Source organism: Nonomuraea monospora, from assembly GCF_039531895.1.
GTDB classification, from domain to species: Bacteria; Actinomycetota; Actinomycetes; order Streptosporangiales; family Streptosporangiaceae; genus Nonomuraea; species Nonomuraea monospora.
In genome coordinates, this window is the sequence record NZ_BAAAQX010000018.1 from 21083 (window position 1) to 78753 (window position 57671).

Annotated in this window: 38 protein-coding genes (1 of these 38 cut by a window edge); 12 read left to right on the forward strand and 26 right to left on the reverse strand. The window is 73.2% G+C overall.

Translation table 11 applies throughout. The features are described from left to right. The coding region (locus ABD331_RS30970; RefSeq protein ID WP_344482195.1) for a sensor histidine kinase at window positions 1-714 on the forward strand (714 nt) is incomplete at its 5' end. Window positions 715-935: 221 nt separating this feature from the next. Here ABD331_RS30970 and ABD331_RS30975 read toward each other — a convergent pair. The 3 genes from ABD331_RS30975 to ABD331_RS30985 all read right to left on the reverse strand — a co-directional run bounded on the left by ABD331_RS30975 (window position 936) and on the right by ABD331_RS30985 (window position 3279). Continuing rightward, a complete protein-coding gene (locus tag ABD331_RS30975) occupies window positions 936-1565 on the reverse strand; it encodes a hypothetical protein (RefSeq protein WP_344482198.1) in 630 nt (209 codons plus the stop codon). 215 nt (window positions 1566-1780) lie between these two features. Further along, window positions 1781-2548, reverse strand: a complete 768-nt coding sequence (locus ABD331_RS30980; protein ID WP_344482200.1) for a bestrophin-like domain — start codon at window positions 2546-2548, stop codon at window positions 1781-1783. 572 nt (window positions 2549-3120) lie between these two features. After that, window positions 3121-3279 (reverse strand): hypothetical protein, encoded by a 159-nt coding sequence (locus ABD331_RS30985; RefSeq protein ID WP_344482202.1) that lies wholly within the window; start codon window positions 3277-3279, stop codon window positions 3121-3123. Between the two features lie 165 nt (window positions 3280-3444). On the opposite strand from ABD331_RS30985, the gene ABD331_RS30990 reads away from it, so the two are divergent. From ABD331_RS30990 to menC, 5 genes are all read left to right on the forward strand, one after another. After that, window positions 3445-6192 (forward strand): ATP-binding protein, encoded by a 2748-nt coding sequence (locus ABD331_RS30990; RefSeq protein ID WP_344482205.1) that lies wholly within the window; start codon window positions 3445-3447, stop codon window positions 6190-6192. 76 nt (window positions 6193-6268) lie between these two features. Beyond that, window positions 6269-7849: a Na+/H+ antiporter gene (locus ABD331_RS30995; RefSeq protein ID WP_344482208.1), complete on the forward strand. Its 1581-nt coding sequence runs from the start codon at window positions 6269-6271 to the stop codon at window positions 7847-7849. A gap of 90 nt (window positions 7850-7939) precedes the next feature. Next, window positions 7940-8491, forward strand: a complete 552-nt coding sequence (locus ABD331_RS31000) for an acyclic terpene utilization AtuA family protein (RefSeq protein WP_344482210.1) — start codon at window positions 7940-7942, stop codon at window positions 8489-8491. Between the two features lie 395 nt (window positions 8492-8886). Next, window positions 8887-9657 (forward strand): GNAT family N-acetyltransferase, encoded by a 771-nt coding sequence (locus ABD331_RS31005; protein WP_344482213.1) that lies wholly within the window; start codon window positions 8887-8889, stop codon window positions 9655-9657. Continuing rightward, window positions 9654-10754 (forward strand): o-succinylbenzoate synthase, encoded by a 1101-nt coding sequence (menC, locus tag ABD331_RS31010; protein WP_344482216.1) that lies wholly within the window; start codon window positions 9654-9656, stop codon window positions 10752-10754. Before ABD331_RS31005 ends, menC begins: the two co-directional genes overlap by 4 nt. Here menC and ABD331_RS31015 read toward each other — a convergent pair. The 7 genes from ABD331_RS31015 to ABD331_RS31045 form a co-directional block, all read right to left on the reverse strand. Further along, window positions 10744-11409, reverse strand: a complete 666-nt coding sequence (locus tag ABD331_RS31015; protein WP_344482219.1) for an ABC transporter ATP-binding protein — start codon at window positions 11407-11409, stop codon at window positions 10744-10746. The two genes, menC and ABD331_RS31015, sit on opposite strands and share 11 nt — an antisense overlap. Then, complete coding sequence (locus tag ABD331_RS31020) at window positions 11410-13239, reverse strand: dipeptide/oligopeptide/nickel ABC transporter permease/ATP-binding protein (RefSeq protein ID WP_344482222.1); 1830 nt, start codon at window positions 13237-13239, stop codon at window positions 11410-11412. Next, a complete protein-coding gene (locus tag ABD331_RS31025; RefSeq protein WP_344482225.1) occupies window positions 13239-14180 on the reverse strand; it encodes an ABC transporter permease in 942 nt (313 codons plus the stop codon). Before ABD331_RS31025 ends, ABD331_RS31020 begins: the two co-directional genes overlap by 1 nt. After that, window positions 14181-15755 carry an ABC transporter substrate-binding protein gene (locus ABD331_RS31030; RefSeq protein WP_344482228.1) on the reverse strand — a complete coding sequence of 525 codons (1575 nt, stop codon included), beginning with the start codon at window positions 15753-15755 and terminating at the stop codon, window positions 14181-14183. It lies immediately after the preceding gene. A gap of 92 nt (window positions 15756-15847) precedes the next feature. Further along, the gene (locus ABD331_RS31035) at window positions 15848-17659 is read right to left on the reverse strand and encodes a PucR family transcriptional regulator (RefSeq protein WP_344482231.1); all 1812 of its coding nucleotides are present in this window, start codon (window positions 17657-17659) and stop codon (window positions 15848-15850) included. Between the two features lie 69 nt (window positions 17660-17728). Next, entirely contained in the window at window positions 17729-19039 is a 1311-nt protein-coding gene (locus ABD331_RS31040; protein ID WP_344482234.1) for a serine hydrolase domain-containing protein, read from the reverse strand. Further along, the gene (locus ABD331_RS31045) at window positions 19003-20925 is read right to left on the reverse strand and encodes a S9 family peptidase (RefSeq protein WP_344482237.1); all 1923 of its coding nucleotides are present in this window, start codon (window positions 20923-20925) and stop codon (window positions 19003-19005) included. Before ABD331_RS31045 ends, ABD331_RS31040 begins: the two co-directional genes overlap by 37 nt. 252 nt (window positions 20926-21177) lie before the next feature. On the opposite strand from ABD331_RS31045, the gene ABD331_RS31050 reads away from it, so the two are divergent. Together ABD331_RS31050 and tuf are read left to right on the forward strand one after the other, a co-directional pair. Then, window positions 21178-22473: a UDP-glucose dehydrogenase family protein gene (locus ABD331_RS31050; protein ID WP_344482240.1), complete on the forward strand. Its 1296-nt coding sequence runs from the start codon at window positions 21178-21180 to the stop codon at window positions 22471-22473. Window positions 22474-22697: 224 nt separating this feature from the next. After that, window positions 22698-23870, forward strand: a complete 1173-nt coding sequence (tuf, locus tag ABD331_RS31055; RefSeq protein ID WP_344482243.1) for an elongation factor Tu — start codon at window positions 22698-22700, stop codon at window positions 23868-23870. A 255-nt stretch (window positions 23871-24125) separates the two neighbouring features. On the opposite strand, the gene ABD331_RS31060 is transcribed toward tuf, so the two are convergent. The 9 genes from ABD331_RS31060 to ABD331_RS31100 all read right to left on the reverse strand — a co-directional run bounded on the left by ABD331_RS31060 (window position 24126) and on the right by ABD331_RS31100 (window position 41142). Continuing rightward, window positions 24126-26918, reverse strand: coding sequence for a glycoside hydrolase family 2 TIM barrel-domain containing protein (locus ABD331_RS31060; protein WP_344482246.1), 2793 nt, complete (start codon window positions 26916-26918; stop codon window positions 24126-24128). A 131-nt stretch (window positions 26919-27049) separates the two neighbouring features. Next, on the reverse strand, window positions 27050-28690 hold the full coding sequence (locus ABD331_RS31065) for a M20 metallopeptidase family protein (protein WP_344482249.1): 1641 nt from the start codon (window positions 28688-28690) through the stop codon (window positions 27050-27052). 72 nt (window positions 28691-28762) lie between these two features. Next, the gene (locus ABD331_RS31070; RefSeq protein ID WP_344482252.1) at window positions 28763-29899 is read right to left on the reverse strand and encodes an amidohydrolase family protein; all 1137 of its coding nucleotides are present in this window, start codon (window positions 29897-29899) and stop codon (window positions 28763-28765) included. A gap of 127 nt (window positions 29900-30026) precedes the next feature. After that, window positions 30027-33425: a phosphodiester glycosidase family protein gene (locus ABD331_RS31075; RefSeq protein WP_344482255.1), complete on the reverse strand. Its 3399-nt coding sequence runs from the start codon at window positions 33423-33425 to the stop codon at window positions 30027-30029. A 90-nt stretch (window positions 33426-33515) separates the two neighbouring features. Beyond that, the gene (locus tag ABD331_RS31080) at window positions 33516-35657 is read right to left on the reverse strand and encodes a hypothetical protein (RefSeq protein WP_344482258.1); all 2142 of its coding nucleotides are present in this window, start codon (window positions 35655-35657) and stop codon (window positions 33516-33518) included. A gap of 67 nt (window positions 35658-35724) precedes the next feature. Further along, the gene (locus ABD331_RS31085; protein WP_344482261.1) at window positions 35725-37947 is read right to left on the reverse strand and encodes a hypothetical protein; all 2223 of its coding nucleotides are present in this window, start codon (window positions 37945-37947) and stop codon (window positions 35725-35727) included. Window positions 37948-38026: 79 nt separating this feature from the next. Beyond that, on the reverse strand, window positions 38027-38878 hold the full coding sequence (locus ABD331_RS31090) for a sugar ABC transporter permease (protein WP_344482264.1): 852 nt from the start codon (window positions 38876-38878) through the stop codon (window positions 38027-38029). Continuing rightward, window positions 38875-39852, reverse strand: coding sequence for a carbohydrate ABC transporter permease (locus ABD331_RS31095; RefSeq protein WP_344482267.1), 978 nt, complete (start codon window positions 39850-39852; stop codon window positions 38875-38877). The genes ABD331_RS31090 and ABD331_RS31095 overlap by 4 nt, the downstream gene beginning before the upstream one ends. A 3-nt stretch (window positions 39853-39855) precedes the next feature. Further along, window positions 39856-41142, reverse strand: coding sequence for an extracellular solute-binding protein (locus ABD331_RS31100; protein WP_344482270.1), 1287 nt, complete (start codon window positions 41140-41142; stop codon window positions 39856-39858). Between the two features lie 332 nt (window positions 41143-41474). Here ABD331_RS31100 and pulA point away from each other — a divergent pair, with 332 nt between their 5' ends. The 3 genes from pulA (at window position 41475) to ABD331_RS31115 (ending at window position 45917) form a co-directional block, all read left to right on the forward strand. Continuing rightward, entirely contained in the window at window positions 41475-44129 is a 2655-nt protein-coding gene (gene pulA, locus ABD331_RS31105) for a pullulanase-type alpha-1,6-glucosidase (protein WP_344482273.1), read from the forward strand. A gap of 201 nt (window positions 44130-44330) precedes the next feature. Then, a complete protein-coding gene (locus ABD331_RS31110; RefSeq protein WP_344482276.1) occupies window positions 44331-44978 on the forward strand; it encodes a hypothetical protein in 648 nt (215 codons plus the stop codon). A gap of 216 nt (window positions 44979-45194) precedes the next feature. Further along, window positions 45195-45917, forward strand: a complete 723-nt coding sequence (locus ABD331_RS31115; protein ID WP_344482279.1) for a VIT1/CCC1 transporter family protein — start codon at window positions 45195-45197, stop codon at window positions 45915-45917. On the opposite strand, the gene ABD331_RS31120 is transcribed toward ABD331_RS31115, so the two are convergent. From ABD331_RS31120 to ABD331_RS31150, 7 genes are all read right to left on the reverse strand, one after another. Then, complete coding sequence (locus ABD331_RS31120) at window positions 45914-46540, reverse strand: LysE family translocator (protein ID WP_344482282.1); 627 nt, start codon at window positions 46538-46540, stop codon at window positions 45914-45916. The two genes, ABD331_RS31115 and ABD331_RS31120, sit on opposite strands and share 4 nt — an antisense overlap. Further along, window positions 46537-47076, reverse strand: coding sequence for a cupin domain-containing protein (locus tag ABD331_RS31125; RefSeq protein WP_344482285.1), 540 nt, complete (start codon window positions 47074-47076; stop codon window positions 46537-46539). Before ABD331_RS31125 ends, ABD331_RS31120 begins: the two co-directional genes overlap by 4 nt. A 6-nt stretch (window positions 47077-47082) precedes the next feature. Further along, window positions 47083-47436: a spore germination protein GerW family protein gene (locus ABD331_RS31130; RefSeq protein WP_344482288.1), complete on the reverse strand. Its 354-nt coding sequence runs from the start codon at window positions 47434-47436 to the stop codon at window positions 47083-47085. A gap of 40 nt (window positions 47437-47476) precedes the next feature. Further along, window positions 47477-48844: a glucose-6-phosphate dehydrogenase gene (zwf, locus tag ABD331_RS31135; protein ID WP_344482291.1), complete on the reverse strand. Its 1368-nt coding sequence runs from the start codon at window positions 48842-48844 to the stop codon at window positions 47477-47479. Between the two features lies 1 nt (window position 48845). Further along, a complete protein-coding gene (gene pgi, locus ABD331_RS31140; RefSeq protein ID WP_344482294.1) occupies window positions 48846-50477 on the reverse strand; it encodes a glucose-6-phosphate isomerase in 1632 nt (543 codons plus the stop codon). Between the two features lie 107 nt (window positions 50478-50584). After that, window positions 50585-52291 (reverse strand): IlvD/Edd family dehydratase, encoded by a 1707-nt coding sequence (locus ABD331_RS31145; RefSeq protein WP_344482297.1) that lies wholly within the window; start codon window positions 52289-52291, stop codon window positions 50585-50587. Window positions 52292-52314: 23 nt separating this feature from the next. Next, the gene (locus tag ABD331_RS31150; RefSeq protein WP_344482300.1) at window positions 52315-55410 is read right to left on the reverse strand and encodes an NACHT domain-containing protein; all 3096 of its coding nucleotides are present in this window, start codon (window positions 55408-55410) and stop codon (window positions 52315-52317) included. Between the two features lie 89 nt (window positions 55411-55499). Here ABD331_RS31150 and ABD331_RS31155 point away from each other — a divergent pair, with 89 nt between their 5' ends. Next, window positions 55500-57671, forward strand: the 5' portion of a protein-coding gene (locus ABD331_RS31155) for a phosphoketolase family protein (RefSeq protein WP_344482303.1). It continues 126 nt past the right edge of the window; 2172 of the gene's 2298 nt are visible here — the first part of the coding sequence; the start codon lies at window positions 55500-55502; its stop codon lies beyond the right edge, outside the window.

The following is a 57671-nucleotide window of genomic DNA, read 5'->3' on the forward strand; positions in this document are numbered from 1 at the left end:
GGCACGGGCGGGACCGGCACGGGCGGGACCGGCACGGGCGGGACCGGCACGGGCGGGACCGGCACGGGCGGGACCGGCACGGGCGGGACCGGCACGGGCGGGACCGGCACGGGCGGGACCGGCACGGGCGGGACCGGCACGGGTGGAACGTTCACGAACAGGGCCAGCACGAACAGGGTTAGCGCAAGCAGGGCCAGCGCAAGCAGGGCCGACGCGAACGGAGCCGACGCGAACAGGGCCCGCGCGAAGGGAGCCGACGCCAACCGGACCGACGCCAACCGGACCGACGGCGACCGGACCGACGGCGACCGGACCGACGCGGACTGGGCCGACGCGGACTGGGCCGACGCGGACTGGGCCGACGCGGACTGGGCCGACGCGGACTGGGCCGACGCGGACTGGGCCGACGCGGGCGAGGCCGGCGTGGCGGGGCCGGTGACGGTGGCGGGGGGCGAGGTGAGCGGGGAGGTCGCCGTCGTGGAGGTGTGCGACGACGGGCCCGGGATCGAGCCCGAGCACCTGCCGCACGTCTTCGACCGCTTCTACCGGGCCGACGCCGCCCGTTCCCGCGTCAGCGGCGGCACCGGCCTGGGGCTGGCGATCGCGGCGGCGCTGGTGGAGGCGCACGACGGCCGCATCGAGGCACGCAGCCGCCCCGGCCACGGCACGTGCTTCCGCGTGGTGATCCCCCTCCACGGCCCGGGCAGCGCCTGACGCCGCATCGCTCCCGCGCCCGCCCAGCGCCCGGCACCGCATCGCGATCCCGCCACACGACGCCCAGCACCACATCGCGATCCCGCCACACGACGCCCAGCACCACATCGCGATCCCGCCACACTGCACCCGGCACCCGGCACCGCGATCCCGCCACACGGCGCCCGGCGCCACGACCTATCCCGTCCCACTCGCGCGGCCGCTCAGCCCACCGTCAAGCCTCACCGCCGCGCCCGGAAAGCCACCGCCGTGGTCGAGGTGATCGCCGTCACCAGGACCACCGTGAGCAGCACGGACTTCATCGGGTTGCGCCGCCGCTCCGCCGGCTCGCCGACCTGGACGGGCCGCCGGGGAGAGGGCGTCACACTAGGACTGGGCGTGGGGCTGGGCGTCGGCGAAGGCAGGACGCGAACCGGCACCACGGGCGGCGCGACCACCCGGGGCGGGGGCACCGCACGTGGCCGCCCGCGCGGGCAGTCCCCCAGCACGACCCCGCCCGCGCAGACCCCGTCGGGAAAGACCGTCACTCCCGGCACCGTCACCTCGGGCCTGGCCCGCCGATCGGCGCGCGGCATCGAGATCGACACCTTGGGGTCGGGCGACCTGCGCGTGGAGACCCGCGGCACCTTGACCGTGGGCCCCACGGTGACCCGCCTGGGCGGCGCGGGCCTGCGTACGGACACCCGCGGAACCGGCCGCGGCGGACGCACCCGCCCCACCCCCGGCACCCGCCCGCCCCGAGGCACCGCCCGCGGCGACGGCACCGGCCGAGCCATCGGCACCCGTCCGGCCATCGGCTCCCGCTCCCCCACCGACGCCACCCGCGAGACCTCCGCACGCCGCACCGCCACAACCGGGACCTCCGCACGCGGAACCCCCGCATGTGCGACCCGCGGGACCTCCGCACGTGCGACGGCCGCATGTGCGACGGCCGCGTGCGGGACCGGCCGTTCCCCCGCCGGCGCCCGCCAAGGCCATAGATCCGGTTCGGCCGCCGCCGGGCCCGCGGCGGCGGCCAGGGCGAGGGCGGCGGCGAGCAGGAGGGGCGCACGCCTGACGCCCACGTTCACATCCCCCCGCTGATCCGCGCGAACTCCTCGAGCGCCCCCTGGAAGGCCTCGGGCCCCACGGCGAGCGGCCCGTCGAAGGCCCGGGAGATGTCCCACGTCAGGTAGGTGCCGAACCCGATCAGCGCCGACGTGGCCACCAGGGGCAGCATCGCCAGCCCCTTCGGCCTGGCCCCGGCCAGGAACGGGAAGACGACGACGAGGACGCCGGTGAGGACGGTCAGGAGGAGCAGCCCTTCGGGCGGGCTGGCGTCGGCGTCGGCGGTGCGCTGGGCGCGGGCGGTGGAGATGGCGCTGATGTGCTCCAGGACGGTCGCCTTGGCGTCCTCTTCCTCGTCGTCGGTCGGCTGCAGCGCGTTGACGCGCCCGCGCAGGTCGTCCATGCGCTCGTCGCCGACGGGGTGCATGGCCCCGCCCGCCATGTACGGCCACTCGTCCTTGACCACGAAGGCGACGTACTCGCGCAGCGACCTGCGCACCTCCTCGGGCGCGGAGCCGGGCAGGCCGGAGGCCGCCCAGTACGCGTCGACGGTGGACTGGCTCTCGGCGTGGGTGTTGAGCCTGGCGGCGTCGGCCGTGGTCCAGGGGACGATGATCGCGATGGCGAACACGAGCAGGAACATGGCCGACAACATGGCGCCGGCGTGGGCGGCCGACGGGCCGTTGGGGTCGCGGTCCTCTCCGGCCGTCTTCACCCGCCTGAAGACCAGCGCCGTGAGCGCCACCGCGCCCATCGCCGCGAAGATCGAGAGTATGTACGCCACCATGAAGATCTCCCGGATCCCGTTTGAATACGCAGTGTCACATTACTATCACACAGCGCAATGATGGCGTGAGGCCCTGAAAGGTAAAGTCCCGGGCAAGCGCCACGGCTGGGCCCGGCATCGCGCGGCCCCGTGACCCGCGCGCCCCCGGGCCCAGCCGTTCGCGATCCCCGCACGGGGGGCGACGCCACGCGGGCCGCGGCCCCGTGCGGGGCCCGCGGCGGACTGCCGGGGAGCCGCCGCCGCGGGCATGTGAGCGGGCGTCCGACACCGCAGGCCGAGCCGGCCCCGGTGAGCACCGCCTCACAGGCGTGTCACCCCGCGGGACGGGGGGAGGCGCCCCGGGGCGGTCGCCGCCGGCTACCTGCGAAGACCGCCCCGGTGACCGCCGGACCCGGCGCCGGCATGGCGAGGACCGGCGCTGCGACGTGGCAGCTGCTCCACGGGGGCCGGCGGGCACCTTCCCCTGCGCGGCGAAGACCTGGCCGTCCCTCCGCGAACGGCCTGAGGGTCTTCACCTGCGCCCCTCCCACGGGGGACGCCTCACATGTTCGGGCTTTCCCGTTCGAAGCGCTTCAGGGTACGTCCCAGGGATAACCCCTGGTGTCCGGCGTTTCGAGTACGCGCAGCAGGTCGAGCCAGCCGTGGAAGGGCTCGGCCCGGTGCTCGCCCTCCCGCGTCACCAGCCCGTGGACCCCGTCCGCGCCGTACTCCAGATCGACGATGAACCGCATCAGGCCTCCCGGCTCACCGCGAGCGTAGGAACGCGCGCCCTGGGATCGCACCTGGGGATAACCCCTGATTTTCGGGCCGGGTCTGGACACACGGACAGGCAAGTCTTACTTGAGGGAGCCCGCCGTGGCGCGCAAACGTGGGATAACCAGGAAGCGGAGGCCGCCATGGCTGAGCCGATCGCGATGTTCGTCGGGCGGGACCACGAGCTCCGCTGCCTGGCGGAGGAGTTCGGGCGCGCCCGTGCCGGGCTGCCCAGGCTCGTGGTGGTGGAGGGGCCGGCCGGGGTCGGGAAGACGACCCTGGTGCACCGCTTCCTGGAGGAGAGCGGGCCGGTGGACGTGGTGTTCGCCGACGGCGACGAGGGCGAGCAGTCGCTGCCGTACGGGACGCTGACGAGGTTGTTCTCGGGGCCTGAGGGGTTGCCCGGGCGGCTGGCCGAGCTGGGGCTGGACGACGGCGCGGCGCTGCCTGACCCGCTGGCGGTCGGGGCGGCGCTGCTGGACGTGGTGACGGAGCGGCAGCGCAGCGAGCCGTTCTGCCTGGTCGTGGACGACGTGCACTGGGCCGACGAGCCGACGTTGCGTGCGCTGACGTTCTGCCTGCGCAGGTTGCGCGTGGACCGGGTGCTGGCGGTGCTCATGCTGCGCGACGCGGCGGCGCTGGCGGGCCCGGAGGGGCTGCTGCGGCTGGTCGGCTCGGACGGGACGCGCAGGTTGCGGCTGTCCGGGCTGGGGACGGCCGAGGCGGGGGCGATGGTCGCCCGGCTGGGCGCGGGGCCGGTGTCGCAGCGCGGCCTGGCGCGGCTGGTCGCACACACGGAGGGCGTGCCGCTGCACCTGCGCGGGCTGCTGGAGGAGGTGCCCGCGGCGGCCCTGGACGACCTGGGGCAGCCGTTGCCGGCGCCGCGCTCGTACGGGCTGCTGGTCCTGGGCAGGGTGGCCAGGTGCGCGCCGCCCGTGCGGGAGCTGATCAGCGCGGTGAGCGTGCTGGGCCTGTCGTGCCCGCTGCACCTGGCGGGCAGGGTGGCGGGGGTGGACGAGCCGCTGCTGGCGCTGGAGCAGGCGGTGCGCGCCGGGGTGCTGCTGGAGCGTTCGTCGTCGCGCGGCCCCCTGGCGGCGTTCGCGCATCCCCTGGACCGTGCGGCGGTCTACCGCGATCTCGGCCCCGCGCACCGTTCGGCGCTGCACGCGCGGGCCGCGCTGGTGGCGGAGGGTGAGCAGGCGCGGCTGCGGCACCGGATCGAGGCGGTGGCGGGCCCGAGCCCCGAGCTGGCGGCCGAGCTGGCGGAGCTGGGCCGGGCGCAGGTGCGGCTGGGCGCGTTCGGCAGCGCGGCCGAGCATCTGAAGGCGGCGGCGGAGTTGTCGGGCGATCCCGCGCCGCTGGCCGCGGAGGCGGTGGAGGCGCTGCTGCTCGACGGACGGGTGGAGGAGGCGGCCCGGCTGACGGCGAACCTGCCGGAGCGCGCCCATCCGGCGGTGCGCGGGTACGCGCTGGGGCATCTGGCGATGGTGCGCGGCCAGGTCGAGGAGGCCCGCGCGCACCTCGTCACGGCGTGGGAGCGGGCCGGCGCGCCCGAGTCGGGGCTGGCGGCGCGGGCGGCGCAGCAGCTCGCGATGCTCTGCCTGGTCAAGGCGGAGGGCAGGCAGGCCGCCCGGTGGGCGGAGCGCGCCAGGAATTCCCCCGGCTACCGCTTCAGCATCGACTACAACCGTTACACGCTGCTGGCCGGGCTGGGCGTCTCCGGCCAGATCGACGCCGCCCTGGCCGCCACGACGGACCTGCCGTCGCCGTCGTCGGCGTCCATCGCGGAGCTGGACGCGCTGCTCGGCCGCGGGGTGCTGCGCACGTGCAGCGACGACCTGCCGGGCGGCCTGGCCGACCTGTCGGGCGCGGTGGCGGCCTGCGGCGAGCGCTCGGTGCCGTTCCGCATGCTGGCGATGGCGATGCTGGGGCAGGCCGAATACCGGGCGGGCCGCTGGGACGACGCGGGCCTGCACGCCGAGACCGCCGCCTCGGTGGCCGACGACGCCGACCAGCGGTGGCTGTCTCCGGTCTGCCACGCGCTGGCCGCGCTGGTCCCGGCCGCGCGCGGCGACTGGTCGCCGGCGGAGGCGCACGTGGCGGCGGCCCTGTCGGCGAGCGGGGGCGCGAGCGTGGACGCGGTGGCCTCCCTGGCGTACGCGTGCAGCGCCGCCGCCCACCTGGCCGCCGCGCGGGGCGACCACGCCCGCACCGTGGAGGCGCTGGACCCGCTGCTGGGCGTCAAGGTGCACGACATCGTGTACGAGCCCGGCATCGTGCAGTGGCTGGACCTGCTGGTGGACGCCCTGGTGGCGCTGGGCGAGCTGGACCGGGCGGAGCTGCAGCTCGCCGGGATGGAGCGGCTGGCGGGGCGGCGCGGGAGGCGTTCCGCGCTGGCGGCGGCGGCCCGGTGCAGGGGCGGCCTGCACGCGGCCCGGCACGAGAACGAGCCAGCCGAGGACGCGTTCACCACCGGCCTGGCCCAGGCGGAGGCGGCGGGGCTGCCGTTCGACGAGGCGCGGCTGCGGCTGGCGTACGGGCGGTTCCTGCGCAGGCTGGGCCGGCGCAGGCAGGCGCAGTCGCAGCTCGACCTGGGGGTGGCGCTGTTCGCCCGGCTGGGCGCGCTGCCGTACGTGGACCGGTGCGAGCGGGAGCTGAGCGCGTGCGGGCTGCCGCGCGCGGAGTCGGGGTCGGCGCCGCTGATGCGGCTGACGCCGCAGGAGCAGGCGGTGGCGCGGCTGGTGGCGACCGGGATGACGAACCGGCAGGTGGCCAGGGAGCTGGTGCTGAGCGTGAAGACGATCGAGTACCACCTGGGGAACGCGTTCGCGAAGCTGGGGGTCAGCTCCAGGGTGGCGCTCACCACCAAGATCCAGGCAGAGCGGGGTTGACCAGGGTTTCTGACCCTCTGTCGGCAGGCCTGGAAGGGGCCGGTTACGCTGGTGCCGACGATCATCAGGGGGCGTCGTGGACCAGTTCGTGCTGCTCATGCTGGTGCTGCTGGGCGCCCTCGTCACGGTGCCGCTGGGCGAGCGGCTGGGGCTGCCGGCCCCCGTGCTGATGACCCTGCTGGGCATCCTGCTGGCCGTGCTGCCCTTCGTGCCGAACGTGGACGTCCCGCCCGGCATCGTGCTGCCCCTGCTGCTGCCGCCGTTGCTGTACGCGGCGGTGCAGCGCACGTCGTGGCGGCAGTTCGCGGCCAACTGGAAACCGATCTTCCTGCTGGCCGTGGCGCTGGTGTTCGTGACGACGGCGGCCGTGGCGGGGGCGGCGCACGCGCTGGTGCCCGGCCTGCCGCTGGCGGCGGCCGTGGCACTGGGCGCGCTGGTGGCGCCGCCCGACCCGGTGGCGGCCACGGCGGTGGCGGGCCGGCTGGGGCTGCCCCGGCGCATGGTGTCGCTGCTCGAAGGCGAAGGACTGTTCAACGACGTGACCGCGATCGTGCTCTACCACGTGGCGATCGCGGCGGTCGTGACCGGCTCGTTCTCCTGGCCGGGGGCGCTGTCGGAGTTCGTGCTGTCGGCGGTGGTGGCCGTGCTCGTGGGGCTGGCGCTGGGCTGGCTGGGCGGGCGGCTGATGGGGCTGCTCGGCGACGCGACGCTGCAGGTGGGGCTGTCGCTGCTGGTGCCGTTCGCGGCGTACGCGCTGGCCGACGAGTGGCGCGGCTCGGGGGTGCTGGCGGTGCTGACCAGCGCGTTCTACCTGAGCGATCGCATGTTCGACGCCGACGACGTGTTCGGCAGGTTCGCCTCCACGACGTTCTGGCAGGTCGTGGACACGCTGGTCACCGGGGTGGCGTTCGGGCTGATCGGGCTGGAGCTGCACGCCGTGTTCGGCACCGTGCACGGCCGGCTCTGGACGGTGCTCGGCTGGAGCGCCGCCGTCATCGGCGTCGTGGTGCTCGTCCGGCTGCTGTGGCTGCTCCCCGCCGCGTGGCTGGCCAGGAAGGTGGGGCGCGGCGACGACACCGAGATCCCGCTGAGCTGGCGCGAGACCGTCGTCATGTGGTGGGCGGGCATGCGCGGCGTGGCGTCGGTGGCGCTCGCGCTGGCCATCCCGCTGGAGACGGCCGACGGGTCGCCGTTCCCCGCCCGGCCGGTCATCGTGTTCGTGGCGTTCGCCGTCATCCTGACGACGCTGATCGTGCAGGGGCTCACCCTGCCGTGGCTGGTGCGGCGGCTCGGCGTCGAGGCCGACACGGCGGCCGAGCGGGAGCTGGAGAAACGGCTCGCCGTCCAGGCCGCCAAGGCGGCCAGGCGGCGGCTGCGGCAGATCGACGAGGCCGAGGAGCTGCCGGAGGACGTCGTCGAGGTGCTCAGCAGGCGGATGCTCGACATCGGGCTGCGGATCAGCCCCGAGGCGGCCGACGAGGAGCGGCGGGAGGCGTTCGAGCAGCGCGTCAAGCGGGTCAAGCTGATGCGGCGGGTGCAGGCCGAGATGATGTCGGCCGCCAGGCAGGCCGTGCTGGAGGCGCGCCGCGACCCGAACGCCGACCCCGTGGTGGTGTCGCGGGTGCTGCGCCAGCTCGACGCCAGAAGCCTTCGGTGACCCCACCTGTCAATGCCCCAAGGCACAACCCCAGGAGCCCCAAGCGTGTAACGGTGTGTGACGGTTCGCGGCAAAGGGTAGTCAATAGACATGCTGCGTATCGGCACGTGGAGGTCGCCCGACTCGATCGACGTCATCGCCTGCGGCTGGCATGACGACGGCCCCGGCCCTCTCGGCACCGGCATCAAACTCATCTACGGCATGACCGGCCAGGTGCCGCGCTTCCCCGGGCTCAAGGTCGGCGAGCCCATCGCGCGGAGCACCGAGGAGATCGCCGAGCTGCTGGTGCAGGGCATGGACGTGGTCCTCACCGCACCCGGCGGCTGCCCGGCGGCGCCCGTGGTGGCGGCCGGCATCTGGCACTACGGCTGGACCCGGCGCGATCTCGGCGCCCTCGCGGGGGCGACCGTGGCGGGGCTGGCGCTGGCGGCCCAGCCTGGGCCGTGCATGGTGGAGATCTGGCGCGACGGGCGCAGCTCGCTCGACGGGGACGTCACGGCGGCCGCCGTACGGGCCGATCTGGCTGATCGGTTCGCCGGCGGGCGGTATCGGACGCCTCAGGTCACGGTGCCGCTGGAGTCGGTGCGGCTCAGTCAGGAGGCGCCCAGCCGGATCCGCATCGCCCTGGCCGCCGCCGGCTGACCCACCGCCCGGCCCGCCGCCCGCGTCCGCCCGGCACCGCCGCGCCCGCGCGCCCCTGCGCCCGCGCCTGCCGTGCGGACGCGCCTGCCGTGCGGACGCGCCTGCCGTACGGACGCGCCTGCCAAGCGGACGCCGCCTGCCAAGCGGACGCCGCCTGCCAAGCGGACGCCGCCTGCCATGCGGACGCCGCCTGCCGTGCGGACGCGCCTGCCGTGCGGACGCGCGCCTTGCCAAGGAGGCGGCACAGCCGTGCCCGTCCAGCATGCGCGTGAGCCCCAGCCCGCAGCGGTGGGGCGGCGCGACGAAAAGGCGCGCCCTCTTGGTGGCCCACGACGAATCCTCCCGCCCCCCGATGGCATACCGTCGCAGGGGATCGTGACGAAAGGGTTGGATCGTTGATCGAGGTCAGGGAACTCCACGAGATGGCGGAGCTCGAACGCGTGGACGCGCTGTTCGACGACATCTGGCATTTCGCCCCCGCCGCGCCCCCCATCACGATCGAGCTGATGCGGGCCCTGTCCCACGCGGGCGGCTACGTCGCGGGCGCCTTCGAGGAGGACGGCGGGATCGTCGGCGCCTCGGTGGGCTTCCTGGCGGCGGACCGCACGCTGCACTCGCACGTCACGGGCGCGACCAGGCCGGGCATCGGCTACGAACTCAAGCTGCACCAGCGCCGCTGGGCGATGGAGCGCGGCCTGGAGCGCATCACCTGGACCTACGACCCCCTGGTGCGCCGCAACGCGCACTTCAACCTGGCCAAGCTGGGCGCCAGGCCGCTGGAGTACCTGCCGTGCTTCTACGGCGTCCTGGGCGACGCGATCAACCAGGGCGACGAGTCGGACCGGCTGCTCGCCTCCTGGCCGCTGGCCGCGCCGCACGTGGCGGCCCTGGTGCGGGGCGAGCCGTACGATCGGCCGGTGGCTCCCGGCGCGGTGGTGGCGCTGGCCGACGAGGGCGGCCGGCCGGTGGCGACGCCGGTGGACGTCGCCGCCCGCACGGTGCTGGTGGCGGTGCCGGAGGACGTCGAGGGGCTGCGCGGGGCCGACCCGGGCGCGGGCAAGGCGTGGCGGCACGCCGTACGTGATGTGCTGGGGGGGCTGATGGCGGAGGGCCACGCGGTCACGGGGTTCTCCGGGAAGCGGTACTACGTAGTGGAGAGAGCGTGAAGATCACTGGAGTTGAGCTACGGCGGATCGCGATGCCGCTGGTGGCGCCGTTCCGCACCTCGTTCGGCACCGAGACGTCCAGGGACGTCCTGCTGGTCAGGGTCGTGACGCCGGACGCCGAGGGCTGGGGCGAGTGCGTGGCGATGTCGGAGCCGCTCTACTCCTCCGAGTACGTGGACGGCGCCGCCGAGGTGATCCGCCGCTTCCTGCTGCCGGCGCTGCCGAAGAACGTCGGCGCGAACGACGTCGGCCGCGCCCTGGAGCCGATCAAGGGCCACCGGATGGCCAAGGCGGCGCTGGAGACGGCGGTGCTGGACGCGCAGCTCAGGGCGGCGGGCGAGTCGTTCGGCCAGTTCCTCGGCGCGGCCAGGACGCGGGTGCCGTGCGGCGTGTCGGTCGGCATCATGGACTCGGTGCCGCAGCTCCTCGACGCGGTCGCGGGCTACCTGGAGGAGGGGTACGTCCGGATCAAGCTGAAGATCGAGCCCGGCTGGGACGTGGAGCCGGTGCGCGCCGTGCGGGAGCGGTTCGGCGACGACGTGCTGCTGCAGGTGGACGCGAACGCCGCCTACTCGCTGACGGACGCGCCCCGCCTGGCCAGGCTGGACGCGTTCGACCTGCTGCTGATCGAGCAGCCGCTGGCCAACGACGACCTGGTGCAGCACGCCAAGCTGGCGCGGCTGCTCAGGACGCCGATCTGCCTGGACGAGTCGATCGAGTCGGCCGAGCACGCCGCCGCCGCGATCGCGCTCGGCTCCTGCTCGATCGTCAACATCAAGCCGGGGCGGATCGGCGGCTACCTGGAGGCCAGGCGGATCCACGATCTGTGCCGGGCCAACGGCGTCGCGGTGTGGTGCGGCGGCATGCTGGAGACGGGCCTCGGCCGGGCGGCGAACGTGGCGCTGGCCGCCCTGCCCGGCTTCACCCTGCCGGGCGACACCTCAGGCTCGCGGCGCTACTTCGCGACCGACGTGACGGAGCCGTTCGAGCTGGTGGACGGCCATCTGGAGGTGCCTTCCGGGCCGGGGCTCGGGGTCGAGCCCATCCCGTCGGTGCTGGACGAGGTGACGACCTCCACGGAGTGGATCACGCTCTGAGCCGGGGGACGGCGGCCAGCAGGGCCCGCGTGTACTCGTGCGCGGGCTCGCCGACGACCTGCTCGGCGGGCCCCGACTCGACCAGCCTGCCCCGGTGCATGACGGCGACGACGTCGGCCACGTACCGGACGACGGCCAGGTTGTGCGAGATGAACAGCATGCTCAGCCCCAGCTCGTCGCGCAGCCCGCGCACCAGGTTGAGCACGGCGGCCTGCACGGACACGTCCAGCGCGCTGGTGATCTCGTCGGCGACCAGCAGGCCGGGGTCGCCGCCGAGCGCGCGGGCGATCGCGACGCGCTGGCGCTGCCCGCCCGACAGCTCGCGCGGGTAGCGCCCGGCCAGCTCGGCGGGCAGCCGGACGAGTTGGAGCAGCCGCCCGACCTCGCCGGGCCCGGCGCCCTCGGCGATGGTCTGGGCGACGGTCATGCGGGGGTCGAGCGAGGCGTACGGGTCCTGGAAGACCATCTGCACCCGCCGCGCGCCCTCCACGGTCCCGGTGTGGGGCACCAGCCCGCACACCGCCCTGGCCAGCGACGACTTGCCGGAGCCTGACTCGCCGACGAGGCCGACCACCTGGCCGTCGGGGATCTCGAGGGTGACGTCGTCCACGGCGGTGAAGCGGCCGAAGCGTACGCTCAGATTCTTGATGATCATCTAGACCTCCCAGCAGGCGACCCTGCGCCCGCCGCCACGGGCGGCGAGCCGGGGTCGCTCGGTCTCGCATCGGTCGGTGGCCAGCGCGCAGCGGGGCGCGAAGGCGCAGCCGAGGCCGACGCCCGCCGGTGCGGGCTGGGCGCCCGGGATGCCCGCCAGCGGCCTGGCGCGGTCGGTGTCCAGGTCGGGCAGCGAGGCGATGAGCGCCTTGGTGTACGGGTGCGCCGCGTCCGCGAGCCGGTCGGCGGGCAGCTCCTCCACCACGCGCCCGGCGTACATGACCACGACCCGGTCGCACAGCTCCCCCACCACGGCGATGTCGTGCGAGATGAACAGCGTCGCCGCGCCCGTCTCGTCCACGACCTCGCGCAGCAGCCGCAGGATCTGCCGCTGCACGGTCACGTCGAGCGCGGTCGTCGGCTCGTCGGCGACGATCAGGCGGGGCGTGCCCATGAGGCCCATCGCGATGACGGCGCGCTGCCGCATCCCGCCGGACAGCTCGTGCGGGTGCCGCGCCGCGACCCGCTCCGGCTCGGGCAGGTGGACGTGTCCGAGCCGGTCCACGGCGCGGCGGCGGGCCTCGGCGCGGCCGGCGCCCTCGTGCACGACGGCCACCTCGGCGAGCTGGCCGCCGACCTTGAGCGCCGGGTTGAGCGCGGCGAGCGGGTCCTGGAAGACCATGGCGAGCGCGGTGCCCAGCTCGCGGTCCGACAGCGTGTCCACGTCCCTGCCGCCCAGGCGCAGCGCCCCGTACGTGACCGTGCCCGGGTAGGGCACCAGCCCGCCGATCGCGGCGGCGGTCAGGCTCTTGCCGCTGCCCGACTCGCCCACCAGCCCGACGATCTCGCCGGGCGCGATGGTCAGCGACAGCTCCCGTACGGGAGTGACGCCGCCGGGGAACGTCACCGTCAGGTCCCGCACCTCCAGCACCGCGCCGGGGTCAGGCTCCCCCGCCTCCCGCGCGACCGGCGGCGCGGCCCGCTCCCGCCCCGTCCCAGGAGTGCGGGCGGCGGCCCTGGCCAGGGCGTCGCCGAGCAGGTTGAAGCCGATCCCGGCGAGCGCGATGGCGGCGGCGGGGCCCAGCGCCACCTCCGGCGTGACGTAGATGCGCGGGAACCCGTCGAACAGCAGCCGCCCCCAGTCGTACTGCGGCGGCTGCACCCCCAGCCCGAGGAACGACATGCCGGCCAGGCCGAGCAGCGCGCCGCCGAACGCCTGGGCCAGGTTGAGTATCAGCGGCTCGGCGATGTTGGGCAGCACGTGCCTGGTCAGGATGCGGCGGCGGGACACGCCCAGCATGCGGGCCGCCGCCACGTAGTCGGCGCCCGCGACCCTGGCGGCCAGCGTCTGGGTGAGCCGGGCGAAGCCGGGGGCGATGGCCGCGCCGATCCCGAGCACCGCGCCGCGCGCGCCGAGGCCGGTGACGACCGCCGTGAACATCGCCAGCAGCAGGCCGGGGAAGGCCACCAGGGCGTTGACCGTGTCCGTGGCCAGGCGGGCGGCTCGCCGTGGGAGCACCGAGGGCAGCGCGCCGAGCACGACGCCCGCCACGGCGCCGATGAGGGTGGCGGCCAGGGCCAGCAGGAGCGACAGGCGGGTGGCGACCAGGACCCTGGCCAGCAGGTCGCGGCCCAGGTTGTCGGTGCCCAGCGGGTGGGCAGGGGAGGTGCCCTGGAGGATGGCGGCGGCGTCGATGCGTTCGGCGGTCCCGCCCCAGATGAGGGGGGCCGCGACGGCCAGCGCGACCATCCCGGTCACGATCACGGCGCCTGCCGCGCCGGGGCCGCGCAACCTGGCGTGCCACGGCGGGCGGGGGGCGTCCTGGCTCATCAGGCCTCCTTGATCGCGGACGTCGGATCGAGCGCCCCCAGCGCCAGGTCCACCACGAGGTTCACGACCAGCACGATCGCCCCGTAGGCCAGGATCACGCCCTGGGCCACCGGGTAGTCCTTCTGCGTGATCGACTCGACGATCTTCAGGCCCAGCCCCGGCCAGGCGAAGACGTACTCGACCAGCACCCCGCCCGCGATGAGCGACGTCAGCAGCAACCCGCCGACGGTCAGCGTCGCGGTGAGCGTGTTGGGCAGCACGTGCCGCACGTGCAGCCGGACGGCGGGCAGCCGCTTGGCGCGCGCCAGCCGCACGTAGTCCTTGCCCAGCTCGCGCAGTGTCTCGACGCGCGAGATGCGGGCGATCATGGCGGCGGGGCCGATGGCGAGCGCGACGACGGGCAGCACGTACGTGCCCGGCCCCGCCATGCCCGCCGGCGGGAACCAGCCGAGCCCGATGGCGAGCACGGCCACCAGCCCGATGGCGTACAGGAACTCGGGCAGCGCCACGGCGGCGCCGGTGCCGGCGCTGAAGGCGAGGTCGGTGCCGCGGTTGCGGCCGTTCTCCGTGCGGACGGCGGCCCACATGCCGAGCGGCACGGCCACCAGCAGGGCCAGGACGGTGGCGAGGAGGGCGAGGGCCAGGGTGTTCGGCAGGCGGGTGGTGATGACTTCGCCGACGGGCTCCCCCGTCAGAAACGACGTCCCGAAATTTCCGGACAGGACGTTGGTGGCGTACGTGAAAAGCTGCTCCGGCAGCGGCCGATCCAGCCCGAGCGCCGCCCGGCGCGCCTCCACCAGCTCCACCGGCGCGGCCGGCCCCAGCGAGGTGCGCACCGGATCGCCGGGGATGAGGTGCACCATCGCGAACGACGCCACCATGAGCACGGCCAGCGACACCACGAACCTGACCACCCGCCGCACCACGGCACGGGCGCCCACTCAGCCGCCCTGCCCGAGCCGGATCGACGTGGCCACGAACATCCCGCCGACCTGCTCGTACGTGGCGCCCTTGGACGCCTGCAGCACCGTCGTCTCCGCCACCGGCACCAGGTCCGCGTTCTCGAACAGCGCCGACTCGGCCTCCAGCCACTGCGCGCAGCCCTCGGCGGCCGGCTTCAGCCCGGCCTCGGCGACGAGCTTCTCGTACCGCTCGTTGGACAGGTGCGCGAAGTTCGCCCCCTTCGGCGCGGCGGGCCCGGACAGGAAGCCGACGAGCTGGCTGGGCAGCGGCACGCCGATGGGCAGCCAGACGACGTCCCAGTCCTGGGTGGCGTTCAGCGACTCGGCCAGCTTGGTGTCGATGACGCCGTTCAGCTTCACCTCGGCCCCGGCCTTGCGCCAGGCGGCGGCCAGGTACTCGGCGGCGGCCTGGGTGCCCGCTCCCTTGGTGGTCGCGTACAGGTAGCGCAGGGTCAGCCGCTCGCCGTCCTTGACGCGGACGCCGTCCGCCCCCGCCCGCCAGCCCGCCGCGTCGAGCGCCGCCGCCGCGGCGGCCGGGTCGTAGGCGGGCACGTGCCCGGCCACGCTGTCGCCCTGGCAGGGACGCGGGTGCAGGACCAGGCCCGTCGGGGTGCCGCCGGTGCCGCTGGAGGCGATCCCGGCCAGCTCCTTCAGATCGACGGCCTGGGTGAGCGCCTTGCGGACGGCCGCGTCGGCGGTGGGCCGGTCCTCGCCCTGGTGGTAGAAGAACTCGCCGTTCGCCTCCGGGACGGGCTTCGCCGTGATGCCGGGCGTGGACTCCAGGCGGGCGCGGTCGGGGCCGTAGATCGTGGCGCCGTTGACGGTGCCGGAGACCAGCAGGTTCGCCATGGTCTGCTCGTTCGGGACGACCTTCAGCACCACCGTCTCGGGCACGTCCTTCACGGAGGAGCCCGGCCGGCCCCAGGCGTACTCCCTGCGGACCTTGAACGTGTAGTGGTCGCCCGGCACCGCCTCGGTCAGCTTGTAGGGGCCGCTGCCGGACGTGCCGCGGGCCAGCGCCGAACGGTCCTTGACGCCCTTGCCGCACACCACGTAGATCAGCCGGGTGCTCTCCAGGATGAAGCTGAACGGCTGCGGCATCGACAGCGTCACCGTGCCGGCCGCGTCGTCGGCCTCGGCCTTCATGCCGACCGGCATCAGCACGCCGTAGATGGGCGACTTGGTGGCGGGGTCGGCGATGTGGTTGACACTGGCGGCCACGTCGGACGGCGTCACCGGGGCGCCGTCGGAGCAGGTGGCGTTCCGGCGCAGGGTGAAGGTGACCTTGTCGGGCTCGACCGTCCACTTCTCCGCCAGGCCCGGCACGATCTTGCCGTCGGCCGTGACGCCCGTCAGCGTGTCGTAGGCGAGCGACAGCGTGGTGATCGTGACGCCCAGGACACCCGAGGCGGGGTCGAGCACGCCTGGGTCGGAGGGGAGCGCGTACGTGAACGTGCCGCCCCCGGGCTGCGCGGCGGCGCCTCCCCCCGTTCCTCCGCAGGCGGCGGCGAGCAGGGCGAGCGCGGTCAGGGCCGCCGCTTGTGACGTTCTCATGGGGACTCCAGACAGCGGTGGGGGGAGAGCACCACCTTCGCCGCTCGCCCGGTCACCGTTCTTCGTGCCCGGTCACGAAAAAGCCGGGCTCCCTAGTGCCGTCGGCCGAAGATCCGCAGTTGAAGCTGGACGGTGAGGCGCGCGTCCGGGTCGTCGAGGTTCAGTCCGCTGATCTCGACCAGGCGCTTGAGCCGGTACCGGAACGTGTTCGGGTGCACGTGCACCCGCGCCGCCGCCACGCCCACGTCGCCGAACGCGTCCAGGTACGCCTCCAGCGTGGCCGCCAGCTCGGTGCCGTGCTCGGCGTCGTGGCCGAGCAGCCGCTGGTACGGGCCGGAGGGGGCCTGCTCCTCGGCGGCGGCCACGTCGGCGACCTGGAGCAGCAGCGACTCGAAGTGAACCTCCGAGTAACCGGCCGTCCGGCCCGCCACGCCGTCGGCCGCGGTCCGGGTGCGCAGGACGCGCAGCGCCCGGTCGGCGTCCGCGCGTGACCTGGCCACCTGCGACAGGTTGAGCGCCAGGCGGCCCACGCCGATGTTGGCGGCGTGCCTCGGGCCGACCCTGGCCAGGAAGCTCTCGGCCACGCGCAGGGCCCTGGCCTCCTCGTCGCCGCCGCCCGGGGGCAGGGGGAGGACCGCGTAGGCCACCGAGCCGATCAGGGCGGCGGCGGCCTTCGGGTGGATGGCGGCCACGTGGAGGGCGAGGGCGTCGCAGAAGCGCTGGCGGTCGCCTTCGGCGCGGGCGCTGTCCGCGGCGTGGTCGGTGCTGGTGACGCCGTCGGTGCCGACGCGACCGCCAGAGGCGCTGAGACCGGCGATGGTCGTGGCGCCGCCGGTCGCGGTGCCGCTGGTGGTGGTGCCGCCGATCTCAGTGCTTCCGGCTGCGGTGCCGCCGGTCGCGGTGCCGCCAGTCGTGGTGCCGCCAGTCGTGGTGCGGCCGGTGGCGGTCCGGCGCGTGGTGGTGCCGCTCGTGAGCTGGGCGGCCAGGACGCACAACCGCGCGGTCGCGATCCCCAGCCGCCCCGCCGCCTCGGCCGCCTCCGCCCCGCCCGCCAGCACCGTGGACAGCAGGTCGGCGCGCAACCGCCGCTGGGTGTCGGCCCCCGCCCGCTCGTGCAGCAGCCGCAGCGCCACGATCTTGGCGGCGTCGGCGAGCGCCCGCCGCCGCTGGGCGTTGAGCGGGTCGCGGACGGCCACCCAGATGGAGCCGAGGATCTCGTCGCCCGCCCGCACCGCGACGGCCTCCCGGTTGATCGGGCTGCCGTCGTCGAGCGCGATGTGGATCGGCTCCTGGCTCTGGTACAGGCGCTTGAACGCACCCTGCTCGTCGAGCAGCCGCAGGTAGCGTTCGGGCACCTGCCGGCCGAGCACGGTCTCGACACGCCCCTGGTCGGCCTCGTCCTGGCGTCCCGAGTAGGCGAGCACCCGGGAGGAGCGGTCCTCGATCGTGACGGGCGCGTCGAGCAGGGCGCAGACGGCGTTGGCGAGGGAGAACAGGTCACCGTGCGCGCTGTCGCCGGGCTCCGCCAGGTCGCCCTCCGCCAGCAGGGAGCGCAGCAGGGCCGCCACCTGCGCCCAGGAGGCGGCCCTGGTGAGGCCGAGCACGGCGACCCCGGTCTCCAGGACGGCGGCGCGGACCCGTTCGTCCACGTCCACCGGCAGTTTCACCACGACGCCCGCCGCGTGCGGGGCGCGGGCGAGCAGCTCGCAGATGTCGGCCGCGCCCTGGACGCCGACGGCGAGCAGGATCGCGCCCGCGGGCACGATCAGCTCGTCGAGCGGATCGTAGATGTGCACGCCGGTCACCTCGGCGTCGAGGTCGCCGGGTGAGGCGGCCACGTCGAGGACGGTGGTGCCCAGGTCGTGGATGATCCGCCCGAGGCTGGCGCGCGGGCGGTCCCTCATCCCCTCAAGATAGTCCACGTCACGGCACGTCCGTCCCGGCCGGACCGGTAGTGGGTGCCGTGCGGGGGCTCAGCCGGTCTTGGGGGTCGCGCGGGCGCCCATGTGCACGTACGGCGACCCGTCCGGCAGCTCGTAGAACACGGCCGACATCCAGTCGGGCGAGCCGCCCAGCTTGAACAGGTACGTGTTCTCGTCCACGGCGACCATGGCGCTCTCCTCCGGCGGCTGCAGGGCGGCCAGCGCCCCGGTGGCCTCGTGCCGGAGCCACGGCTCGCCCTCCCTGACCGACACCTCGATCCGGGCGCCGGCCCGCTCGTAGAGGCCGGCGTGGCGGGCGGCGTCCGCCCCGGCCGGGGTCTGCGGCGGGGACGGCGGCGGCGGCACGGTGAGGCCGTCGAGCTGGGCGAACAGCTCGGTGCCGAGTGCCCGGGTGAAGGCGGTGGAGTGGCCGCCGTTGGCGGCGGCGCAGATGACGGTGCCGGTCTCGGGCACGGCCCAGAGGATGGCGTGCTGGCCGATGGTGTTGCCGGCGTGGGAGATGACGCGCTTGCCGTCCCATTCGTCGACGATCCAGCCGAGGCCCCACTGGCGGCCGAGCCCGTCCGGGTTGGGCACGTCCACCTGGGGCTCCCACATGGCGCGCGGGTCGTCGAGCAGGCCGCCCTCCAGGTGGGCCCGCGCGAAGGCCACCACGTCCGCCGGGCGGGCGCAGATGAGGCCGGCCGGTCCCATGCCGCGCATGAGCCCCCACTGCGGGGCGGGCGCGCCGCCGGCGTGGCCCATGGCGGCGCGGAAGCGCAGCACGTCCTCGGGCAGGGTCCAGGTGTGGGTGAGGCCGAGCGGTTCGGCGATCTCCTCGCGGATCAGGTCGTCCCAGCGCTTGCCCGCGAGCTTCTCGGCGACGCGGCCCGCGATGACGAAGCCGGAGTTGCAGTAGGAGTGGGTGGCGCCGAGCGGGTGGTTCTGCGCCAGGTCGGCGCAGGCCTCGACGTACTTGGCGACGCAGTCGTCGCCGCGCCCCGTGTCGATGAACAGGTCGCCGTCGATGCCGCTGGTGTGGGTGAGCAGGTGCCTGATGGTGACGGTCTTGCTCACCTCGGGGTCGGCCACCTGGAAGCCGGGCAGCACCTCGGCCACGGGGGTGTCGAGCGTGAGCCTGCCCCGCTCGATCTGCCGCATGAGCAGGGTGGCGGTCCACACCTTGGTGACGGAGCCGATCTGGAAGAGGCTGTCGGTGGTGGACTCGACGCCGGTGGCGGTGTTGAGCGTGCCGGCGGCGAACTCGTGCAGCTCCCCTTCGTGCAGGTACGCCAGCGCGGCGCCGGGCACCTCGTACTCGGCGATCAGCTCCGCGAGCCGCTGACCCATTGCTCCAGCCACGCGATCATCCTTTCGTTGTAGTCGTACCGGTGTGAGGGCCGGCCACCGCCCTGGAACAGGTGGCTGGCGCCGGGGTAGCGCACCAGCCGCACGGGCACCCGCCGCTCGCGCAGCGCGGCGAACCACTGCTCCGACTGGCCGACGGGGCAGCGGTCGTCGCTCTCGCCGTGCAGGAGGAGGGTGGGCGCGGTGACCTCGCCCACGTGGGTGAGCGGCGACTGGGCGGCCAGGTCGCCGGGGCACTCGTACGCCTTGAGCAGGAGCCCCATGTCGGACGTGCCGCTCATGCTGGTCAGGTCGGTGACGGGCCCGCCGGACACGGCGGCCTTGAACCGGTCCGTCGTCGCGGTCAGCCAGCAGGTCATGTAGCCGCCGTAGCTGTAGCCGGTGACCGCGAGCCGTTCGGGGTCGGCGACGCCCTCGGCGATCAGGGTGTCCACGGCGGCGAGGAAGTCCTGGGTGTCGGCCAGGCCCCACGCGCCGACGGCCGCGGTGTAGAAGGCCTCGCCGTAGCCGTCGCTGGCGCGGGGGTTGATCGCCAGCACGGTCCAGCCGCGGGCGGCCAGGATCTGGCGGTAGACGCGGAAGTTGTCGAGCACGGGCGCCCAGGCGTTGTGCGGGCCGCCGTGGACGTCGAGCAGGAGCGGGCCCGGGGTGGCGGCGTTCTCGTCGCGCCAGACGAAGCCCTCGACGAGGGTGCCGTCGGGGGCGGTGAAGGTGCGGCGTTCCGGCAGGTACAGGTCGGCGTCGGCGAGCGCGTGGCCGGTGAGCCGCCGCGCGGTCGTCTCGCCCGGCTCCAGCAGGAAGATCTCGCCCGCGCTGTGCGGGGTCGCGGCCACGTACGCGACGCGCTCGCCCGCGCTGGAGGCCCCGGCGACGCTCACCTCCTCGGGCACGATCTTGGTGGCGAGCGCGCCGCCGGGGATGCGGTACAGGTGCGAGCAGCCGCCGTCGCGGGCGCAGAAGACCAGGTCGCCGCCGAGCAGCGCCGGGGAGGCGCCGGGGTAGCCGGGGTGGCCGGTCATCACGTTCCTGTCGAGGCCCGTCTCGATCTCGGCGGCCCCGCCGGGGCCCAGCTCGAACAGGCGGACGTGCCCCACGGGGCCGCCCTTCTGGGCGGCGGCGACGAGCCGCTCGCCGAGCCACCACACGCCGCCGCAGAGCAGGTCGGGGCCCGTCAGCCGCTCGGGCTCGCCGCCGCCGGACGCGAGGACGGTGTACGCGGCGCCGCCCGGCCGAAGGTCGCGGTCGGGCTCCAGGTCGGCGGCGAAGGCCAGGCGCGTGCCGTCGGGTGACCAGGAGGGCTCGCCCGCGTGGAAGTCGCCCTCGGTCACCTGGGTGCTCTTCCCCGAGGCGACGTCCACCACGAACAGGTGGGTGGTGATGCCGCGCAGCAGCCCGGCGCCGTCGGCCTTGTAGTCGAGCCGGTCGATCACCACGGGAGCGTTCGGATCCAGCCCCTCCCCGGCGTCGGCGAGACGGGTCCCGTGCGGATCCGGCTCCGGTCCGGCCGGGCTGGCGTACGCGGGGCGGGTCCCGTGCGGATCGGGCTGCGGGGCGGCCGGGCCCGCGTAGGCGAGGCGGGTGCCGTCCGGTGACCAGCGGGCGGGACCCGCGCCGAGCGGCGCGCTGGTCAGCGGGTGCGGCTCGCCGCCGTCCATGGGCAGCAGGTGGAGCTGCGGCTTGCCGTCCACCGGCCGCAGGAACGCCAGCGTCCGCCCGTCGGGCGACCACCGGGGCGCGCTCCCCCTGGCCAGCCGGCGCGGCTCCGCGCCCGGGACGGCGAGCCAGACCTCCGCGCGGTTCTCGTCGGCCTCCACGTCGACGGTGGTCAGCGTGTACGCGACCGCGCCGCCGTCGGGCCGCAGCGCCGGATCGGAGGGCACGGCGAAACGATGAACGTCGTCGAGACCGATACGCGGCGATTCCCGTTGCATAACCGCACCGTAGGGCATTGCTGCTCCCCTCTGCTTCGGTCTGCCGGACGAACAGCGGGGCCCGCGTTGTGCCACCCGCCAACCAGTCGAGGAGAATGTGAGAAAGGACGTTAGGGTGTGAAGATCCTCCGCCGGTTTCGGCACCTCACTTCCCCGAGCAGCGGGCCCGCCTGCGGTGTTCGCGAGATTGGATGGTCAACCATGGTTGGCAAGCCGGAACGGCAGGTGGCCGTGTTCGGTGCCGGGTACATCGGTCTGGTGACCGGCGCCTGCCTCGCCGAGCTGGGGCACCGGGTGGTGGTGCGGGACATCGATCCCGACAAGGTCGCCCTGCTGCGCTCCGGCGACGTGCCGATCTACGAGCCCGGCCTCGGCGACATGATCGTCAGGAACAAGGAGCGGCTGACGTTCACGCTGGACCTCGAGGAGACGCTGCGCGGCGCCGAGATCGCGTACGTGTGCGTCGACACGCCGCCCTCCGCCTCCGGCGACGCCGACCTGTCCAGGATCTGGTCGGTCGTGAAGTCGCTCGAAGGCGCCGCGCACCTGAAGGCCGTGGTGGTCAAGTCGACCGTGCCGGTCGGCACCGGCGCGCGGGTGCGCTCCGCGCTCGACGCCGCGGGTCTGGCCCACGTCGGGTACGCCGCCAACCCCGAGTTCACCGCCGAGGGCCGCGCGGTCGCCGACTTCATGCGGCCCGACCGCATCGTCATCGGCGCGGCCGACGAGGCCGTCGCGCAGCTCATCGCCGACCTGCACGACGGCGTGGACGGCCCGGTCGTGGTGATGGACGTGCGCTCGGCCGAGATGGTCAAGCTCGCCTCCAACGCACTGCTCGCCACGAAGATCAGCTTCATCAACGAGATCGCCACCCTGTGCGAGAAGACCGGCGCCGACGTCGAGGAAGTGGCCCGCGCGGTCGGCCTCGACCATCGCCTCGGCCCCCACTTCCTGCGGCCCGGCATCGGCTGGGGCGGCTCCTGCTTCCCCAAGGACTCCGAGGCGCTGCGGCAGCTCGCCAGCAACACCGGCTACCACCTGCAGCTCCTGTCGGCCGTCATCGAGGTCAACAACCTGCAGAAACGCCGGGCCATCCAGAAGCTGAAGGACGAGCTGGGCACGCTGGCGGGCATGCGGGTGGCGCTGCTCGGCCTGACGTTCAAGCCCGGCACCGACGACATGCGGGAGGCGCCCAGCACGGTGCTGGCCGGCCGCCTGCTGGCCGAGGGCGCCGAGGTGAGCTGCTGGGACCCGATGGCCCGCCCCGGCGAGGTCGAGCCGTGGGTCTCCACGACGCGCCACGCCACGCCCGAGGAGGCCATGGCGGGCGCCGACGCGGTGATCGTGGTGACCGAGTGGCCGCAGCTCAAGGAGGTCGACTGGGCGAAGGCGGCCGAGTCGATGCGCCGGCCGGTGCTCTTCGACGGCCGCAACCTGCTCGACCCGGCGGGCATGCGGGCGCTCGGCTACACGTACATGAGCGTCGGGAGGCCGTAGCCGCCGCGGAATAATCCGTTGCGCCGCGGTGCTGATCACCGCACTATGTTCCTCATGTTCCCGTACGCGCGCCTCGCGACGCCCGCAGCCTTGCTGCCGGGCTCGTTCGCGTGCGACGGCCTGGAGCGCTGACCTCTCCCTGTTAGTCCCGAAGTGACCCGGCGGGGGGAGGTTGACGACCCTGACGGGTCACGCAGGAGCTTCAGGTACGAGGGAAGAGAGCAATGGCCAAGCAGGCCTACGTACGGAACAAGCCGCATCTCAACATCGGCACGATGGGGCACGTCGACCACGGCAAGACCACGCTGACCGCCGCGATCACCAAGGTGCTGGCGGAGCGCGGGCAGGCCACGTACACGCCGTTCGAGCGGATCGACCGGACGCCGGAGGAGGCGTCCAGGGGCATCACGATCAACATCTCGCACGTCGAGTACGAGACCGCGACCCGCCACTACGCGCACGTGGACATGCCGGGCCACGCCGACTACGTGAAGAACATGATCACGGGTGCGGCGCAGCTCGACGGCGCGATCCTCGTCGTGTCCGCGCACGACGGCATCATGCCGCAGACCAGGGAGCACGTGCTGCTCGCCAGGCGCGTCGGCGTCGAGCACCTGGTCGTGGCCGTCAACAAGGCCGACGGCGCCGACCCGGAGCTGACCGACCTCGTCGAGCTGGAGCTGACCGACCTGCTCGCCGAGCACGGCTACCACGGCGTGCCGATGGTGCGCGTGTCCGGGCTGCGGGCGCTGGAGGGCGACCCGGTCTGGACGGCGTCCGTCGAGGCGCTGCTCGACGCGGTCGACACGCACATCCCCGTCCCCGTGCGGTACGTGGACGCGCCCTTCCTGATGCCGGTCGAGAACGTGCTGACGGTCACCGGCCGCGGCACGGTCGTCACCGGCGCCATCGAGCGCGGCACGGTGCGGATCGGCGACACCGTCGAGGTCATCGGGTTCGGCGACGGGTTCTCCGCCGTCGTGACGGGCGTGGAGACGTTCGGCAAGACGATGGAGCGCGGCGAGGCCGGCGACAACGCCGCCGTGCTGCTCCGCGGCGTGCGCCGCGAGCAGGTGCGGCGCGGCATGGTGCTGGCGGCGCCCGGCACCCAGCACGCCCGCGGGCGGTTCACCGCGCGCGTCTACCTCCTGACGCCGGAGGAGGGCGGGCGGCGGCGGCCCGTCACGTCGGGGTACCGGCCCCAGTTCTACCTGCGGACCACGGACGTGCCGGGTGAGCTGGTGCTGCCGGACTCCGGCGCGCTGCCGGGGGAGACGGTGGAGGTGACGGTCGAGCTGGGCAAGGCCGTCGCGGTCGAGCCGGGGCTCGGGTTCGCGATTCGCGAGGGCGGGCTCACGGTCGGCGCTGGCACGGTGCTCGCCGTCCCGGCCGCCTGACCGGTCACCGCCACGGTGCGGGGACGTCCTCAACGTCCCCGCACCACAGCACCACCGCACACAGCGCCGCCGCACACAGCACCACCGCACACAGCAGCACAGCACAGCAGCACCACCGCGCCCCCGCGCGCCAGCACCAGCAGGCGCCATCGCACGGCAGCGCCGCCACACCGCAGCCCCACCTCAGAGCGTGCACCGGGCCTCGGGACGGGCGCGGCCGGGTCCCGTGACGGCCCGGCCTTTCCGGCGGCGCGGTCAGGGCTGGTCGAAACGCACCCGGAGGGTCGCCCGCCGCGCCATCAGATCGTAGGCAGGCAACGGGCCAGGCCCGCAGGTCGCCGTCCCGATGCCCTGATGCGCCAGGTCAAGGTGCACGTACACCCGCTCCCCCGCCACCAGATCAGGCCGATGCCGCGCGTCGGCCAGCTCCAGCGCGCTCCACCGCCGCACGGTCAGCCCGAACACCGGCTCGCCCGACACCCGGACCCCGCCCAGCTCGGCCCACCGGACGTCGGCGCGGTGCCCGTTCTCCTGCGGGTACACGTACGGCGTCTGCATCTCCTCCACGGCGGCCGACCACCGCCCCACCCGGGCGGCCATGCCGGTGTCCGGGTAGACCTCCCCCGGCCCGAGCCCGAACCACGTCACCTGATCGACCGCCGAGCCGGGCAGCGACATCGTGACGCCGAGGCGCGGGACCGGGTCCCGCCAGTTGCCCTGCGGCTCGATGTCCAGCACGAGCCGCAGCCCGCCGTCGAACGTCCACCGGTAGGTCGCCACCATCCCGAGGTCGGTGGCCGCCGGCGCGACGCGGGTCCGCACGGTCAGGCCGTCGCCGACGGAGATGTCGTCCACGCGGTGGGTGAGGCGGTGCAGGCCGAGGTCGCGCCACCGGGCTTCGAGGCCGGCGGCGCGGTCGTTGTCGGTGGGGGCCCGCCACAGGTCGAGCAGGGGCCCGTCCACCTGGGCGCCGAACAGGCGGGTGAGCCGCCCGGTCGCCGCGTCGAACGCGCACCCGCCGACGGTCAGCTCGCCGCCGCGGCCGTTCTGGGCGTCCGCGCGGGTGAAGGTGGTGGTCGCCGTGCGCTCCCGCTGCTCCGGCCGGGCCAGCAGCGCCTGCCCCCAGGCCACCTCGTGCCCGGCCGGCGCCCACGGCAGGTCCTCGGCCAGCACCGCCCGTACCGTGAGCCAGCGCTCGCCGTCGGGCCCGTCCGTCACCTCGGGCAGCTTGCACTCGCCGCCGGCGGCGGCCACGTCGAGCGGATGCTCGGCGACGGTCTCCCCCTCGACCTGCACGGTGGCCGTGAACCGCAGGTGCGACAGGTCGGTGAACCCGTGGTGGTTGACCACCCGCACCACCCCGTCGCCGAACTCGAACCGCACCGGCTCGAACACCCTCTTCAGGTCGATCAGCCCCGGGGACGGCGTCCTGTCGGGGAAGACGAGGCCGTCCACGACGAAGTTCCCGTCGTGCACGGGCTCGCCGAAGTCGCCGCCGTACGCGTACTCGTGCGCCGGATGCGTCAGCCCGTGGTCGATCCACTCCCAGATGAACCCGCCGGCCAGCCGCGGGTACCGCTCGAACAGCTCCTGGTACTCGGCCAGCCCGCCGGGCCCGTTGCCCATGGCGTGCGCGTACTCGCACTGCATGAACGGCATCGAGCGGCGCCGCGCGTCCAGCTCGGGGTCGTCGAGCGGGTCCTCCTCGCGCCGGCCGATGGCCTCGACCTCGGCGTGGGAGGCGTACATGCGGGAGTAGACGTCCGTGTGCGCGCAGGACCGGTCGCCCTCGTAGTGCAGCGGCCTGGACGGGTCGCGCTCGCGGGTCCAGCCGGCCATGACGGCGAGGTTGCGGCCGACGCCGGCCTCGTTGCCGAGCGACCACATGACGATGCTGGGGTGGTTCTTGTCGCGTTCGACCATGCGGCGCATGCGGTCGAGCAGCGCGTCGGCGTAGCGGGGGTCGTCGGTGGGGTTGGCGCGCCAGCCGACCGGCTCGAAGCCGTGCGTCTCCAGGTCGCACTCGTCGATCACCCACAGGCCCAGCTCGTCGCACAGGTCGAGGAAGTGGGGGTGGGGCGGGTAGTGGCTGGTCCTGACCGCGTTGACGTTGTGCCGCTTCATCAGCAGGACGTCCTCGCGCATCGTCTCGTACGGCACCGCCCGCCCGTGCTCCGGATGGAACTCGTGCCGGTTGACGCCCTTGAACAGCAGCGGGCGGCCGTTGGCCATCAGCACGCCGTCCACGATGGAGATCGTGCGGAAGCCGACGCGCACCCGCACCGTCTCGCCGGGCCCGGTGATCACCGCCTCGTACAGGCGCGGCGTCTCGGCCGTCCACGGCTCCACGTCCACCGTGACCTCGGCGCCGGGCTCCAGCCCGTCGATGCCCAGCTCCTGGACGCTGAGCGTGCCGGCGCCCTCGAAGCTGAGCGTGCCGCGCCCGTCCTGGTAGGAGGCGTGGACGAAGACGTCGGCGGTGGAGCGGGTGAGCGTCACGTCACGGAAGATGCCGGGCAGCCACCACATGTCCTGGTCCTCCAGGTACGTGGCGGCCGACCACTGGTGCACGCGCACGGCCAGCACGTTGCGGCCGGGACGCAGGTACGGGGCGGCGTCGTACTCGACGGGCAGCCGGCTGCCGGTCGAGAAGCCCAGCTCGTGGCCGTTCAGCCAGACCCGGGCGAACGACTCCGCCCCCTCGAACCGCAGCCGCCCGCCCGTCCAGCCGTCGGGCAGGTCGAAGGCGCGGCGGTAGTCGCCGGTCGGGTTCTCGTCGGGGACGCGGGGCGGATCGACGGGGATGGGGTAGACGACGTTGGTGTAGGCGGGGGCGCCGTGCCCGTGCAGCACCCAGTGCGACGGGACCGGGAGGTCGTCCCAGGCCGCGTCGTCGTAGTCGGGGCGGGCGAAGTCCTCGGGGACGTCGGCGCGTGGCGAGAGGCGGAAGCGCCACGTGCCGTTGAGGTCCAGGGACGGCGCGTCGGAGTGAAGGGCCGCCCTGGGTTCGAGTCGGCCTGAACCAGGGGAGAAAGTTTCGAGATCCATCTCCGCCGAGCCTAGAGGTTCGGGTCGGTCCAGTCAGCGATGGGTCCGGTGTCCGTTACGACCGGAGTGTCTGACCCTTGTGGTGGGGCGGTTCTGGGGTCACCCGCGAACTCCGCCACTCCGACACCCGGCTACCGGCCGTCCGCAGCGCTCGGCGCGCCTGTCGTTGAGCTCGGCGCGGAGGACGCAGCGCTCGGGGCGGCGGCCAGGTAGCCCGCGAGCAGGGCGTCCGCGACCGCCTCCACGGCGGCGTCACCGGGCAGGAACGCCGGGCTGTGCAGCCCTTTCTCGGTGTCCACCCCCACGAACATCATCAGCGACGCCGCCACGTCCCCGTACCGGGCGAAGTCATCGGCCCCGCACGACCGCAGCTCGTCATCCACCATCCACCCGTGCTCCCGCAACCGCTCCCCCGCCAGCGCCGCCAGCGCGGGATCGTTGACCAGGATCGGCTCCCCGGGAAAGATCTCGACCTCCGCCACGCACCCGTACGCCCGAGCCGTATCCTCGACGACCTGCGTGAACCTCCGGTACAGCCGTTCCCGCCACTCCTGCGACATGGTCCGCAACGTCCCCCGCGCCACCGCCTCGACCGGCACGGCGTTGGGCGTCGTCCCCGCGTTGACCGTGCCGAACGTGACCACCGTCGGCGCCATCGGGTCGGCCACCCGGCTGACGAGGTGCTGCGCCGCCACGATCACCTGCGCCATGGCGAGCACGGGGTCGCGGGTGAGATGCGGGTACGCGGCATGCCCCTCGACCCCCTTGACCGTCACCCTGAACTCGTCGGAGGCGGCGTTCACCGGCCCGGGCGCGCAGGCGACCGTGCCCGCGGGCAGCACGGGCTGGACGTGCGCGCCGATCATGGCCTGGACGTGGTGCCTGGTGAGCGCGCCGGAGGTGACGACGTCCGCCGCGCCGGAGGGGAAGGTCTCCTCGCGGGGCTGCAGGACGACGACCAGCGGTGCGAGGCCGCCCCCTGTCACGGCCTCCGCCACCGCCTCCGCCGCCCCTTCGGCCGCGACCTCCGCCACGGCCTCCGCCGCCTCCGTCACCATCTCGGACGCGTCCCTCGCCCCACCCTCCGACACGCCACCGGCATGCCCGCCACCGTGCCCGCCACCGTGCCCGCCACCGTGCCCGCCACCGTGCCCGCCACCGTGCCCGCCACCGTGCCCGCCACCGTGCCCGCCACCGTGCCCGCCACCGTGCCCGCCACCGTGCCCGTTCACCTGCCCACCAGCATGCGCACCGCCATGCCCCCCAGCATGCGCGCCAGCGACCCCACCAACGCCAGCGTGCCCGTTCGTGCGCCGCCCCGCAGCCTCCGCGGCCCCCTCGGCCGCCGCCTCCTCGATCACCCCCAGATCGACCTCACCCATGGACCCAGCCGCGACCGCCGCCACAGCCCGAGCCACCGCGACCACGGCCGCCAGATGCACGTCATGCCCGCACGCGTGCATGGCCCCGTTCCCAGCAGCCCAGGCCACCCCGGTCCGCTCAGCGATCGGCAAGGCGTCCAGCTCCCCCCGGACCCCCACAGCAGCCCCACCACCCCCGATCCGCACCACGGCCCCCGTCCCGGCCACGTGCTCCACCGCCCCGCCGACGGGCAGGGCACGCAGAACCCTCCGCAGGGTCGGCCCCTCCTCCCCCGACACCCGCGGTGCGGCGTGCAACTCCCGCCGCAACGCCACGGCCCCCGCCAGTTCCCGCCGCAGCGCCGCCCGCAGCGCCACCTCGACGCCCACCTTGCGACCCTCGACACTCATCCCCGACATACAGCACCAATCCCCCAGACAACAATGATCAAGCCGTAATCACTGCCCCCATCGGCCGCGCTCTCACCCCAGCCCGTAAACGCGCCGCGCGTTCTCCGCCCCCACCATGGTGAACACCCGCACCGCCTGCCCCACCGTCCATTCCCCGTCCGCCACGAACCCGCCCAGCACCCGCAGCATCGCCCGCCGCCACAGCACCGCCCCCAGGTAGTGCAGCTCGGCGGGCCCCCAGGCGTCGGAGGAGTAGAGCAGTTTCGCGAACGGCGCCACCTCCAGGCTCTCGGCGACGACCGCCGCGCCGCGCGCCCCGGTGTGGTTGACGGCGAGCCCCACGTCGAAGAACACGTTCGGGTACGCCTGCGCCAGGAACCCCGCCTGCCGCTGGTACGGGTAGCAGTGCAGCAACAGCAGCGGCACCCCGGTCGGCTCCGCCAGCTCGATCAGCCCGCGCAGCAGCAGCGGGTCGGCCCGCCGCAGGTCCACGTCCGGGTCTCCCAGGCCGATGTGGAGCTGCAGCGGCAGGCCCCGTTCCAGCCCCGTCCAGATGAGGTGCCGCACGAGGACGGGGTCGGACAGCCGCCCGCCGGCGGCGAGCCACCGTCCGGCGGCGTCGGCGACCTCGGCCCGGGACGGCGGCGCGGGATCGAAGTCAAGGCCGCACCGGTAGGCGGCCACGCTCTTGAGGCCGCGCGCCGTCCGGGTGCGCTCGTGCAGCGCCTCGGCGAACCGTCCAGCGAACGCGCCGGCGTCGCATCCGGCGGCGGCGACCTGCTCGGCCACGCTCTCCAGGCGCACCACCTCGTCGGCGGGCGCCCCGCAGGCCTCGGCCATGCCGGACGGCCCGAGCAGCTCGTCGCCCCGGTAGCCGGTCTCGACGAGGAGGTGGCCGAGCCGGGCGGCGCCGAGCAGCAGCCGGTTGACCTCGGCGGCGCCGAGCCTGGCGCGTCTGGCGAGGTACTCCTCGGGCGCGCAGGAGGGGTCGAGCCCGAGCACGGGCGGGCAGTGGCGCAGGATGGCGAAGCCGAGCTGGGAGTCGAACTGCGTCATCCAGTCGGGCACGGGCCGGTCGGACTCGGTGATCATCTCTTCGAACGCCGTGCGCGGCAGGTCGAGCGTGACCGCCCCGTGCACGTGGTGGTCCACCAGCGGCAGCTCCTCGACGGCGCGGGCCAGCCCGGCGGGGGCGAGGTCGAGCTCCATGGTCGCTCTCGTACCCCCGCCCCCGTAGGCGACACTGGGCGACGCGTGAAGGATCCCGTCGTATGGGCGGCACGCGAAGGGGCCCCGCGGGACGATCACCGTCCCGCGGGGCCCCTCACCACGAACGTCAGGCGGCGGCCTTGGCGGTCACCGCGACCTGGGCCTGCCGAGTGACCCCGCTGACCGTGACGGCCACCGTCACCTGCCCCGGCCGCAGCGCCGTCAGCGTCCCCGACTCGGGGTCGAGGACGGCGACGTGCCACGGCTTGGCGCTCTTACGGGCGCCGACGTGCAGGTTCGGCGAGCCGGACCAGGTGACCGACACCGGGTGGGCGGCGGGCACCGCGCGGGCGCCCTGCTTGACCGAGGCCGTCACCGGGGCGGGCGCGCCGACGGCGACCGTGGCGGGGGCAGTGAGCGTGAGCTCGTCCACGTGCGGCCGCACCTGCGTGCCGATCCAGTCGGGCGCGTCGGCGAACCAGTTGCGCCTGACGTGCTCGGCCTCGGCCTTCGTCACGGGGTCGACGCCCCACAGCGACCATCCGGTGAACCCGCCGTCGTCGGGCGCGGTGGCGGGGTTCTTGCCGGAGTTGCCGTTGATGACGTACGGCACCGCGTCCACCCGCGAGGCGTGGAAGGTGCCGACGTGCGCCCCGATGAACGCGGCGCCCTTGCCGGTGGTGCGCTGGAAGTCGGCCAGCCACCCCTCGACGAGCGCGGCCTCCTTGCGGTCGCCGAGCTGGCTGCCCTTGCCGGGCGTGGGGTCGCGCGGCGGCACGTGGAACAGCACCGCGACGGACCCGATGGAGCCGTCCTTCGCCACCGAGTCCAGCAGCGAGCGGAGCTGCGCCACCTGGTCGTAGCCGCCGCCCCGCAGGGTGAGGCGGGAGGTGTCCAGGGTGATGAAGCGGGTGCCCTTGTGGTCGAAGGTCTGGTACGTGTCCCCGAAGACGGCCTTGAAGTTGTCGATCTTGCCGCCCATGACCTCGTGGTTGCCGGGGACGTAGTGGTACTCCACGGTTCCGCCGAGCTCCTCGTCGAGGATCCGCTTCGCCAGCGCGAAGTCCTCCGGCGACGCCTCGTCCACCAGGTCACCGTTGATCACCAGGAAGTCCGGCGCGGCGGCCTTGATCTCGCGCAGCGTGCGGCGCGCGTTCTTGACGATGTCGCTGTCCGGGTCCCTGGCCACGAACTGGGCGTCCGACATGACCGCGAACCGCCACGGCGCCTTGGACACCTCGCTCCTGACCACGGGGTCGGCCACCTCGGGCGCCTCGGGCGCGGTGACCGACGGCGGCACCTTGGCCACCAGTCCGTCGATGAGGATCTCGTTGGTGTACCTGACGTCGGCCTTCGTCTCGGCCACGTAGAAGCGCCGCAGCTTGAGCGGGTAGTTCACGCCGGGCGGCACGGTGAACTCGACGTACTTCCAGCCGGTCCACGTCAGGTAGGGGCCGCGCAGGATCTGCGACTGGCCGAGCGCGTCGTAGAACTCCAGGCTGGGCCACTCCCCCTTGCCGGTGGAGTTGATCCAGAGCCCGAACGCCTGCGGCTGCCCCTCGACCACGATCTGCTGGGGCGGGCTGGCGTAGGCGGCCCGGGTGGCGGTGGAGGTGGTGAAGTCGTAGGCCAGCTTGAGCCCGCCCCCGCTCTGCCCGGGAGCGGCCGACAGCGAGCCGGTGGCGCGGGCGGCGGCGAACGTCCAGGAGGCCGCGTCCTCGAAGTCGGCGACCGGCTTGGACTCCATCCCGACGGTCACCGGCACCGCGGTGGTGATCTTGCCGACCTTGGCGGTGATCAGGCCGGAGCCGGTGGCCTGCTTGGCCTTGACGGTGAAGGAGCCGTGCTCGGCGGCGGTGACCTCGAACAGGTTCCGGTCGTAGTCGAGTGTGAGGTCGCCCGGCTCGATGGGCGCGGAGTTGCCGTTGCGGTCGTAGCCGACCACGCCGAACGTGGCGGTGCCGCCCTCGCCGGCCATGCCGAGGCGGTCGGCGGTGGCGCCGAGCCGCTGCAGGGGCTGGAGCACGGTCAGCTCGATGCTGCCCTTGGCGTTGCCGCGCGAGGCGGTGACCGTGGTGGTGCCGGGCACCAGGGCGTGGAACTTGCCGTCGCGGATGACGCCGTGCACGGCCGGGCTGGAGCGCCAGGACGGGGTTCCGGCGGCGGGCCCGTACGTCTCGTCGTAGCCGGCGGCGGTCAGCCGCCTGGTCAGGCCGGGGAAGACGCGGTCGGGGCGGCCACCGGCGACGGGGCCGACGCCGGGCGCCTTGGCGGGGTCGCTGGCGGTCTCCAGCCAGAAGCCCTTGAGCTTGCCGCTGCCCTCGGGCGCGTAGAGCGCCAGGCCGTTGGGCACGTGCCGCTCGCCGCCGTCGGAGGGGCCGTTCTCCACCTGCACGTCGGCGGCGCCGGGCTCGCGGGCCAGCATGGTGGAGGAGCCGCCGCCGTCGAGGTTGAGCGCGTTGGCGGCGCCGAGGTCCTGCATCATGGCGGCCAGCTCGTTCAGGGTGACGCCGCGGCTGTCGGCCTGGCGGCCGTCCACGGTCAGCAGGTACATCTTCCTGCCGTCGGCCGAGAACCCGACGGCGGTGCGCGGGTGCGCGGCCGTGTCGGTCGAGTTCTGCGGGACGCCGTCCTTGATCAGGAGCTGGTTGCCGCCCACGGCGGCCTTGACCGAGCTGCCGTCGGAGGGCTTGGGCTGGTAGGCCACGTCCACCTTGTCGCCGGGCTTGAGCGCGGACAGGGCGGCGGCCCCGGCGTCGCGGCCGAGCAGGATGGTGGTGCCCGCGGGGATGGGGCCGGTGCCGGCGGCGGTCCGCACCTCGGAGACGACGCCGTCCACCAGCACGACCTCGGCGACGGAGGTCGCGCCCTCGACGGCGCGGGCCCGGGTGTAGGAGCCCCACAGCGGCGTGAACAGGCCCACGCCGCCGCTCTGGATGATCTGGTTGAACTGGGTGAGCTTGATCGGCGCGCCGCCTGACGGGGTGGCGGTGCCCTCGAAGTACATCTTCAGCACGCGGCCGATGCCGTCGCCGGTGACCGCGACGGCGTTCTCGTGCCCGGCGACGGGCGACTGGATCAGCGTGCCGTCCTGCACGCCGATGCCCTGCGCCGCGCCGGAGTTGTTGATGTCGAAGAAGTCGCCGTTGACGGCCGCGACGGCGCGCGAGCGCTTGGCGGGCCCGGACAGCGGCTCGGTCCTGGACACCTCGCCGGAGAAGACGTAGTCCGCCTTCGCGCCGCTCAGGTCGGCGGTGACGGCGTCCGCGCGCAGCCAGCCGAGCGCGTCGTAGGTGTCGAACGAGGTCAGCGAGATGCCCGGCGCCACCGGCCGGGTCTTCTTGGCGGTCTCCAGCCGCTGGGGCGCAGCGGCGGCCGGGGCGAGCAGCGTGGAGGAGGCCGGGTAGGACGACGCCGACTCCAGCGCGTCCTCTACGGGAGGGGTGGGATCGGCCTGCGCGGGCGCGCTGATGGCCATGGGGCCTAACACGAGCGCGGCGGCGGCCAGCAATCGGAGGGTCTGCACGACCGAACTCAATCGCTCGTGGATATAACTTTCAAGACTTGAGGATGAACTAAAAGAAAATTTCAAATCTGGTACGTGCGCCGCCTCGCCTTACTGGCTGGTGGCCCGGCACGCCGACGTGCGCGAGGTGCTGAGCAGACCGGGCGGCTCCTCCTCGCCCGGCAACCGCACCCCGGCGTGCAGCACCAGCGGCACGGCCATCGCCACCGCCATGGACAGCACGGCCGTGCCCGAGTCGTTGACCAGCATGCCCACGACCCCGCTGACCAGCGCGCCGACCAGCCCGGCCCGCAGCATGGGCGCCCGCGCGAACGCCCTGGGCACCAGGCCCGCGCTCACCTGGCCCGGCCGCAGCACCGCGAACACCAGGAAGATCAGCCCGGCCAGCACGATCGGCATGAGGTTGGGCGAGAGCAGGGTGTGCAGCATGGCGCCCAGCTTGCGGCCGATCATGGGCCAGAACGTGCCGTCCAGCACCTGCCCCACGAACCTGCCCAGGTGCGTCTGCGACTGCGGCGGGCGCAGCCAGTCGAGCACGGCGATCACCGACACGGCGACCCCGCCCAGCGCGCTGAACCCCACCAGCTTCAGCAGCGACACCTTCTTGCCCGCGACGAGCAGCGCGGTCACGGCGATGCCCGGCGCGAACGCGATCACGCCGCCGAAGTCGCTGCCCACCCCCGGCCAGCCGGCCAGCAGCGTCGCCGTCACGCCCAGCCCGGTCACCACCCCCACGGCAAGCCGCGTGCGCCCGGCGCGGACCAGGCGCTCGGCGGCCAGCGCGGCGCCCATCAGCACCGACGTGGCCAGCAGCGCGAACGGGATGTTGGCCAGCCCGTAGTAACGCCCGCCGACCACGGCGGTGTAGCCCATGAGCGCATTGAACTGCAGGTTCGTCCCGGTCAGCAGGTCGCCGACGAGCACCGTGAAGTTGATCGCGCACACCGCGGCGGGCGGCCCGAGCGGGTGGCGCCGCCACGGGCCCAGCAGCGCGATCGCGCTGAGCACCGCCGTGACCGCCAGCACACAGCCGATCAGCGTCGGGACGATGGCCGGGCTGTGGTCCCACGGCAGCAGGTTCACCACGTACGTCGAGACGGGCACGCAGGCCATCGCGATGGCGGCCACGGCGACGAAGCCGAGCTTCCTGCGGCGGGACAGCAGCAGGTAGGACAGCACGTAGAAGGCGACCGTCAGGGTGGCGAACCCGGTGAAGAAGTAGCCGGTCATGCCGCGCACCGTGGTCCCCGCGACGTCGGCGCGCACCAGGTCGGCCGAGCTGATCGGCTCGCCGAGCCGCCACGGCAGCCCGATCACGTTCGACGGCGGCTCGATGCCCGCGGCGGTCAGGACGGTCGGGGTGACGTCGGGCAGCAGCACGATGTCGTCGCGCCGCGCCGAGTTCCCGCCGACGCGCGGCCCCACGACCTCCTCAGGGTTTCCGGACCTGACGGCGGAGGCGGCGCCGGCGCGCTTCCAGATGGCCACCCGCAGGTGCGGCACGGAGCCGTGGTCGCCGATCCCGGCGAGCACGATCTCGGTGCCGGCGGGCAGCCGGTCGAGCGCCGCGCCGACCTCGGCGTCCGCCTGGCGGGCCAGCTCGCGCCGCCGCCCGGCGGGCAGCGCCTCCGGCTCCTGCGGCAGCCTGTCGTCCACCAGGTACGGCCGCACCAGCGCGGCCACGTCCACGGCCAGCACCCGGCACTTCGACCAGTCGCTCAGCCCGGCGGCCGTGTCGGCGTACAGGTCGACCTCGCCCTCCCTGTCGGCCAGCGCGAGCGCCGCGCCCCTGCCGACGGCGGCGGTGCAGTGACCGGCGGCGTGCACGGCGGCGCCGAGGGTGCCCGCGTTGGCGCCGTCGCGCGTGCCGAGCAGCTCGGGCATGCCGGGCACGACCGCGCCCTGCCCCCGCACGGCAGGCTCGGGCGGCAGCCCGCAGCGCCGCCCCACCGCCGCGCGCACGCCGGACGACACGCTCAGCCAGCCGTCGTGCGGGCAGGTCACGGTGCCGACGGCCTTGACCGACAGGGATCCGAGCCCGCTCTGCCCCGCCAGCTCCCACAGGCGCGGCGTGTCACGCGGGTCGAGATCAGCCCATAACAGCCCCGGCACGCCGATGAACGCCACCCGGCCGCCCGCGTCCTGATCCGCGTCCTGATTCGCCCTGGCGGAGGCGGCGGCCGGGACCGACCACCACATGACCCCGGCCACCAGCAGCAGTACCCACCTCACCGTCGAAGCCCCCATCCGGATGCGGTGCTCGATTCGGAACGCGGGCCACCCTACCCGGACGAAGGCCTCAGGCGGCGGGTTTGACGGTGATGAGCCGGTTCAGCGCCGCGTCGTAGGACGGGTCGAGCCAGTAGCCGGAGTGCCACCGCGTCTCGGGCAGCGGCTCCCCCTGCGCGGGCCGGAGCGGGTCCCAGCAGAAGTGATCGACCTCGTGCCGCTGTCCGCCGGCGAGCGGATCGACGCGGCGGAAGGCGGGGCCGCCGATGGGGTCGCTCAGCCGGTAGAGGTTGCACCAGGCCACCCGCTCCCGCACCGCGTTCAGACCGGCGTCGCCGAAGTAGGCGGGGAAGAACGCCGTGTACAGGCGGCGCAGCGGCGAGCCGTGGGTGAGCAGCCGGACGCGCGCCCGCTGCGCAGGGTCGAGCTGCAGCACCAGGGCGGCGGTGATGACGCTGCCCTGGCTGTGCCCGGACAGCACGACCTGGTCGCCGGCGGCGGGGGCGAGCCGGCCGACGCGGGTCATCAGCTCGGGGACGACCCGCTCGGTGTAGCAGGGCGGCGAGAGCGGGTGGATGGCGCGCGGCCAGAACGTGCAGATGTCCCAGAGGATCCCGACCGTCCTGCGCAGCCGGGTGTCGCGGTACGTCCGCCGCCCGACGAGCACCAGCGCCACGACGGCGGCCACCATGGCCCAGCTCCCGACGGAGGCGAGCAGCCCGGCGAGCCCGCCGCCGGGCGTGAACAGGCCCAGCAGGTAGATCCCCGTCACCGCGGCGGACCCGGCGACCCCGATCCCGGTGAGCACGCCCAGCACCAGGCCCGCGCGGTCGGTGAGCGCGGCCAGCGCCCACTGGCGGGCGACCACGCGGGCGTCGTCGCGTTCCAGGTAGTACGGCTTCAGCTCGGGGGCCAGGCGGCGGGCGTCGGCGCGGCGGATCAGCCACAGCACGACGGCCACCGCGACCAGCCCGGCCAGCAGCAGCGGCACCAGCGCCGCCGTCCACCAGACGGGCTCGTCGAGGTAGAGCTTGCCGCCGACGGGGGCGGGGTCGGCGGGGTGCGCGGGGACGCCGAAGAACGAGGCGGTCCAGAAGAGCAGGCCGAGCGCCATCACGTTCGCGCTGCCCGCCGCCACCATCAGCACCACCCAGGCGGCCAGCCCATGGAGCGCCCGCCGCTCCTCACCGCGCTCCATCCGCGCCAGCCCGGCCGCGCCCACCAGGATGATCATTCCCAGCGCCACGGTGACCGTGTACTGGAACGCTCCAATCCCGACGCCGGGCAGCCACCACGCCTGAGTCCCCGCCACCTCAGCGGGCAAGCCCATGAACGCCGCCCCCACGGTGGCCAGGAACGCCACCGGCGCCCCCACCCGCAGCACATGGCAGGCGACCGTCAGCCAGGCGGGCGTCCGCTCCCCCGTGTGCGGATCCAGCCGCCGCGCGATGGACGGCAGCGCGGCCAGCACGGCGGCGGCCAGCATCACGCCCGCGTTGGCCACGGTCAGCGCGAGCCCGGCGGCGGTGCCGGCGAAGGGCGCCGACACGGCCACGGCGATGGAGGCGACGGAGAAGGCCACGTGCACGACCCGCAGCCGCCACACGGGCGCGGCCCCGTGCCACAGCCTCGGCCGGGCCAGCAGCACCCCGTCGTGCTCGGCGACCCGCGGCGGCACGGTGCGCTCGTCCCGCAGCCAGGTGCGCCGCGCGATCCACCAGAGCAGCACCACGACCAGCAGCGGCACCAGCGCGGTGACGGCCAGCCGCTTGGACGGCTCGCCGCCCCACAGCACGCCCAGCCAGCGCACCCACCCGGGCGCGGTGTCGTAGGTGCAGGCCCGCCCGGCGGCCGTGCACTGCCAGCCGACGAGATCGACGGCGGCGCGGGTGACGGCGCCGACGAGCGTGCCGGTGAGCAGCAGCCCGAACAGCCGCTGCGCCGCCTCGGTGAGGTGCCGCAGCCGCACGCCGCGCGCGGGCCTGGGCAGCATGAAGTAGGACAGGTTCGCCAGCGAGAACGGCAGCAGGAGCAGCCACAGGGCGATCGCCCGGCCGCCGGAGGTGAGGTTGCCCCACGCGTACGCCTCCCGGTGCCGCACGCCCGGCACGTCGGGATGGTCGCCGGACGGCTGGCCGGTCTCCTGCCATCGCCGGTAGAACCCGGTGGTGCCGTCGCCGGCCACGAGCCGCGGGTGCGGGTGACCGAGCGTGCCGGCCGGGGGTGTGCCGGAGACGCCGTGGACGCGTAGCTCCGTCACACCCCCGCAGGTCTCGTCCAGGAATCCGTCCATGTGAACAGCATCCTGCGCGCACCACGATTACGCAAAGTGATTATTCGGTTACTCAAGGGAGAGCCGCGTGAGCCTCTCCTCAGGCTTTCGTCGCGCCGGCCGTCAGACCGGTGATCAGATGCCTCTGGACCAGCAGGAACACCACGCCCGCCGGGATGGCGATGAGCACCGCCGAGGCCGTCATCAGCCCCCAGTCGGACCAGTGCTGGCCGACGAACTGCTGCAGCCCCACCCCCAACGTGCGCTTGTCCTCCTGCGACATGAACACCGTGGCGTACCCGACCTCGCCCCAGGCGGTCATGAAGCAGTAGAACGCGGTCACCGCGATGCCGGGCCGCGACAGCGGCAGCACCACCCGCCAGAACGTGCCGAACGGCGTCAGCCCGTCGACCATCCCGGCCTGGTCGATCTCGATCGGCACGGTGTCGAAGTAGCTCTTCATCATCCAGGCGCAGAACGGCACCGCGATCGTCATGTACGCGATCACCAGGCCCGGGATCTGGTTCAGCAGCCCGAGCCCGGCCATCAGGTTGTACAGCGGCACGATGAGGATGGCCACCGGGAACATCTGGGTGACCAGCAGCAGCCACATCACCGACCGGTGCCCGGGGAAGCGGAAGCGGCTCACCGCGTACCCGGTGGTGGCGGCCAGGAACACGCCGATCACCATCGTGAGGCCCGCGACCAGCACGCTGTTGAGCAGCCATCGAGGGAACTCGGTCCCGGTCAGCACCCGGCCGTAGTTGGCCAGCGAGGAGTCGTCGAAGAAGCGCAGCTCGGCCGAGAGCCAACTGTCGCGCGGCTTGAGCGAGGTCAGCACCAGCCACACGACGGGGAACAGGGAGACGGCGACGGCCAGCAGCAGGCCCGCGTGCAGGCCGATGGAGGCCAGCGGGCCGCGCTCGCCTCTTCTGCGCGTGCTCGCACTCACCACGGATCTCCTTGATTGCGCAGGGTACGGCGATAGCCGACGGCCAGCACGACCAGCATGATCAGGATGATCACGCCCCAGGCCGCCGATCCCGAGTAGTTGCGGATCCCGGTGAACGCCTCGCGGAAGGCGTAGGTGACCAGGATCTCCGTCTCGCTGCCCGGCCCGCCCCGGGTGACCAGGAAGATGATGGGGAACATGTTGAACGTCCAGATCGTGCCCAGCAGCACGACCGTGGTCGACACCTGGCGCAGCCCGGGCATCGTGATCGCCCAGAACCGCTGCCAAGGGCTCGCCCCGTCCACCTCGGCCGCCTCGTACAGGTCGGCCGGGATCGACTGCAGGCCGCCGAGCAGCGCGACCATCATGAAGGGCACGCCGAGCCACACGTTCACGGCGATCACCGCGATCTTGGCCGTGGTGGGGTCGTCCAGCCAGCCGACGCCGCTCAGCCCGGCCATCTTGAGGAAGCCGTTGATCACGCCGTAGTCGCTGTTGTAGAGGTAGCGCCAGATGAAGGCGGCCACGAACGCCGGCACCGCCCACGGCAGGATCAGCAGCACGCGGTAGACCGAGCGGAAGCGCAGGCGGCGGTTGAGCATCACGGCCAGGCCCAGGCCGATGCCGTAGTGCAGGGCGACGCAGACCACCGTCCACACCACGGTCCACACCAGCTTGTCCCAGAAGACGCCGCTGGTCAGGATGCGCAGGTAGTTGTCCAGGCCGACGAACTCGTAGGTGGACGGGATGACGTTCACGCCGATGGTGCGGCCGATGTTGGCCTCGGTGGCGTCCGTCAGCGACAGGTAGACGCCGCGCGCCAGCGGCCAGCCGATCAGCACCAGCATCACGGCCAGCACCGGGGCGACCATCGCCCACGCGTACCAGTGGGTGCCGAACGAGCGTCGCCGTTCACGGCGGTGGCCGCGGGAGGAGTCTTCCGCGGCCATCGCCTTCGGGGTCGAGACCGTCACCGGTCAGCTCCAGTCCTTCATGATCTCGCGGTAGTCCTCCTCGACCTGCTTGAGCATGTCGGCGGGCTGCAGCTTGCCGTTGACCAGGCCCTGGTAGCCCTCCAGCAGCGGCTGGAAGAGCTGGCCGCCCTCGGGGATCCAGGGGCGCGGCACCGCGGTGTCCATGATCGGCTTGAACACGGCCACGTCGGCGTTGCCCTGCACGTCCGGGTTGGCGTAGGCGGAGGTGCGGGTGGGCAGCAGGCTGATCTCCTTGGCGATCTTCGCCTGCGCCTCGACGGCGGTCATGAAGCGGACGAACTCGTAGGCCGCAGGGATGTTCTTGGAACCGGCGTAGATGGCCAGGTTCCAGCCGCCCGTGGGGGCCGCCGCCTTGACCGATCCGGCCGGGACGGGCGCGATGCCCAGGTTCTTCTTGTCCTGGAACTCCTTGCCCTGGTAGATCTCCGACAGCGCCCACGGCCCGTTGTAGATCATGGCGACCTTGCCCTCCTTGAGGGCGGTCATGGCGTTGGCGTAGCTGTCGGTGATGGCGGGCTTGGGCGCGGCGCCTGAGCTCATCAGATCGACGACGTTCTCCATGGCCTTCACGTTCGCCGGGGAGTTGACCACGATCTTCTTGTTGGTGACGTCGAGCAGGTCGCCGCCCTCGCCGTACATGAAGGGCAGCAGGAAGTAGGCGTCGACGTTGAGCGCCAGCCCCTCCGCGTCGGTCTTGGCCTTGACGTCGAGCGCGGTCTGCTTCAGCTCGGCGAGCGTCTTGGGCGCCTCCTCGTGCCCGGCCTCCTTCAGCAGCCGCTTGTTGTAGATCAGCGCGAGCGTGTCGGTGACCTGCGGCACGGCGTACGTCTTCTCGTTGTACTTCGTGCTGCTCAGCGGCCCTGGCAGGAAGTCCTCGGGCTGGTCCACGGCGCGGGTGCCGTCCAGCGGCTGCAGGTAGCCCAGCGACGCGAACTGCGACGTCCACGCCACCTCCGACCTGATCACGTCCGGCGCGCCGCTGCCGGCCTGCGCGGCCGTCTGGAACTGATTCTGCGCCTGGTCCGAGGGCACGTTCACATAGTTGACCTTGACCTTCGGATACTTGGCCTGGAACTCCTTGATCAACGCCTGGAACGTCGGCCCCTCACTGTCGGGGCGCGTCGTGTCCCACCACGTCACCTCGCCGCTCACCTGGGACGGATCGGAGACCTGGGTGGGCGGCGCGGCGGTCTCGCCACCGCCGCCACAGGCGGAAACCGTCAGGACGAGTGCCGCAACAGCCGCCGCGGACGGTAAGAGTCGTCGCATGTCCTGCTCCTCGCAGCTCGGTCGGAGGTCGGAGTAAGCCGGAGGTTACGCCGACGTGACGCTGATCTCTAGATGGCGGCGCAAGGATTCTGCAAGTTGTTACATGAGTCCTTCCTGGCCGGGATCTCCCTGTTCTGCGGCGTTTTGGCTGGTCAGGGCGACCTGCCCGAAGGCCGCGACTCATTGTGGACCCTGGACCGCGCCTCGTCAGCTACCGTGCGGGCCACGATGGGGTTTGCCTCTTTTCAGTAATTTCCAGCAAGAGTTGCAAAGATCGGCTCCCTGCATCACCGCCGCCCGGACGGGAACCATCACGGCTGGGGACTGCCCGTGTGGGCAGGCGCCGCTCGCCGAGGGGGGCGAAGAGCCTGAGTTACATCATCCACCAGGGCGACGAGAAGGATCTGCCCGCCGCCACGGCCGCCGACGCCGACCTGAGCAAGGCCACGGCGCACTGGATCGACCGCGACACGGTGGCCTGGCGGGCCGACCCGTCGCTGCGGCACTTCCTGGCCTTCAGCCCCGCCGGTGACCTCGCCTGCGACGGCCGCGACCTGACCGGCGACCCGCGGCTCATCCGGCTGGCGCCCGGCGCGCTGAGCGAGGAGCAGCGGCGCGGGTGGCCGCACCTGGCCGCGTACCAGGCGCTGAAGGTGGACCCGCGCGACGCCGGCCTCGTCCGCGAGGCGCTGCGCGGCCAGGTCGTGGCCGTCGAGCGGGACGCGGCTGGCACGCTGCTGGCCGCGACCGGCGTGCAGATCCCCGGTGTGCTGGACGACCTGTACGCCAAGGCCGCCACCGCCACGCTGGGCCCGTCCGGGCAGAGCGTTCCCAGGCTGGCGCTGTGGGCGCCGACCGCGCGGAAGGTCGAGCTGGCCCTGTACGGCTCCGGCGGCCGGACCGTGCACCGGATGCGGCGCGACGACGAGAGCGGCGTGTGGTCGGTGCGCGGGCTGCCGTCCTGGCTCGGCCGCGAGTACACCTACCTGGTCACCGTCTACTCCCCCACGGCCGGCGCGGTCGTCACGAACGAGGTGACCGACCCCTACAGCCTGGACGTCACCGCCGACGGCGGGCGCAGCAGGCTCGTCAGCCTCGACGCCGCCGCGCACCGGCCGCCCGGCTGGGACCTGCTGGTCAAGCCCGCCGCCGTGCCGCAGGACCGGGCCGCCGTCTACGAGCTGCACGTGCGCGACTTCTCCGCCTCCGACGCCACCGTCCCGGCCGGGCTGCGCGGCACGTACGCGGCCTTCCAGCACGACGGCGCCGGCCTGCGGGAGCTGCGGGCGCTGGCCGCCGACGGGCTGACGCACGTGCACCTGCTGCCCGCGTTCGACTTCGCCACGGTGCCCGAGCGGGCCGCCGACCGGACGGAGCCGTCCTGCGACCTGGCGGCGCTGCCGCCCGACTCCGAGCAGCAGCAGGAGTGCGTGGCGCGCACGGCCGCGAAGGACTCCTTCAACTGGGGGTACGACCCGCTGCACTACACGGTGCCCGAGGGCTCGTACGCGACCCGTCCCGACGAGCGGATCAAGGAGTTCCGCGGCATGGTCGCCGGGCTCAACCGGGCGGGGCTGCGGGTGGTCATGGACGTCGTCTACAACCACACGCACTCCACCGGCGTGCTCGGCCCGATCGTGCCCGGCTACTACCACCGGCTCCTCGACGACGGCGCCGTGGCCACCTCCACCTGCTGCGCCAACACCGCGCCCGAGCACCTGATGATGGGCAAGCTGGTGGTCGACTCGATCGTCACATGGGCGAAGCAGTACAAGATCGACGGCTTCCGCTTCGACCTCATGGGCCACCACCCGAAGGCGAACCTGCTCGCCGTCCGCCGCGCGCTCGACGAGCTGACCCCGGCCCGCGACGGCGTGGACGGCAAGTCGATCATCCTGTACGGCGAGGGCTGGAACTTCGGCGAGGTGGCCGACGGCGCCCGCTTCGAGCAGGCCACGCAGGCGAACCTGGCCGGCACCGGCATCGGCACGTTCACCGACCGGCTGCGTGACGCGGTGCGCGGCGGCAGCCCGTTCGACGCCGACCCGCGCGTGCAGGGCTTCGGCTCCGGGCTGGCCGGCGCGCCGAACGGCTCCCCCGCCAACGGCACGGCCGAGGAGCAGCGCGCCCGCCTGGCCCGCTACGCCGATCTGATCAGGGTCGGCCTGACCGGGAACCTGCGCGACTACGTGCTGCCGTCCGGCCAGAAGGGCTCGGAGATCGACTACAACGGCTCGCCCGCCGGGTACACGGCCGCGCCGGGCGAGGCGGTCACGTACGTGGACGCGCACGACAACGAGACGCTGTTCGACGCGCTGGCCTACAAGCTGCCGCAGGACACGCCGATGGCGGACCGGGTCCGCATGCAGGCGCTGTCGCTGGCGACGGCGGTGCTGGCGCAGGGGACGACGTTCGTGCACGCGGGCACGGAACGGCTGCGCTCCAAGTCGCTCGACCGCAACTCCTACGACTCGGGCGACTGGTTCAACCGGCTGCTGTGGGACTGCGCGCAGGGCAACGGCTTCGGCGCGGGCCTGCCGCCCCGGGCCGGCAACGAGCCCAAGTGGCCCTACGCCCGCCCGCTGCTCGCCGACCCGGCGCTCAAGCCGGGCTGCGCCGACATCCGCGCCGCCCGCGCCCGGTACGGCGAGCTGCTGCGGATCAGGGCGTCGTCGCCGGCGTTCGCGCTGGGGTCGCTGGAGGAGGTGCAGCGGCGGCTGTCGTTCCCCGGCTCGGCGGAGGGCGTGATCGCCATGCACGTGGACACCGAGGGGCTCGACCCGCGCTGGAGGTCCGTCACCGTCGTCTTCAACGCGACCCCGTCACAGCACCCGCAGGCGATGCCGGCGCTGGCGGGGCAGCGGGTGACGCTGCACCCCGTACAGGCCGGCTCGGACGACCCCGTCGTCCGCACCTCGTCCTTCGACCCGGCCACCGGCACCCTGACCGTCCCCGCCCGCACCGTCGCGGTCTTCGTACGCGAGTGAGGTGTTCTGCTTGCGCGTGTGAGTGTGACGCGGGCGGGTAGAGGGAACGTTCATCAGGAACACCCCTAGAGGGAACGTTCATGAAGAACACCCCGCATCACTGGCATTGAGCCGCACTCCGGCGCAGACTGGATGAACGGCGCTGGAGCGACGGCGATCGCGTGGAGCAGTGGAGCACCCGTGGACAATCACCTTGATCACATGCCGGTTCTTTCCCGCGGCAGGCATCGCAACCCGAAGCGGGGCGCCTGCTTCATGGAGCTGGCCTCCTACCTGGCCGGAGAACGCTGGAGCGACCACCCGGCCTGCACCCACCCGCTGCTGGCCGCACTCGCCCGCCTGGTGAACGACAACACCAGCGACGAGAGCCGGGCCAGACTCGTCCGGCTGGTGCCCTCCATCATCGGCCTGTCCAGCGACGACCTGCGCGTGGACGCGCACATCGCGCTCCGCTGCGCCACCACCGCCCTGCCGGTGGCGGCGGCCGAGCGCCAGCTCGCCCTCGCCGTGTCCGTCCTCGCCGCCGAGGAGATGCTCGCCCGCCTCGACGGCGCGCCGTCGGGACGGCTCAGCGAGCGCAGCCGCCGCGCGATGGAGGAGGTGCCGCACGCGGCCGAGCAGGCCAGGCGCTTCAGCCGGGCCGCCCGGATCACCGAGAAGGGCTTCCGCCGGTACGCGGCGCCCAACGCGGTGCAGCTCGCGGTGGTGGGGATCGTGCAGGCGTGCATCTCCGACCCGGACGCGTTGCTGCGCGGGCTGCTGGAGGAGACCATCGAGGAGTGCTCGGCGCTGATCCGCGACGGCCGGTCCGCCGAAGCGCCCGCCGTCGAGGCTCCCGTCCACGCCTGAGCCCGGTTCGTGGTTCCCTGCGGCGCCGTTGCGGCGGCGCCGCGGCGCTGTCGGCCACCCCTCGGTCGGCAGCGCGCTCATACCCTCGCGCACTGATGGCAAGTATGCGATTACCCTGCGAGACGCCTCCCAGCTCAGGCAAGCCTTCCCTTCGTTGCGAACCCCTGTTCGGATATGTCAAATTTGAAGGGAGACATCCGATATGTGGAGGTTTTGATGACCATCGAGCTTGTCCGCCCGGAATCCCCCGAACACCACCACAGCCACCGCGACGTGACCGGCGGCTGGCTGCGCCCCGCGGTGTTCGGCGCGATGGACGGACTGGTCTCCAACTTCGCGCTGATCGCCGGGGTGGTGGGCGCGGCGGGCGCCGGGCAGGGCGCGGTGCTGGCCGGTTTCGCGGGTTTGATCGCCGGTGCCTGCTCCATGGCCGCCGGCGAGTACACCTCCGTGAAGTCGCAGACCGAGCTGATGCGCGCGGAGATCGCCGTGGAGCGGCGGGAGCTGGCCCGCAACCCCGAGGGTGAGCGGGCCGAGCTGGCCGCGTTGTACCGGTCGCGGGGGCTGGACCCCGATCTGGCCGACCGGGTGGCCACCGGGCTGTCGGCCGATCCCGAGCAGGCGTTGCGGGTGCACGTGCGCGAGGAGCTGGGGGTGGACGTGGACGATCTGCCCTCCCCCTACGTGGCCGCCGCGTCGTCGTTCGGCGCGTTCTCGGCCGGGGCGCTGGTGCCGCTGGTGCCGTTCCTGTTCGGGGCGTCCGGGCTGCTGGTGGCGCTGGTGCTGAGCGTGGTGGCGTTGTTCGGGTTCGGGGCCGCCGTGGCGGTGATGACGGCCCGGCCGTGGTGGCTGGGCGGGTTGCGTCAGCTCGCGCTGGGCGTGGGCGCGGCCACCGTCACGTACGGGCTGGGCCACCTGCTGGGCGTCACCGTGTCCTAGGGGCGGGTGGAGGTGGCGAGTTTGACGCCGAGGCCGATGAGGGCGGCGCCCGTCACGCCGTCCACCGTCCGCCGGACCGCGGGCCTGGCGAACACCTTGCGGAGGGTGCTCACGACGTTCGCCACCACCAGGAACCACGCGATCGTCCCGGCCAGTGCCACCCCGGACAGCGCCATCACCGACACCCCCGAGCCGAGGAACTGCGGCACGAGCGCCACGAAGAACAGCGCCGCCTTGGGGTTGAGCACGTTCGTCAGGAGGCCCTCGGTGAAGGCCGCCCAGGAGCCGCGCCCGCCCGGGTCGGGCACGTCGAGCTTGAGCGCGCCGCCGCCGCGCCAGGCGGCGTGCAGCGACCTGATGCCGAGGTAGAGCAGATAGGCGGCGCCCACCACCTTGACCACGGTGAACGCCACGGCGGAGGCGGCCAGCAGCGCCGCCACGCCGGTGGCCGCGGCCACCACCCAGGCGAACACGCCCACCGCGATGCCGGCCGCGGCGGCCATGCCGTGCGTGCGGCCGGAGACGGCCGAGCGGCGGACCACCACCGCGAAGTCGGGGCCGGGCGACATCGCGCCGAGCAGGACAACTCCACCGAAAGCCGCAATCTGCGCCATAGACGTCATGGCGTCCACCTTACGAGCACCCGCCCCTCCGGTATCAACGCGGACCGCTCCCACGTCCACGTCGGCACCGTGACCACCTCGGCGGCCCTGTTGAGCGGGATGGGCGTGTCGAGCAGGGCGGAGTGCGGCGAGAGGGGAAGGCCGCCGCGCGGGATGACGACGCTTTCGAGCGGCGTGCGCTGAGCGGGACCGTCGGGCTCGTCGCGGTCGCTGCGCACCCAGGTGGCCTGGCCGGAGAAGGAGGTGAACGCCAGCGCGCCGTGCGGGGCGGCGCTGGAGTGGCGCAGCGTGCCCGCGGGCAGCCAGCCGTGCTGCCCCGGCAGGTACGTGATGCCCGACACGTGCAGTTCGCCCCGCAGCACGACGAACTCCTCGCCGGCCAGGTAGTGGCCGCGCTCGGGCCGAACCCAGCCGGGCGGGAAGCGGACGAGCGTGGCCGAGCCGCCCAGCCTCGCCAGCCGCACCGGCAGGTTGGAGCCGGGGACCAGGAAGAGATCGCCGGGCAGCTCGGCGTCGTCGAGCAGATCGATGAGCACGTGTCGTCAGCGCCTGCGGCGCCGCCTCTTGAAGATGGTCCGCAGCGTCAGCAGCAGCACGACCGCGACGATCTGGCCGCCGATGACGATGCGGTTGACGTCGACGGCGGGCCGCCACAGGGCGTCGCCGTCCTTGAGCACGTACACGCCCGCCGGCGTCGCGCTGAAGCCGAAGCCGCCGCCGCTGCCCCCTCCCTCCTCGCCCTTCTCGTCCTTGCCCTGGCCCTGGCCTCCGCCGCCTCCCTGGGCGACCCTGGCGACGGGGATGACGACGACGTCGCCGTGCTGGATCGGCTCGCCGAAGACGCGCTTGACCGTCGCGGCGTCCTTCGACTGTTCCACCAGTTCCATGATGTCCATCCCCCCATCGTCACCCCAGGACGCCGCCGCGTCGAACCCGTCAGTCGAAGGTCGTCGAGATCTCGTGCCAGCCGCCGGGCGGGATCTTCTCCGCCGGCTCAGGGCCCCACGAGCCCTTCTCGTACGGCAGCGGCTTGTCCTGCGCGTCGAGCACCGGCTGCACGATCCGCCACGACTCCTCCACCAGGTCGAACCGGGCGAACCTTCGCGGGTCGCCGCTGACCGCGTCGGTGAGGATGCGCTCGTAGGCGGCCTCCATCGGCCCGAGCACCTTGGTGAAGTCGACGCTGACCGGCACCGGCCGGGCGTGCTGCTTGCCCGGCTCCTTGGCCAGCAGGTCGAACGTCACCCCGGCGTCGGGCTGCAGCCGGAACCTGATCAGGTTGGGGCTCTCCGGCGCGCCGCCGTTGCCGAACATGGTCACCGGCGGCCGGCGCAGCTCGGCGACGACCTCCAGGTCGGTGGTCGGCAGGGCCTTGCCGGAGCGGATGCACCAGGGCACCCCGGCCCAGCGCCAGTTGTCGATGTAGGCGCGCAGCGCGACGAAGGTCTCGGTGGTGGAGCCGGGGCGCACGCCGTCGGTGCCGAGGTAGCCGTCGTACTGGCCGCGTACGACGTCCGCCGGGTTGAGCGCCTGCACCGCGCGCAGCACCCGCCACTTCTCGTCGAGCTGGGCCCGCGCGTCGGTGGACGGCGGCGGGTCCATCGCGAGGATGGCCAGGAGCTGCAGCAGGTGGTTCTGCACCACGTCGCGGACGGTGCCGTTGGCGTCGTAGAAGGCGCCCCGGTCGCGCACGTCGAAGTCTTCGGCCATGGTGATCTGCACGCTGCGGATGTGCGACCGGTTCCAGATGGGCTCCAGCAGCGTGTTGGCGAACCGGAACACCATGAGGTCCTCGACCGGCTCCTTGCCCAGGAAGTGGTCGACGCGCCGCAGATGGTCTTCGTCGAAGTGGCGCAGCAGGTCGTCGTTGAGCTCGCGTGCCGAGGCGAGGTCGTGCCCGAAGGGCTTCTCCACCACCAGCCGCGCGTCGCGGTTGAGGCCGACGGCGGCCAGCCCCTCGGCGACCGGGGAGAACAGCGCCGGCGGCACGGCCAGGTAGTGCACGAGGAAGCCCTTGCCCTCGGCCTCCTCGCGCAGCCGCTCGAACGTGCCGGGGTCGCCGTAGTCGCCCGCCACCAGCCGCAGGTTCCCTGCCAGCTTGTCGAAGGCGGCGTCGTGCACGCCGCCGCACGCCTCGCGGGCGTGCTCGATCAGCCCGTCGAGGTCCAGGTCGGTCTTGGCCACGCCGATGACCGGCAGGTCGAGCCGGCCGTCGGCGGTCAGGTGGTAGAGCGCGGGCAGCAGCATCTTGCGCGCGAGGTCGCCCGTGACGCCGAACAGGACGAGCGCGCCGGCTCGCGCCATCTCAGACGCGCCTTCCGCGCAGCTCCCGGTACTTGCGGATCAGCCGCTCCGTGGATGGGTCGGGGAACGTGGCGGGCGGTTCGTCGGAGGTCAGCGCGGGCGCCAGGTCGAGCGCCATCTTCTTGCCCAGCTCGACGCCCCACTGGTCGAAGGAGTCGACGCCCCAGACGGTGCCCTCGACGAACACGATGTGCTCGTAGAGCGCGACGAGCTGCCCCAGCGTGGACGGGGTGAGCTTGGGCGCCAGGATGGTGGAGGTGGGGCGGTTGCCCGGCATCACCTTGTGCGGCACGATCTCGGCCGCGGTGCCCTCGGCGGCGATCTCCTCGGCGGTCTTGCCGAACGCCAGCGCCGTCGTCTGGGCGAAGAGGTTGGCCATGAGCTGGTCGTGCATGCCCTCGCGGTCTTCGTACGGCTCGGCGAAGCCGATGAAGTCGGCCGGGACGAGCCGGGTGCCCTGGTGCAGGAGCTGGTAGAAGGCGTGCTGGCCGTTGGTGCCCGGCTCGCCCCAGAAGATCTCGCCGGTCTTGACCGCGACGGGGCTGCCGTCGGCGCGCACCGACTTGCCGTTGGACTCCATCGTGAGCTGCTGCAGATAGGCGGGGAAGCGGTGCAGCCGCTGGCTGTAGGGCAGCACGGCGCGGGTCTCGGCGTCGAAGAAGTCGGTGTACCAGATGCCGAGCAGGGCCATCAGCACCGGCATGTTGGCCTCGAACGGGGCCGTGCGGAAGTGCTCGTCGATGGTGTGGAAGCCGGCCAGCATCTCGCGGAACCGCTCGGGCCCGATGGCGATCATCAGGGACAGGCCGATGGCGCCGTCGTAGGAGTAGCGGCCGCCCACCCAGTCCCAGAAGCCGAACATGTTGGCGGTGTCGATGCCGAACTCCGCGACCTTGGCGGCGTTGGTGGAGACGGCCACGAAGTGGTGGGAGACGGCGTCCTCGCCGAGCGCGTCGACCAGCCAGCGGCGCGCGACCCTGGCGTTGGTGAGCGTCTCCAGCGTGGTGAAGGTCTTGGAGCTGACCACGAAGAGCGTGGTGGCGGGGTCGAGGCCGGCGAGGTTGCCGGTGATGTCGGCCGGGTCGATGTTGGAGACGAACCTGGCGGTGATGCCGGCGTCGGCGTAGTCGCGCAACGCCTCGTACGCCATGGCGGGCCCGAGGTCGGAGCCGCCGATGCCGATGTTGACGACGGTCTCGATGGGCTTGCCGGTGGCGCCCTTCCACTCCTTCGACCTGACCCGGTCGGAGAAGGCGCTCATCCTGTCGAGCACCTCGTGCACGTCGGACACCACGTCCTGCCCGTCCACGACGAGCTTGGCGTCACGGGGCATGCGCAGCGCGACGTGCAGGACCGCACGGTCCTCGCTGACGTTGATGTGCTCGCCGGAGAACATGGCCGCCACCCGCTCGCGCAGCCCGGCCCGCTCGGCCAGAGCGGTGAGCAGGCCGATGGTCTCCTGCGTGGCGCGGTGCTTGGCGTAGTCGAGGTAGAGGTCGCCCGCCGTCACGGTCATCCGCTCGGCCCGGCCCGGGTCCTCCGCGAACAGCTCACGCAGATGCCTGCCCGCCAGCTCCTCGTGGTGCTTACCCAGGGACGCCCATTCCTGGGTCTGGGTGATGTCGCCGTTCACGCGTTTCCTCCTCGCGTCGCCAAACCGATCATGCCTGGTTCCATCGTCCCGTAACTGCCTACCCCCCGCCGTTGATTCCGCGCATGGCGGAGCGGTGTTTTATCAGCTCAGTGGGATTCGCGGCCCACCCGGTCGCCGCTCGATCCGATCAGGAAATCGAGGTCCGCGCCGCGGTCGGCCTGAGTGACGTGCTCGACGTAGAGGCGCTCCCAGCCGCGCGCGGGCCTGGCGTACCCGTTCGTGACGGGCTCGCGCGCGTTCAGCTCGGCGTCGGGGACGTCCACGTCGAGGCGGCGGGCGGCCACGTCGAGCACGATGGGGTCGCCGGTGCGCACCCTGGCCAGCGGCCCGCCGACCGCCGCCTCGGGCGCGGTGTGCAGGACGACCGTGCCGTACGCGGTGCCGCTCATGCGGGCGTCGCTGATGCGCACCATGTCACGCACGCCCTTCTCCAGCAGCTTGGCGGGCAGCGGCAGGTTGCCGACCTCCGGCATGCCCGGGTACCCCTTGGGGCCGCAGCCGCGCAGCACCAGCACCGAGGTCTCGTCCACGTCGAGGTCGGGCGAGTCGAGCCGGGCGTGCACGTCCTCGACGCTGTCGAAGACGACGGCGCGGCCCCGGTGGCGCAGCAGTTCGGGCGAGGCGGCGGCGGGCTTGATCACCGCGCCGGAGGGCGCGAGGTTGCCGCGCAGCACGGCGATGCCGGCATCGGGCAGCAGCGGGCTGGAGCGGCGCCTGATGACGTCCTCGTCCCAGATCTCGGCCCCGTCGAGGTGCTCGGCGAGCGGCCTGCCCGTGACGGTGATCGCGCCGGGGTCGAGCAGGTCCTCCACCTCCTTCAGCACGGCGGCCAGGCCGCCGGCCCTGAACAGGTCGTCCATGAGATGCCGCCCGGCCGGCTGCAGGTCCACCAGCAGGGGGACGCCGGAGCCGGTGCGGTCGAAGTCGTCCAGGCTCAGCTCGACGCCGAGCCGCCCGGCGATGGCCAGCAGGTGGACGACGGCGTTGGTGGAGCCGCCGACGGCGGCCAGGGTGACGATGGCGTTGAGGAAGGAGCCCCTGGTCATGACCTGGCTGGGACGGCGGTCGTGCAGGACCAGCTCGACGGCCAGGCGGCCGGTCTCGTGGGAGCGTTCGAGCAGGCGGCTGTCGGGGGCGGGGGTGCCCGCGGTGCCGGGCAGCGTCATGCCGAGCGCCTCCGCCATGAACGCCATCGTGGAGGCGGTGCCCATCGTGTTGCAGTGGCCGCGGCTGCGGATCATGGACGACTCCGAGCGCAGGAACGCCTCCCGCGACAGGGTGCCCGCGCGCACCTCCTCGCTGAGCCGCCACACGTCGGTGCCGCAGCCGAGCGGCGCGCCGCGGAAGTGGCCGGTCAGCATCGGGCCGCCGGGCACCACCACGGCGGGCAGGTCCACGGAGGCGGCGGCCATGAGCAGCGACGGGATCGTCTTGTCGCAGCCGCCGAGCAGCACCACCCCGTCGATGGGGTTGGCGCGCAGCATCTCCTCGGTGGCCATGGCGGCCAGGTTGCGCCACAGCATGGCGGTGGGGCGCACGTTCGTCTCGCCGAGGGAGACGACGGGCAGGTTGAGCGGCACTCCCCCGGCCTCCCACACGCCGTGCACGACGCTCTGGGCCACCTCGTTCAGGTGGGAGTTGCAGGGGGTGAGGTCGGAGGCGGTGTTGGCGATGGCGATGTGCGGCTTGCCGCCCTCGAACGCCTCGGAGGGCAGGCCGCGGCGCATCCAGGCCCGGTGGATGTAGGAGTTCCGGTCGTTTCCCGAATACCAGCGCGAGCTCCTGAACTCCATGTTCGGCACTTTAACGGTATATGTCAGTCCCGGGGAATGGGCATCCGCTCGGCGCCGAGGCGCCTGAGGCACGCGCTGACCGGGAAGATGCGCCCGGGGTCGCTGACCATCCAGCTCAGCCGTCCGGGATGCGCCGCGTCGTAGGCCACCAGCCAGGTCCGGAACCCGGGCGTGTCGAAGTCGAGCCCGACCTCCCACACGGCCGGCGGCACCCGCCTCGTCGTCCCCGCCGGTACCAGCCTGATGACCTGGTCGAACGTCCGGTCGAGATCGACGAGGACGCTGACGACCCCGCTCAGCTGCTCTGGCGGGGAGGCGCACAGGTTCTTGAGGAAGCGGGCGGTGCGCTCGTGACTGGTGAGACGGTTCAGGTGCGCCAGCACCTCGTCCCGGTCGAAGGCGCCCCGCGACAGGTGCCTGCGCATGTCGCGGCGCTCGGCGAGCACGCGCAGGGCGGCCGAGCCGTATCTCACCGCGCAGGCCACGCCCAGGACCCAGCCGAGGATCGGCAGCTTCCGGTCCGTTTCCGCCTCGCCCTCGATCCCGGGCAGGTCCAGCATGGAGACGCCGGCGAAGATCAGGACGACGAACAGGGGGAAGGTGCCCTTCAGCGGTCTGCCTTCCCTGATCAGCAGTTGAAGCTGCTCGTAGCGCTGGCGCAGCCCCTGGCGCACCAGCCTCGTGTGCGCCTCCCTGAGCACTCGGATCTGGGGCAGGACGACATCGTGCCAGGCGCGCTGCTCAGGAAACATGATCACGTCCATCACCCGCGCGAACGGCCACGTCACGATGGTCGCTCCGACCAGGCCGCCCAGGATGGTGACGGGATCGAGGGAGGCCAGGGCCACCACGGCGCGCCAGAGCCCCCCGGCCGCGACCACGGCCGCCAGGAAGGCGAGCAGGAACGTCGAGAAGGTCGACGGCCGGCCGAGGACGCCTGCCGAGGAGACCAGGAACCAGGCGACGGGCAGCAGGATCATGACGGACTCGAGCAGCGCCGCCACGAGATCTCCCGTGGCGGCCAGCTCGACGACCTGTACCAGGAAGACCACGAACAACACGGCGCCGAAGAGCTGCAACGCACGGATCACCGACCGGATGACCGCCGCGATCCCCGGGCGTGTCCTTCCCGTCAACGCGCGCTCCACGGCCCGGCGCGTTCGCATCGCTTTGGCGAGCGCGACGAGCCGCTGCGGGATCGTGAGCCTTTCGTAGACCTTCGCGCCGATGGCGAGCAGCTCGTACGGCCCGCCGCGGACCGCGCTGTCGGCCGCACCGGACCGGAGCACGGCCCACAGGGCGACGTCCACGTCCAGCAGCGGCAGGAGCGCCAGGGCGTAGCGCTGGTCGAGCCCGGCACCGCTGGCGAACGCGGCCACGACCATGCGGGCCGCGGCCTCGCGGATGGGGCTCAGCTCCGGCTCGTCCAGGGCGATGCCCGAGTCGAGGATCACGTGGAGTACACCGAGGGCCACCGGCGGCCAGGCGAAGGTGCGTCCGCGCGGCGGGAACGGCTCCTTGGGCCCGCGGGCCAGGTGCGCGCGGTAGTCGTCGGCGGAGCCCGCCGTCTCGACGACGTCCTGCAACAGGGTCGTGGCCGCCGAGATGACGTCCCGCCGGAGAGGGTCGGCGGGGTCGTCACCCGCGCGCCGCAGCACGGCGGTCAGCGCCCCCAGATGGCGGCCGTCCTGGAACAGCCGCCGGGCGTCGGTCACCCGGCCCGAGCGAATGAGGCCTCCCGTGACGAAGTAGTCCTCCACAATCTTGCTGACGTATTCGATCCGGTCATGGCGCCACCGGACGAGGTTCGCCTTGACGAGCTCGTTCAGCGGCGAGTCCGCGGCGGGAGCGGCCACGGAGGCCGGTGGGTACGGGTATGCCGCGTCCTGTCCGGCACGCAGCACGGCCTCCCGCCGGGCGCTGTCCAGGTGACCGAGCCGTTGCAGCACGGCCGCCTCCACGAGCGCGTCCCGGCGGAGCTCGCCGTCGGTGCCGCCCCTCTCTCGCAGGTGCAGCAGCAGGAGGTTGAGCAGGAGCGGCACGGTCACGACCGGCCGCAGCCCGTCGTCGGCGTTCATGTTCCTGAGCAGCCCGCGCATCCCCTCGTGGCCCAGCTCCCTGGCGAAGGCGACCTGGCGGGCGAGCGTCAGGGGTGACAGCGCCAGGACGGGCCAGCCCAGCCGGCGGGCGACCAGCCGATCCCTGGCGGCCACGACGACGCGGAACGTCTCCGAGCCGTCCTTCAGCCGGTTGATGGCCTGAAGCCACCGTTGCGCCGTGTCCTCCTTGGTGGCCGACTGCGTGGCGGACACGAAGTCGTCGAAGCCGTCGAACAGGAAGGCCCAGATGACGGAGCCGTAGCCGCCGGAGAAGATCCGGTCCAGCCGCCTGAGCATCTCGGGATCGTTCCCGCCCAGCTGGGTGCGAATGTGGTCGCGCAGCAGTTCCTCGTCCGACCGCTGGTCTCCCTCCTGCCTGGACGGCATCGCCTCCAGATCCACGTAGACGGCCACCAGGGAGGGCCGTCGCCGCCGCCGGGCGTGGGCGGCCAGGTCCCTGGCGAGCCTGCGCAGGACCACCGACTTGCCGGAGCCGGACTCGCCGTACAGCACGCAGGGCTTTCTCCTGGCGCTCCGGAGCCAGCGGGTCAGCTCCGCGACGGCCTCCCTGTCGCGCGGGCGCGGATACCGGCCGTAGGAGGGGCGGCGCAGATCCAGCGGCACGTACGAATCAGGCGTCAGCCGATCGGGCGGAAAGAGCCAGACCTCCTCCTCGACGCGGCCCGCCAGCGCGTGCACGTCGTCGGCCTCGCGGCCGACGCCCGCCGTCCTGACCCTGATGACGCCCCGCACGACGAACACGACCCCGACGACCGCGAGGTAGGCGGGCCAGTGCTCCCAGCGAGGCGGCAGTCCCAGCGTGAGCTGCCGGGCCACGCCACCCGACACCATGGCCAGCCCGGCCACGAGCTCGATGCCGCCGGTGACCCGCCGGAACAGGGCGTGCTCCTGGCGGGAGAAGAGCGCGATCTCGAACACCAGCGTGAGGATGCCCGCGACGCCTCCGGCGATCGCCACCAGTCCTTCCGGCACTTCGAGGAGTTGCGCGTCCAGTGGCATGGCCCCTCCCGTCCATGAAAAGTGTCACCAATGGGGGCGAACACGTCGAGAGAAGGTTCAGGTGTCTCTGCGGAGGAAGGGGCAGGGGCATGGATCGTATTGACGCGTACTGGCGGGCGGCCAACTACCTGTCCGTCGGGCAGATCTACCTGCTGGACAACCCCCTGCTCACCGAGCCGCTGCGCCCCGAGCACATCAAGCCGCGCCTGCTCGGCCACTGGGGGACGACGCCGGGCCTGAACTTCTGCTTCGCGCACCTCAACCGGGTGATCCGCGAACGCGACCAGGACATGATCTACATCGCGGGCCCCGGCCACGGCGGCCCGGCGGCGGTGGCCCACGCGTGGCTCGAAGGGTCGTACTCCGAGCGGTATCCGGACGTGTCGCAGGACGTGGAGGGCATGCGGCGGCTGTTCCGCCAGTTCTCCTTCCCCGGCGGCATCCCGAGCCACGTCGCGCCGGAGACGCCGGGCTCCATTCACGAGGGCGGCGAGCTGGGGTACGCGCTGGCGCACGCGTACGGCGCCGCGTTCGACAACCCCGATCTGGTCGTGGCGTGCGTCATCGGCGACGGCGAGGCGGAGACCGGCCCGCTGGCCGCGAGCTGGCACTCCAACAAGTTCCTGGACCGCCGCCGCGACGGGATGGTGCTGCCCATCCTGCACCTGAACGGCTACAAGATCGCCAACCCGACGGTGCTGGCGCGGATCCCCGAGCGGGAGCTGCTCAAGCTCATGGAGGGGTACGGCTACCGTCCCCACCTGGTGGGCGCCGACCACGGGGAGATGGCGGGCGCGCTGGACACCGCGTTCGAGGAGATGGCGGCGTACAAGGCGGGCGACGCCGACCGGCTGCCGATGATCATCCTGCGCACGCCGAAGGGGTGGACAGGGCCGAAGGAGGTGGACGGCAAGCCGGTCGAGGGCACGTGGCGCGCGCACCAGGTGCCGCTGGCCAAGGTCAGGGAGAACGCGGGCCACCTGGCCATGCTGGAGGAGTGGATGCGCTCGTACCGGCCGGAGGAGCTGTTCGGCTCGGACGGCAAGCCGGTCGAGGACGTCCTGGCGACCGTGCCGCGCGGCGAGCGGAGGATGAGCGCGAACCCGCACACCAACGGCGGCGAGCTGCTGGAGCCGCTGCGGCTGCCCGACTTCCGCAGGCTCGCGGTGGAGGTCAAGGCGCCCGCGGAGCAGGCGAGCGAGCCGACGCGGGTGCTGGGCGGCTTCCTGCGGGACGTGATCGCCGCCAACCCGAGCACGTTCCGGCTGATGGGGCCGGACGAGACGGCCTCGAACCGGCTGTCGGACGTGTTCGAGGTGACCGACAGGGCCTGGGACGCCGAGACGCTGCCGACGGACGAGAACCTGGGCGCGGGCGGCCGGGTCATGGAGGTGCTGAGCGAGCACCTGTGCCAGGGCTGGCTGGAGGGTTACCTGCTGACCGGGCGGCACGGGCTGTTCAACTGCTACGAGGCGTTCATCCACATCGTGGACGCCATGTTCAACCAGCACGCCAAGTGGCTGGAGTCGTCGCAGAAGATCTCGTGGCGGCGGCCGGTGGCGTCGCTGACGTACCTGCTGTCGTCGCACGTGTGGCGGCAGGACCACAACGGGTTCAGCCACCAGGACCCGGGCTTCCTCGACGTGGTGGTCAACAAGAAGGCCTCGGTGGTGCGGGTCTACCTGCCGCCGGACGCGAACACGCTGCTGTCGGTGGGCGACCACTGCCTGCGCTCCCGCGACTACGTGAACGTGATCGTGGCCGGCAAGCAGCCGGTGCTCGACCTGTTCACGATGGAGGAGGCCATCGCGCACAACACGCGCGGCCTGGGCATCCTGCCGTGGGCCTCCACCGACGAGGGCAGCGAGCCGGACGTGGTGCTGGCCTGCGCGGGCGACGTGCCGACCCTGGAGACGCTGGCCGCCGCCGCGCTGCTGCGCGAGCACCTGCCCGAGCTGAAGGTCCGGCTGGTGAACGTGGTCGACCTGATGCGGCTGCAACCGCCGTCGGAGCATCCGCACGGCATGCCGGACGCCGAGTTCGACACGCTGTTCACCGTCGACAAGCCGATCGTCTTCAACTTCCACGGCTACCCGTCGCTGATCCACCAGCTCACCTACCGGCGGCACGGGCACGCCAACATCCACGTGCGCGGCTACAAGGAGGAGGGCACCACGACGACGCCGTTCGACATGTGCATGCTCAACGACATCGACCGCTTCCACCTGGTGATGGACGTCATCGACCGGGTTCCCGGGCTC

What these genes read in the sequence shown, in the direction of transcription:
- ABD331_RS31020 (WP_344482222.1), bottom strand. Translation starts at nt 13,239, where the DNA reads ATGAGCCAGGACGCCCCCCGCCCGCCGTGGCACGCCAGGTTGCGCGGC.
- ABD331_RS31035 (WP_344482231.1), bottom strand. Translation starts at nt 17,659, where the DNA reads ATGAGGGACCGCCCGCGCGCCAGCCTCGGGCGGATCATCCACGACCTG.
- ABD331_RS30985 (WP_344482202.1), bottom strand. Translation starts at nt 3,279, where the DNA reads ATGCGGTTCATCGTCGATCTGGAGTACGGCGCGGACGGGGTCCACGGG.
- ABD331_RS30990 (WP_344482205.1), top strand. Translation starts at nt 3,445, where the DNA reads ATGGCTGAGCCGATCGCGATGTTCGTCGGGCGGGACCACGAGCTCCGC.
- ABD331_RS31030 (WP_344482228.1), bottom strand. Translation starts at nt 15,755, where the DNA reads ATGAGAACGTCACAAGCGGCGGCCCTGACCGCGCTCGCCCTGCTCGCC.
- ABD331_RS31100 (WP_344482270.1), bottom strand. Translation starts at nt 41,142, where the DNA reads ATGCGACGACTCTTACCGTCCGCGGCGGCTGTTGCGGCACTCGTCCTG.
- ABD331_RS31115 (WP_344482279.1), top strand. Translation starts at nt 45,195, where the DNA reads ATGACCATCGAGCTTGTCCGCCCGGAATCCCCCGAACACCACCACAGC.
- zwf (WP_344482291.1), bottom strand. Translation starts at nt 48,844, where the DNA reads ATGGCGCGAGCCGGCGCGCTCGTCCTGTTCGGCGTCACGGGCGACCTC.
- ABD331_RS31050 (WP_344482240.1), top strand. Translation starts at nt 21,178, where the DNA reads ATGGTTGGCAAGCCGGAACGGCAGGTGGCCGTGTTCGGTGCCGGGTAC.
- ABD331_RS31130 (WP_344482288.1), bottom strand. Translation starts at nt 47,436, where the DNA reads ATGGACATCATGGAACTGGTGGAACAGTCGAAGGACGCCGCGACGGTC.
- ABD331_RS31060 (WP_344482246.1), bottom strand. Translation starts at nt 26,918, where the DNA reads ATGGATCTCGAAACTTTCTCCCCTGGTTCAGGCCGACTCGAACCCAGG.
- ABD331_RS31150 (WP_344482300.1), bottom strand. Translation starts at nt 55,410, where the DNA reads ATGCCACTGGACGCGCAACTCCTCGAAGTGCCGGAAGGACTGGTGGCG.
- ABD331_RS31145 (WP_344482297.1), bottom strand. Translation starts at nt 52,291, where the DNA reads ATGGAGTTCAGGAGCTCGCGCTGGTATTCGGGAAACGACCGGAACTCC.
- ABD331_RS31070 (WP_344482252.1), bottom strand. Translation starts at nt 29,899, where the DNA reads ATGGAGCTCGACCTCGCCCCCGCCGGGCTGGCCCGCGCCGTCGAGGAG.
- ABD331_RS31015 (WP_344482219.1), bottom strand. Translation starts at nt 11,409, where the DNA reads ATGATCATCAAGAATCTGAGCGTACGCTTCGGCCGCTTCACCGCCGTG.
- ABD331_RS30980 (WP_344482200.1), bottom strand. Translation starts at nt 2,548, where the DNA reads ATGGTGGCGTACATACTCTCGATCTTCGCGGCGATGGGCGCGGTGGCG.
- ABD331_RS31000 (WP_344482210.1), top strand. Translation starts at nt 7,940, where the DNA reads ATGCTGCGTATCGGCACGTGGAGGTCGCCCGACTCGATCGACGTCATC.
- ABD331_RS31085 (WP_344482261.1), bottom strand. Translation starts at nt 37,947, where the DNA reads ATGGACGGATTCCTGGACGAGACCTGCGGGGGTGTGACGGAGCTACGC.
- ABD331_RS31065 (WP_344482249.1), bottom strand. Translation starts at nt 28,690, where the DNA reads ATGAGTGTCGAGGGTCGCAAGGTGGGCGTCGAGGTGGCGCTGCGGGCG.
- ABD331_RS31110 (WP_344482276.1), top strand. Translation starts at nt 44,331, where the DNA reads ATGCCGGTTCTTTCCCGCGGCAGGCATCGCAACCCGAAGCGGGGCGCC.
- ABD331_RS31120 (WP_344482282.1), bottom strand. Translation starts at nt 46,540, where the DNA reads ATGACGTCTATGGCGCAGATTGCGGCTTTCGGTGGAGTTGTCCTGCTC.
- tuf (WP_344482243.1), top strand. Translation starts at nt 22,698, where the DNA reads ATGGCCAAGCAGGCCTACGTACGGAACAAGCCGCATCTCAACATCGGC.